Origin of the sequence: Pseudomonas sp. BN411 (assembly GCF_029871235.1) — a bacterium.
Classification (GTDB): Bacteria; Pseudomonadota; Gammaproteobacteria; order Pseudomonadales; family Pseudomonadaceae; genus Metapseudomonas.
In genome coordinates this window covers 282,149-338,786 of sequence record NZ_SSOM01000073.1, presented here as the reverse complement: position 1 = coordinate 338,786, position 56,638 = coordinate 282,149, and the positions used below count along the sequence as shown (strand labels likewise).

Genomic DNA, 56,638 nt, shown 5'->3' with positions numbered 1-56,638 from the left:
GCGAAGATCTTGCCTGGGATCTGGTCGGCGTAGTGCAGCTTGCACTTTTCCAGCACGTCGTCGAAGTCGCCCAGCGGGTACTCGTGCACTTCGAGGAAGTGGGTGATACCGGGGACGCAGGTCAGCCGCTCGATCATTTCGCGCAGGAGCTTCGGCTCGGTCTGGCGAGTCTGGACTTCAAGGTTGTCCCAGACACCGGTCACCTCGAGCTCCGGGTCCAGGTCTTTCAGGACCGCGCGGATGTTCTTCGAGAGCTGACGGATGAAATGCTTGCGCACCGGCCGGCTCTTGATGGTGATTTCCGGGAAGACTTTGACGATGAGTTTCATGAAAACAGCGCCTGCAACGGCGGCCGAAAAAGAGGGGCGCGGATTATAGCGGAAATTGTTCAAGCTTTGACCAATTTCCTTCAGCAAAGCCTGCAACGCACCAAAATGGATCACATGCACCACGATGAGCACAAAAAAGGTGCGCAAAAACGCTCGCATTCAGGGCCAAGCCCCCGCCAGGCGCGAGTTTTAGGGCTTCTGCCCATAACGGGGCACTGGCACGCTAATTGCTCCCTTGTGAGGCAGGTCGCCCTGGCGGACTATCCCGCCCCGGCTTCACTACGAATTCTTTGAGGGGTTAACGGTTCCCCGCCCCCCCTTTCCATCCGGAGGACAACATGTCGAAGTCGCTTCAACTGATTAAAGAACACGACGTGAAGTGGATTGATCTGCGCTTCACCGATACCAAAGGCAAGCAGCAGCACGTGACCATGCCGGCCCGTGACGCCGATGACGATTTCTTCGAACACGGCAAGATGTTCGACGGCTCCTCCATCGAAGGTTGGAAAGGCATCGAAGCTTCCGACATGATCCTGCTGCCGGACGACAGCACTGCCGTTCTGGACCCGTTCACCGAAGAGCCGACCATTATCCTGGTCTGCGACATCATCGAGCCGAGCACCATGCAAGGCTACGATCGCGACCCGCGCGCCATCGCCCGTCGCGCCGAGGAATACCTGAAGACCACCGGTATCGGTGACACCGTATTCGTTGGTCCGGAGCCGGAGTTCTTCATCTTCGACGAAGTGAAGTTCAAGTCCGACATCTCCGGTTCCATGTTCAAGATCTTCTCCGAGCAGGCTTCCTGGAACACCGACGCCGACATCGAAGGCGGCAACAAGGGCCACCGTCCGGGCGTGAAGGGCGGCTACTTCCCGGTACCGCCGGTCGACCACGACCACGAAATCCGTACCGCCATGTGCAACGCCCTGGAAGAAATGGGCCTGGTGGTAGAAGTTCACCACCACGAAGTGGCCACCGCCGGCCAGAACGAGATCGGTGTGAAGTTCAACACCCTCGTTGCCAAGGCTGACGAAGTTCAGACCCTGAAGTACTGCGTGCACAACGTTGCCGACGCTTACGGCAAGACCGTGACCTTCATGCCGAAGCCGCTGTACGGCGACAACGGCTCGGGCATGCACGTTCACATGTCCATCTCCAAAGATGGCAAGAACACCTTCGCTGGCGAAGGCTATGCCGGCCTGTCCGACACCGCCCTGTACTTCATCGGCGGCATCATCAAGCACGGTAAGGCCCTGAACGGCTTCACCAACCCGGCTACCAACTCCTACAAGCGTCTGGTTCCCGGCTTCGAAGCTCCGGTAATGCTGGCCTACTCCGCTCGCAACCGTTCCGCTTCCATCCGTATCCCGTACGTGAACAGCCCGAAAGCCCGCCGTATCGAAGCGCGCTTCCCGGACCCGGCTGCCAACCCGTACCTGTGCTTCGCAGCTCTGCTGATGGCCGGTCTGGACGGTATCCAGAACAAGATTCACCCCGGCGATGCCGCCGACAAGAACCTGTATGACCTGCCGCCGGAAGAGGCGAAGGAAATCCCGCAGGTTTGCGGCAGCCTGAAAGAAGCCCTGGAAGAGCTGGACAAGGGCCGCGCGTTCCTGACCAAGGGCGGCGTGTTCTCCGACGACTTCATCGATGCCTACATCGAGCTGAAGAGCGAAGAAGAAATCAAGGTGCGCACCTTCGTGCACCCGCTGGAATACGACCTGTACTACAGCGTCTGATCCACGAATACCTATAAATAGCGTCAACATTAAGGCCTCCTTCGGGAGGCCTTTTTTATTGCCGGGCCGGTAACAAGGGCTGCTCTTCCTGTGGGGGCGATTTCAATCGCTAAACAGACCGCAGGTCTGCCCCTGAATACTGCAGGGGGCTGCTGCGCAGCCCATAGCGAATGAATTCGCCCCCACAACCAGCAGTCCACCGTCCCAGCTAGATCCCCCCATCCACCGGCACACCCTGCCCTTCCGGCGGTTCGGCCCTTGGCTGGCGCATCCGGCTGAGCTGGACGTTCAGGCGCGGCATCGCCAGTTCCAGGCCGGTCTGGTCGAGGCGTCTGCGCAGGCGCAGGTTGAACGCCCGCTGCACTTCCCACTGCTTGATCGGTGCGGTCTTGAAGCGGAAACGCAGGATCGCCTGGCCGTTATCGAAGCTTTCCACCCCCTGCAACTCCAGGGGCGACCACAGGCTGCGGCGCACTTCCGGGTCGCTGCGCAGTTCCTTGGCCACTTCGTGCACCAGCGCCACCGCGTCGTCGATCGGCATGCTCGCCGGCACCGGCCAGCGGAACATGGCGTAGCCGAACTGCCGAGAGTAGTTCTTGATGCTCTTGATCTCGCTGAAGGGAATGGTGTGCACCACGCCGTCCAGGTCGCGCAGGCGCACCGTACGGATGGTCAACCCCTCCACCGTGCCCAGGTGGCCGCCCACATCCACGTAGTCGTCGATGGACAGCGAGTCCTCGATGATGATGAACAGGCCGGTGATCAGGTCCGCCACCAGGGACTGTGCACCAAAACCGATCGCCAGGCCGATGACCCCCGCGCCGGCCAGCAGCGGCGTGACGTTCATGCCCATGTTGGCCAGGGCGACGATCAGCGCGATCACCGCGATGGTCACGAACAGCACGTTGCGGATCAGCGGCAGCATGGTCAGCGCCCGGGTGTTCGCCCGGCTCTTGCCGCTGACGCCGAGGCTGTGCTGCACCGCGGTATCGGAGAGGATCCAGATCAGCCAGGCCACCAACAGGGTGGTGCCGAAGCTGACCATCTTCATGCTGATTTCCGAGCCCTCGCCTTCGGCGTAGCGGATCAGCGACATGCCCCAGACCCGCAGCCCCACCTCGACGAAGAACAGCACCACGAACAGGTGCACCAGGGTGAGGCCGAACTTCTGCAGTTGCTCGACGTAGGGAGCACTGCGTCGATGCCCCTCGCCGCCACGGCCGGAACGCCGGCTGAGCAGGCCGATCACCGTCATAGCCACCACTGCCAGCATTGCGCAGACCAGGGCGCGACGCAGGGCGACGCTGCTGTCGGCGGCGGACACGAAGGTGGCGAAAAGCGAGGTTCCCACCAGCAGCAGCACCGGCACGAACCACAGGGAACCAACCAGCTCCACCAGTTCGTGCAGCCCACGGCGCTTCAGGCGGCGCTCCAGCGGCTGGTTGCGGATCAGGTGGGCAATGGGGCGACGGAAACGCAGGACGAACAGCGCGGTGAACACCGCCGCGATCGCATTGGCCAGGGTGCTCAGGCAAAGCGCCGTGTGCTCACCCAGCCCCGCCACCAGTCGCGGATCATGCGCCGCCTCGCCCAGGGCCGCCAGGCTGCCGATCAGCCACAAGGGACGAAACGCCTGGCGCCGCAGGATATCCAGCGCACGGATTCGGTGCGGGCCGCTGAGCAACGACAGGCAGATCACGCAGAGGGCGGAGAACAGGGTGCCGCAGACCAGCACGTAGGCCATCACCATCGCCAGGGTCTTGCTCAGGGAGCTGGGCAGCACGAACGACAGGTAGAGCGTGATGAAGAAGGCGATCAGCCAGGGCCCCAGCTTGCGCAGGGCGAACAGCACCAGGTCGCGGGTCTTGGGATGCTGCGGCAACTCCGCCGACAGGCCGAACCGGTCACGCATGCGCCGGCCCAGCCAGAGCAGCGCGCTGGCCAGGCAGGCCCAGAGCAGGATGACCACGCCGAAGTTGAACACGATCCCCGGCCAGTCGCGCCAGCCGGGCAGGCGCTCTACCACTTCGGCGCGGGCCAAGCGGAACTGGTTGCTCCAGATCACCAGGGGGCTGTTATCGCCCTGGAACTGCTTTTCCAGGCTGCCCAGGGTATCGCCGATCAGGCCGATCACTCCGCCTTCGCTTTCCTTCTCCTTGCCGGTGACATCGCGCAATTGCTTCAGCTTCTTCAGCAGGTCGGCGCGCTGCTGGTCGTTCTCAAGGGTTCGGATCACCTGGTTGAGCGACTGTTCGAGCTGGGCATCGCTGACCTGGGCACCGCTTGAGGAGGTGGTCGCCAGCGGGTTGGGCAGCGCTGCCTGCCCCTGAGCAGGAACGGCCAGGCCGACCAGCAGGCAGAGCAGCAGCGGGAACAGGAAACGGATGGCGGGCAAGGATGGAATTGGCACGGGAGGAGCACCCAAAAACGATGAAAGCGAATCGCATCATACAAAAGCTGGCTTACCACCCACTCACGCGGGACGGCCGGCTTCGCAGTCAGCAGCGGCAACAGTGACAGCGCGCGCTCCCGAGGGTTCGCTCCAGCGAGATTCGAGCGGCCGAAACCTGCCGAAATGTCCCAACGTGTTGCACCGCACACCGGCCATACCGACGCTGTCGCACAATGCCTCACTTGCCAGCCCGCCATCCGGGTGCAAGGCTTGGCATGGGTTTCCGGAGACCGCCCTCATGCGCCTCATCATCAGTTGCCTGCTGCTTGCCGCCGCCCTGCCGGCCACCGCACAGATCTACAAGTACACCGACGCTAACGGCAACACGGTGTTCACCAACCAACCCCCGGATGGCACCGCCAGCGAAACGGTGGAGCTGCCGCCGACCAACGCTATCCAGGCGCAGCCGCCGAGCCAGCCGGCCAACACGGAGGCCAACGCCGAACAAGTGGCGTCCTACCAGATCGTGGAGCTGACCGGCATCCCCGACGAGGAAGCCATGCGCGCCAACAACGGCACTTTCAGTGTCGGCGTGCGCCTGGAGCCGCGCCTGCAGCCCGGCCACAGCCTGCGCCTGCGCCTGGACGGCGAGCCTTACGGCCAACCGGCCAACGTGCCGCGCCTGCAGGTAGTGAACGCCGACCGTGGCGAGCACAGCCTGGTGGTCGATGTCCTTGCCGGCACCACTGTGGTGCAGAGCAGCGCACCCGTTACCTTTACCATCCAGCGGGTCAACACCAGCAGCCCGGCGCTGCGCCCACCACCCCCCACGCCACGGCCCAGCAACTGACCGATGATCCGTTTCCTGCTCCTCGCCCTCCTGCTCCTTGGCCAGCCCGTGCTGGCCGAGGTCTACACCTACATTGATGAAGAAGGTAACCGCGTCTTCACCGACCAGCCCAAACCGGGCAACGCCAAGCGCCTGGAGATCGCCCCGGCGCCCAACGAGATGGACGCGCCGAAGGATATCCAGCCACCGCCGCTCTATCCCAAACCCATTCCCCGCGAGCAGGGCTACCAGGTGCTGCGCATTCTGGTGCCCGAGCCCGACGCCACCATCCGCGACGGCGAAGGCAACCTGATCGTCAGCGCCATGAGCGAACCCGGCCTGCGCGGCAACCACAACTATCGACTGCTGCTGGACGGCCAGCCCGTAGGCGTACCGGGACGCAGCCCGGTGTTCCCGCTGGAAAACCTGGATCGCGGCACCCATCAGTTGGCAGTGGAAATCGTCGACGAGCAGGGCCGCGTGGTAGAGCGCACTCCGGGCCAGCCGGTGCATATCGTGCGCATGTCGCTGTCGCAGAAACGCCTGGCCCGCCCGTGCAAGAAGGACGACTACGGCGTGCGCCCCGAATGCCCGCTGAAGGACAAACCCAAGGACGAGGATGACGACGACATCGCCATCCTGCCGTTCATCTGATTCCTCCCCGACGGCCGGCAGAGCGGGATGACATTCCGCTCCGCCGGCCCGACCATCCGCTCAATACGCACCATTTCGGTGCAAGTCACTGCACCGCTTTCTATACTCTCCCCATTTTGGTTCGTCCTGCGCCGAACTATCTGCTCTGAAAAGCGCCCTCGGCCAGCGGAAACCCTGTTTTCCCGCGCCTTTTCAGGGCTTTGGTTTGCTTCTTGCATTTTCTTGTCATCGCCACGAGCGCCGAAGCCATGACCATCAACGACGCCCTGCACCGACTGTTGCTCGACAACCTGACCACTGCGGTGATCCTGCTCAATGCCGACCTGCGGCTCGAGTACATGAACCCGGCGGCGGAAATGCTCCTGGCCGTCAGTGGCCAGCGCAGCCATGGCCAGTTCATCAGCGAGCTGTTCACCGAATCGCCCGAGGCCCTCGCCTCCCTGCGCCAGGCGGTGGAGCAGGCGCACCCCTTCACCAAGCGCGAAGCCATGCTGACCTCGCTGTCCGGGCAGACGCTGACCGTCGACTACGCGGTGACGCCCATCCCCAACCGCGGCGAAACCCTGCTGCTGCTGGAGGTCCATCCCCGTGACCGCCTGCTGCGGATCACCAAGGAAGAGGCGCAGCTGTCCAAGCAGGAAACCACCAAGCTGCTGGTGCGCGGCCTGGCCCACGAGATCAAGAACCCCCTGGGCGGCATCCGCGGTGCCGCCCAACTGCTCTCCCGCGAACTGCCGGAAGAGTCCCTGAAGGACTACACCAACGTCATCATCGAAGAGGCTGACCGCCTGCGGAACCTGGTGGACCGCATGCTCGGCTCGAACAAGCTGCCGTCGCTGGCCATGACCAACGTCCACGAAGTGCTGGAGCGGGTCTGCAGCCTGGTGGACGCGGAAAGCCAGGGTGGCCTCAATCTGGTGCGCGACTACGACCCGAGCATCCCTGACCTGTTCATCGACAAGGAGCAGATGATCCAGGCGGTGCTCAATATCGTGCGCAACGCCATGCAGGCCCTTGCCGGGCAGAACGACCTGCGCCTGGGTCGCATCACCCTGCGCACGCGCACCCTGCGCCAATTCACCATCGGGCATACGCGCCATCGCCTGGTGACCAAGGTGGAAATCATCGACAACGGCCCGGGCATCCCGGCCGAGCTCCAGGAAACCATCTTCTATCCCATGGTCAGCGGCCGTCCGGACGGTACCGGGCTGGGGCTGGCCATCGCCCAGAACATCATCAGTCAGCATCAGGGCCTGATCGAGTGCGAGAGCCATCCCGGCCATACCGTCTTCTCGATCTTCCTGCCGCTGGAACAAGGAGCCTCTTCGTCATGAGCCGTAGTGAAACCGTCTGGATTGTCGACGACGACCGTTCCATCCGCTGGGTCCTGGAAAAGGCCCTGCAGCAGGTAGGCATGAACACGCAGAGCTTCGAGAGTGCCGACAGCCTGCTCGGGCGTCTGACCCGGCAGCAGCCGGACGTGATCATCTCGGACATCCGCATGCCGGGCGCCAGTGGCCTCGACCTGCTGGCGCAGATCCGCGACCTGCACCCGCGCCTGCCGGTGATCATCATGACCGCCCACTCCGACCTGGACAGCGCAGTCGCCTCCTACCAGGGCGGTGCCTTCGAGTACCTGCCCAAGCCCTTCGACGTCGACGAGGCGGTCTCCCTGGTCAAGCGCGCCTACCAGCACGCCCAGGAGCAACAAGGCCTGGAAGCCCCGGCAAGCCAGGCACGCACCCCCGAGATCATCGGCGAAGCGCCGGCCATGCAGGAGGTCTTCCGCGCCATCGGCCGCCTCAGCCACTCCAACATCACCGTGCTGATCAACGGCGAATCCGGTACCGGCAAGGAACTGGTCGCCCACGCACTGCACCGCCACAGCCCGCGTGCCGCGTCCCCGTTCATCGCCCTGAACATGGCGGCGATCCCGAAGGACCTGATGGAGTCAGAGCTGTTCGGCCATGAGAAAGGTGCCTTCACCGGCGCGGCCAACCAGCGTCGCGGCCGCTTCGAGCAGGCGGACGGCGGCACCCTGTTCCTCGACGAGATCGGCGACATGCCGGCGGACACCCAGACCCGCCTGCTGCGGGTACTGGCCGATGGCGAGTTCTACCGTGTCGGCGGCCACACGCCGGTGAAGGTGGACGTACGCATCATCGCCGCCACCCACCAGAACCTGGAAAACCTGGTGCAGGCCGGCAAGTTCCGCGAAGACCTGTTCCACCGCCTCAATGTCATTCGCATCCACATCCCGCGCCTGGCCGACCGCCGCGAAGACGTGCCGACACTGGCCCGGCATTTCCTCGCCCGCGCCGCCCAGGAACTGGCGGTAGAGCCCAAGCTGCTGAAAGGCGAGACCGAGGACTACCTCAAGCACTTGCCCTGGCCGGGCAACGTGCGCCAGCTGGAAAACACCTGCCGCTGGATCACGGTGATGGCCTCCGGGCGTGAGGTACACGTCGACGACCTGCCGCCGGAGCTGCTCACCCAGCCCCAGGACGCCGCGCCGGTGACCAACTGGGAACAGGCCCTTCGCCAGTGGGCCGACCAGTCGCTGGCCCGCGGCCAGTCGGGGCTGCTCGACACCGCCGTACCGGCCTTCGAGCGGATCATGATCGAAACCGCCCTCAAGCACACCGCCGGCCGCCGCCGGGATGCAGCCGTGCTGCTGGGCTGGGGCCGCAACACCCTGACCCGGAAGATCAAGGAACTGGGCATGAAGGTGGATGGCGGCGACGAGGACGACGGCGACGAAGCCTGATGGCTGATGCCTGATGCCTGGGGGCGGGGTGCAATGCCCCGCCCTTCCCGTTTTCACCCCCACGACTCGTGATTCATCCAGCACACCGGCGGCTATCGCCGGTGCGCTCGCGTTCCCTCTACACCTTTGCCGTGTGAATCATCTGGTTCCTCCGAAGTCCCGGCGGGGCCTTCTTCCATTTGTCAGGCGCTCGGTCCCTCCGCAAAAGGACCATCCCTGGTGCCGGAATCACGCTGACGCCTCAAAAAAGTGCTCCGCCCCCAGGCACTCGCAACGCTGAAATCCTGCCGCCAGCGCCCTCTCCAACAACGCGCGTTCTCCTTCAAAGCCACAGCCCACGCGGCCTCCAGGCGATCGAAGGAACCTGACCCGGTGCCCTGGGAAAAATTGGCACGGCCTCTGCAATAGTCCAGATAACAGTGGTTTCGGGGGCCCTGGTACAGGCAGGCCAGGGAATCCCCGCTCTTATGACAGGCAGGCTGACCTCCAGCCGCCACGGCTCCAGAAGAGCCGCATGCAGGACAGCGTCGCCCACGGGCGACCAGGTTTCAGGGGGCCTTGGTACAGGCAGGCCGGGGATCCCCTCTTTTATTCACAGGCGTGCTGGCTTCCAGCCGCCGGGCTCCACGAGGGGCCCATGCAGAACCGCGTCATCCGCCACGGCGGGCGACCACCCTTCAGGGGGCCTTGGTACAGGCAGGCCGGGGAATCCCCTCTTTTATCCACAGGCGCGCTGGCTTCCAGCCGCCGGGCTCGACCAGGGCCCAGTGCAGAACCGCGTCATCCGTCACGGCGGACGACCACCCTTCAGGGGGCCTTGGTACAGGCAGGCCGGGGAATCCCCTTTCTTATTCGGCGCGTAGGCTGACTTCCAGCCGCCAGCGCCCATCCGCCGCGGCGCCGTGCCATTCACCGTGCAGGGGCCGCGCCGCAACGAACCGCACCATTACACCGTGGGTCGAGCGCAACACCTTCCAGCTCACAGGTGCAGTGCCGAGGGTCAATTGCCCCCGGGCGGACTGCCCGTCCGCGCCGAGCATCAGCGCGTAGGCACCCTCCAGCTCTTCAGCGCGCACCTCGGGTTCCTGGTCGAACCAGAGCGCGAGGCCGTCCTGCCGCACCTCGATCTGCTCCAGATGCACGGGCTCGGGTGTCGTCAGGCGGCCAAGCATCATTCCCACCAGCAGGCCGAACAGCGCAAGGGAGAACAAAAAGCGCGGCCACAGGCTCGGTCGCGGATCATCATCGGGAGTAGAATGCCGCCCGTCTTCGGGCTCGGGGCCACCCATGTTTCACGTCATCCTGTTTCAACCGGAAATTCCGCCGAATACCGGCAACATTATCAGGCTGTGCGCCAATTCTGGCTGCCACCTTCATCTCATCGAACCCCTCGGATTCGAACTGGACGACAAGCGTTTGCGACGGGCCGGCCTGGACTACCACGAATACGCCACCCTCAAGCGCTACAGCGACCTGGAAAGCTGCCTGGAAGCCCTGGGCCATCCTCGGGTCTTCGCCTTCACCACCAAGGGCACCAAGCTGTTCCATGAAGTGGCCTTCGAGAAGGGCGATGCCTTCCTCTTCGGCCCGGAAAGCCGTGGCCTGCCCCAGGAAGTGCGCGAGAGCCTGCCGCCTGAGCAGCGCCTGCGCCTGCCGATGCGCCCCAACTGCCGCAGCCTGAACCTCTCCAACACCGTGGCCGTGGCGGTGTACGAGGCCTGGCGGCAGCATGATTTCAGCCTGGACTGAATCGGGTGCTGCTTTTCTGTGGGGGCGAATTCATTCGCTATACAGCCCGCAGGGCTGCCTTTAACGCCACAGGGGTCGCTTCGCGTCCCTTAGCGAATGAATTCGCCCCCACAGATACCCCCATCTTTTTCCACCCCAACAAAAAAGCGCCCCGAAGGGCGCTTTTTCGTCGAGCCTGAAAATCAGGCCTGGGCTTCGCCGGCAGCCTGCAGACGCGCCAGTTCCTGGGCGTACAGGGCGTCGAAGTTGACCGGGGAGAGCATCAGCGCCGGGAAGGAGCCACGGACAACCAGGCTGTCCAGGGTTTCGCGGGCGTAGGGGAACAGGATGTTCGGGCAGAAGGCACCCAGGGTGTGGCTCATGGAAGCCGCGTCCAGGCCCTTGATCAGGAAGATACCGGCCTGCTGCACTTCAGCGATGAAAGCGGTTTCTTCACCGTTTTTCACGGTCACGGACAGGGTCAGCACTACTTCGTGGAAGTCGCCGTCCAACTGCTTCTGGCGGGTGTTCAGGTCCAGGGAAACGCTCGGGGCCCACTCCTGACGGAAGATCTCCGGGCTCTTCGGCGCTTCGAAGGACAGGTCGCGCACGTAGATGCGCTGCAGGGAGAACTGGGGATTCTGGTTTTCGCCGTTGCTTGCTTGTTCGGTCATGGTTCTGCCTTGTTCTAGTGCGTTTCCGTTTGCGGGCTGGCCTGGAGCAGCGCGTCGAGCTTGCCGGCGCGTTCCAGAGCGTACAGGTCGTCACAGCCGCCCACGTGGGTCTGGCCGATCCAGATCTGCGGCACCGAGGTGCGCCCGGCCTTGCGGGTCATCTCGGCGCGAATTGCGGGGTTGCCATCGACGCTGATTTCTTCGTAGCGCACACCCTTGCTGTCCAGCAGGTGCTTGGCACGGATGCAGTAGGGGCACCAGGCGCTCGAATAGACGACGATTTCGGCCATCTCACTTCACCAGCGGCAGGTTGTCGCCACGCCAGGTGCCGATGCCACCGGACAGCTTGAGCGCGTTGAAGCCGGCTTTCTGCAGGTCACGGCAGACGGTGCCGGCATGCTGGCCCATGGAGTCGACCACGATGATGGCCTTGTCTTTGTGCTTCTCCAGCTCGGCGATGCGGCTGGCGAGCTTCTCGTAGGGGATGTTCAGGGCGTCGACGATATGGCCGCCGGAAAAGTCCTTGGTGGCGCGCACGTCCAGGATCACGGCCTGACCGCCGTTGACCATGGTGGTCAGCTCGCGGGTGGAAATGGCGCGGCCACTACGGCGCAGTTCATGGGCCAGCAGCAGGGCCAGCAGCACCACGAACGATCCACTCAGTACATAGTGGTTAGTGGCAAATTCAATCAGCTTAGCGAGCATCGTCGGCTTCCGGGACGGTAAAATGCCGGCCAGTATACACAGCCCCACAGGTCGGCCAAACCCCGTCCAGCGGTGACGCCGACGGAACCAGACCGTAGAATGCCGCGTCTTTTTTCCGGGGCCTTGCCCGCAACTTTCCACCCATTGCCGCAGACGAGTCGGACACTATGACAGCCACGCCCAAACCCCTGGTCCTGATCATCCTGGACGGTTTCGGTCACAGTGACAGCCCCGAATACAACGCCATCTACGCCGCCAGCACCCCGGTCTACGACCGCCTGCGCGCCACCCAGCCCCACGGCCTGATTTCGGGCAGCGGCATGGACGTCGGCCTGCCGGACGGCCAGATGGGCAACTCCGAAGTCGGCCACATGAACCTGGGTGCAGGTCGCGTGGTGTACCAGGACTTCACCCGCGTGACCAAGGCGATCCGCGACGGTGATTTCTTCACCAACCCGGAAATCACCACCGCCGTGGACAAGGCCGTGGCCGCCGGCAAGGCCGTGCACTTCATGGGCCTGCTCTCCGACGGCGGCGTGCACAGCCACCAGGACCACCTGGTCGCCATGGCTGAACTGGCCGCCCAGCGCGGCGCCGAGAAGATCTACCTGCACGCCTTCCTCGACGGCCGCGACACCCCGCCGAAGAGCGCCGAGCCCTCCATCAAGCTGCTGGACGAAGCCTTTGCCCGCCTCGGCAAGGGCCGCGTCGCCAGCCTGATCGGCCGCTACTTCGCCATGGACCGCGACAACCGCTGGGACCGCGTGGAAGCTGCCTATAACCTGATCACCGAAGGCAAGGCCGAATTCACCGCCGCCACCGCCGTCGAAGGCCTGGCTGCCGCCTACGAGCGCGGCGAGAGCGACGAGTTCGTCAAGGCCACCCGTATCGGCGATGCCGTGAAGGTGGAAGATGGCGACGCCGTGATCTTCATGAACTTCCGCGCCGACCGCGCTCGCGAGCTGTCGCGTGCCTTCGTCGAGCCGGGCTTCAAGGAATTCCCGCGCCAGCGCGAGCTGAAGCTCGCCGGCTACGTGATGCTGACCCAGTACGCGGCAAGCATCCCCGCCCCCAGCGCCTTCAAGCCCGAATCCCTGGACAACGTGCTGGGCGAATACCTGGCCAAGAACGGCAAGACCCAGCTGCGCATCGCCGAGACCGAGAAGTACGCCCACGTGACCTTCTTCTTCTCCGGCGGCCGCGAAGAGCCCTTCGAAGGCGAAGAACGCATCCTGATCCCGTCGCCCAAGGTCGCCACCTATGACCTGCAGCCGGAAATGAGCGCCCCCGAGGTGACCGACAAGATCGTCGACGCCATCGAGAACCAGCGCTACGACGTGATCGTGGTGAACTACGCCAACGGCGACATGGTCGGCCACACCGGCGTATTCGACGCCGCGGTCAAGGCCGTGGAGTGCCTGGACGGCTGCGTTGGCCGCATCGTCGAAGCCCTGGACAAGGTGGGCGGCGAAGCGTTGATCACCGCCGACCACGGCAACGTCGAGCAGATGGAAGACGAAATGACCGGCCAGGCGCATACCGCCCACACCTGCGAGCCGGTGCCCTTCATCTATGTAGGCAAGCGCCCGGCGAAGATCCGCGAAGGCGGCGTGCTGGCCGACGTGGCCCCGACGCTGCTGACCCTGATGGGCCTGCCGGTACCGGCCGAGATGACCGGCAAGACCATCGTCGAGCTGCAATGATCGACCCGGGCCGCCGCCACGGCGCGGCCCGAGCGCGGAAAATCTGCGCGCCTCATCAGGAAACGCCCCGAACCCCTGGTTCCGGGCGTTTTTTTTGCCCGGCACCACGGGCATACTAGGCCGGTCCTCCCCCCCTGGTGCCCCACGCCCCATGTTTCGCACCCTCGCCCTCGTTATCCTCGCCAGCCTGATGACCCCGGTCATGGCCGACCAGCGCGCCGAAACCCAGCAGCAGCTGGACCAGGCCGCCAAGGACGTTGGCGAGTTGAAGAAACTCCTGAAGCAACTGCAGCAGGAGAAGTCCGGTGTTCAGTCCGATCTGAAGAAGACCGAAACCGAGATGGGCAACCTTGAGGAACAGGTCAAGGACCTGCAGCAGGAGCTCAAGAACAGCGAAGGCGAGATCCAGCGCCTGGATGGGGAGAAAAAAAAACTCCAGGACGCACGCGCTGAACAGCAACGCCTGATTGGCATCCAGGCTCGCGCCGCCTATCAGAGCGGGCAGCAGGAATACGTCAAGTTGCTGCTCAACCAGCAGCACCCCGAGAAATTCGCCCGCACCCTCACCTACTACGATTACCTGAGCCAGGCCCGCCTGGAGCAGCTCACCGCGTTCAACGAGACCCTGCGCCAGCTGGCCAACGTCGAGCAGGAAATCACTGCCCAGCAGGACCAGCTCAACGAGCAGAAGGCTGCCCTGGAAGGCCGCCGCGAGCAGTTGGCGACTGCGCGCAAGGAGCGCCAGCAGGCCCTGGCCAAGCTCAATCAGGACTTCAGCGACCGCGACAAGAAGCTCAAGGCCCGCCAGCAGGAGCAGGCCGAACTGGGCAAGGTGCTGAAGACCATCGAAGAAACCCTGGCGCGCCAGGAGCGCGAGGCCCGGGAAGCCGAGGAAGCCCGCAAGCGTGCCCTCGCCGAGCAGCAGCGGCAGCTGCGCGAACTCCCGGCCGGCAGCCCCGCGCGGCCCGCCAATGGCCCGATGGTGTCCAGCGCCGGCGGCAATTTCGGCGGCCCCTTCGCCAAGGCCCGTGGCCAGCTGCCCTGGCCGGTGGACGGTCGCGTGGTGGCTCGCTTCGGCTCGGCCCGTGGCGGCGACTCCCGCGCCAAATGGGATGGCGTGCTGATCGGCGCCGCCGAAGGCAGCTCCGTCCGCGCCGTGCATGGTGGCCGCGTGGTTTTCGCTGACTGGTTGCGCGGCGCCGGGCTTCTGGTCATTCTCGACCATGGCAACGGCTTTCTGAGCCTTTATGGGCACAATCAGCGCCTTTTGAAAAATGCCGGCGATATCGTGAAAGCAGGCGAATCCATCGCCACCGTCGGCAACAGCGGCGGGCAGGACACGCCCGCACTGTACTTCGCCATTCGCCAGCAGGGCCGACCCACCGACCCGGCACAATGGTGCCGCGCGCAAGGATAGGCGCCACCTCATCTAGCAGGAGTTAGTTCGCATGCCGCATCTGTCCCGCCTCACTTCCCTGGCCATGGCACTGGCGCTGCTCAGCGGCGCCCCGCAGTTGCTGGCCGCCGAGGAGCCGGCAACCCTCCCCGCTACGGCGGTGAGCGGCAAGGCGCCGCTGCCGCTGGATGAGCTGCGTACCTTCGCCGAGGTGCTGGATCGCATCAAATCCGCCTACGTCGAGCCGGTCGACGACAAGACCCTGCTGGAAAACGCCATCAAGGGCATGCTCAGCAACCTCGACCCGCACTCCGCCTACCTGGAGCCGGAAGACTTCCAGGAGCTGCAGGAAAGCACCAGCGGCGAGTTCGGTGGCCTCGGCATCGAGGTCGGTGCCGAAGACGGCTTCATCAAGGTGGTTTCCCCCATCGACGACACTCCGGCCTCCAAGGCCGGCATCCAGCCCGGCGACCTGATCGTCAAGATCGACGGCCAGCCCACCAAGGGCATTTCGCTGATGGATGCAGTGGACAAGATGCGCGGCAAGGCCGGCAGCAAGATCACCCTGACCCTGGTGCGCGACGGCGGCCAGCCGTTCGACGTCGAACTGGTTCGCGCGGCGATCAAGGTCAAGAGCGTGAAGAGCCAGATCCTCGAGAAGGGCTATGGCTACGTGCGCATCACCCAGTTCCAGGTCAACACCGGCGAAGAAGTCGGCAAGGCCCTGGCCAAGCTGCGCAAGGACAACAACGGTCGCCTCTCCGGCCTGGTACTCGACCTGCGCAACAACCCCGGCGGCGTGCTGCAGTCGGCGGTGGAGGTTTCCGACCACTTCCTGAAGAAGGGTCTGATCGTCTACACCAAGGGCCGCATCGCCAATTCCGAGCTGCGCTTCTCCGCCGACCCGGCCGATGCCAGTGAAGGCGTGCCGCTGGTGGTGCTGATCAACGGCGGCAGCGCTTCGGCGGCCGAGATCGTCGCTGGCGCCCTGCAGGATCACAAGCGCGGCGTGCTGATGGGCACCGACAGCTTCGGCAAGGGTTCCGTGCAGACCGTGCTGCCGCTGAACAACGACCGCGCCCTGAAGCTGACCACCGCGCTCTACTACACCCCCAATGGCCGTTCGATCCAGGCCCAGGGCATCGTTCCGGACATCGAGGTGGCGCGCGCCAAGGTCACTCGTGAGCAGGACGGCGAAACCTTCAAGGAAGCCGACCTCGCCGGTCACCTCGGCAACGGCAACGGCGGCGCCGACCGTCCGAGCGCGAGCAAGAAGTCCGCAGAACCGCGCCCGCAGGATGACGACTTCCAGCTGGGCCAGGCCCTCAACCTGCTGAAAGGCCTGAACGTCACCCGCGAGAACTGAGAATGAGCTGGAAGGCCTGGCTGCTGGCGCTCTGCCTGAGCGCGACGGCAGCCAGCGCCTGGGCCGCGCCACCGGCCCGCCTGGCCCTGGTGATCGACGACCTGGGCCAGAATCCCGCCCGCGATCGCCGTGTCCTCGCCCTCCCCGGCCCGGTGGCGCTGTCCATCCTTCCGGATACCCCGCACTCCCGCGAACTGGCCGAAGCCGCCCACGCCGCCGGCAAGACGGTGATGTTGCATCTGCCCATGGACCCGGCCAACGGCCCCTACGCCTGGCACCCCGGGCTAGCCACCGCCGAGCTTGAAAGGCGCCTCGACGCCGCCCTGCACCAGGTGCCCTACGCGCGTGGCCTGAACAACCACATGGGCAGCCGCATGACCGAGCAGCGCCCGGCCATGGCCTGGCTGATGCAGCGCCTGCAGCAGGATCACCGTTTCTTCATCGACAGCCGCACCAGTGCTTCCACCGTCGCCGCCGCTGAAGCGCAGAAAGCCGGGCTGGCCAGCCTCTCGCGGGACATCTTCCTTGACGACGACCAGAGCCCGTCGGCCGTAGCCGCCCAGTTCGACGCTGCCCTCAAGCTCGCCCGCAAGCAGGGCTCGGCACTGATGATCGGCCACCCGCACCCGGCGACCCTGGAGCTGCTCGAACGCGAGCTCCCGCGCCTGAAGCAGCAAGGCTTCGAGCTGATCGATGTGGAAATGCTGATCGCCTTGCGCGGTAACCGGGCCATGGCGGCCCATGGCAAGGCGGGGATTTACCGCTGAGTCGCCAAAGATGCCTGTAGGGGCGAATTCATTCGCCAAGCAGGCCGCAGGTCTGCCCTGCAAGCCCTCATGGGGCAGCTGCCCTGCCCTTGGCGATTGAAATCGCCCCTACAGAAAAGCATCGCAAATGAATTCGCCCCCACAAGGAAAGGCGAACCTGTAGCGCTGTTACAGGTAGTTCTGGGTGATCTCGTCGACGTACCCATCGCTGCGCATCTGGTCGAGGGCCTTCTGCAGACGCTCGATGACCTCGTCCGGCGTGTCCTTGTTGAAGGCCAGGTAGAGCTCGGCGCTGTTGAAACGCAGCACGGTCTGCAGGCCGGTCACGCCTTCCTGCTTGGCCAGGTAGCGGCCCACCGGATCGGTGGTGGCCCAGAGGTCGATCTGGCCCTTGAGCAGCTTCTTCACGTTCTCCTGGTCACGCAGGGCGTTCTGCGGCGCCATGCCCTGGCTTTCCAGGTGCTGGCTCACGGCGTCGTTCTTGTAGGCGCCGATGCGGTACTGGGACGCGCTCTTCAGGTCCTTGACGCTCAGGTTGTTGCCCGGCGCGGCGAGCAGCACCCACTCGGTCTTGGCGATGGGGCCGACCCACTTGAACAGCGGTTGGCGCTCGGCGGTGAAGGTGGTGGAGAACAGGCCGTAGCTGGGCTTGTCGAGGGTGAGGCGATAGAGGCGGTCCCAGGGGAAACGCAGGGTCAGGCTGTAGTTGATGCCGGCACGCTTGAACATCTCGCGGACGATATCGGTGCTGATGCCGTCGATTCCGTCGTCACGGGCGAAGTTCTTGTCGTCCACCGCCATGTTGAACGGCGGGAAGTTCTCGGTGAGCAACACCACCTTGTAGTCCGCCGGCAATTCGGCACGCGCCGTGAAGGCGAGGAACATCAGGCCCAGGGTCAGGGCGCGTTGGATCAACTTCTGCATTGTCATACCGCTCGCTTGATTTGTGGTTGTGGCTAAGCGGCTTCCTTGCGTGGGCTCCCCACCCACGGACGTACGACTCGACCCGTCCTGCCTTCCTTGGCAAGCGACCGGCTTGTGGCCGGTCGCTGGAGTCTTTAACTACTTTCAATGCGCTACCCGTTACAGGTAGCTGTTGAGGATCTCGTCGACGAAGCCCTCGGAGCGCATCTGGTCCAGCGCGCCCTGCAGTTTCTTCACCACTTCGTCGGGGACCTCTTTGTTCAGCGCCAGGAACAGCTCGGCCTGGTTGAAGCGCAGCACGGTCTTCAGGCCGCCCACGCCTTCCTGCTTGGCCAGGTAACGGCCGGCGGGGTCGCCGGTGGCCCAAAGGTCGATCTGGCCCTTCTCCAGCTTCTTCGCGTTCTCCTGGTCGCGCAGGGCGGTGACGGGCTCGAGCTTCTGCTGGGCAAGGTACTCGGCGATCGCGTCGCCCTTGTAGGCACCGACCTTGTACTTGCGCGCGTCTTCCAGGCTGCCGAGGGCGATCTGGCTGTCGGCGCGGGCCAGCATGATCCAGTCATCCGGACCGATCGGGCCAACCCACTTGAAGGACTGTTCGCGCTCGGGCAAACGAGCGGTGACGAAGACGCCATAGCCCGGCTTTTCCAGCGCCAGCTTGTAGATGCGATCCCAGGGGAAGCGCAGGGTCAGGCTGTACTTGACCCCGGCGCGCTTGAACATCTCGCGCACGATGTCGACGGCGATACCGTCGATGTTGTCTTCCTGGGCAAAGTTCTTCCCATTGATCGACATGTTGTAGGGCGGGAAGTTTTCGGTCAGGAGAACAACGCTGTAGTTCTCATCCACTTCGGCGCGGGCGGCACCGGCAAGCACCATCAGGGTACCGGCCAACGCCAGCAGCAGGCGTTTCGACATAGGCGATTAACCTTCCAGGAGAGATGGGAAATGCGCTGAGCTTAACCTCGCGGGAGCGAGGCTCGGGCATCAGCAGCCCAGGCTGCGAAGTCCGTCACGTGTGCAGCCTGGGCGAATGCTAGGCAAGATTCGTGCTCAGCGCACGAGGATTCCGCGGCTGGCGAGATAGGCCTTGGCCTCAGGCACGGTGTATTCGCCGAAGTGGAAGATGCTCGCTGCGAGAACGGCGTCGGCCTTGCCTTCGAGGATGCCGGCCGCCAGATGCTCGAGATTGCCGACGCCACCGGAGGCGATCACCGGAATTCCGACGGTTTCGCTGATGGCGCGGGTGACGCCGAGGTCGTAGCCGCTCTTCACGCCGTCCTGGTCCATGCTGGTGAGCAGAATCTCACCGGCACCCAGGTCTTCCATCTTCTTCGCCCAGTCCACGGCATCGAGGCCGGTGGGTTTGCGCCCACCGTGGGTGAAAATTTCCCAGCGCGGTGTTTCCCCGGGGCCGGACACTTTCTTGGCGTCGATGGCGACGACGATGCACTGGGAGCCGAAACGCGCCGCGGCTTCGCCGACGAACTCCGGCGTGAACACTGCTGCGGTGTTGATCGACACCTTGTCGGCACCAGCATTGAGCAGGTTGCGGATGTCCTGCACGGTGCGCACGCCGCCACCCACGGTCAGCGGGATGAACACCTGGCTGGCCATGCGTTCCACGGTGTGCAGGGTGGTGTCGCGGCCGTCGACGCTGGCGGTGATGTCGAGGAAGGTGATCTCGTCGGCGCCCTGCTCATCGTAGCGACGCGCGATTTCCACCGGGTCGCCAGCGTCGCGGATGTTCTCGAACTTGACGCCCTTGACCACGCGGCCGTTGTCCACGTCGAGGCAGGGGATGATGCGTTTTGCGAGAGCCATAACAGTGTCCCGTAGGGTGCGCCGCGCGCACCGTGAGCCGTCGATTAACCCTTGTAGCTATCGCAGAAGGCCTGGGCCTCGGCGACGTCCAGGGTGCCTTCGTAGATGGCGCGGCCGGTGATGGCGCCGATGATGCCGGGGGCCTTGGCGGCCAGCAGCTTCTCGATGTCACCGAGGTTGTGGATACCACCGGAAGCGATCACTGGAATGCGGCTGGCGGCTGCCAGGGCGGCGGTAGCTTCGACGTTGCAGCCCTGCATCATCCCGTCCTTGGCGATGTCGGTGTAGACGATGGCGGACACGCCGTCGGCCTCGAAGCGGCGGGCCAGGTCAACGGCCTGCACGCTGCTCACTTCGGCCCAGCCGTCGGTGGCGACGAATCCGTCCTTGGCATCCAGGCCAACGATGACCTTGCCCGGGAAGGCCTTGCAGGCCTCGGTGACGAACTCGGGCTCCTTCACCGCCTTGGTGCCGATGATCACGTAGCTGACGCCGGCCTTGACGTAGTGCTCGATGGTTTCCAGGGAGCGGATGCCGCCGCCGATCTGGATCGGCAGGTTCGGGTAGCGCTTGGCGATGGCGGTGACCACTTCACCGTTCACCGGCTTACCCTCGAAGGCACCGTTGAGGTCCACCAGGTGCAGGCGGCGGCAACCACCTTCCACCCACTTGGCGGCCATGCTCACCGGGTCGTCGGAGAACACGGTGGAGTCTTCCATGCGGCCTTGGCGCAGACGCACGCAGGCGCCGTCCTTCAGATCGATAGCGGGGATAATCAGCATCGGTTCAACCTGTAAGAAGTCAGTGGATTCGGCTCGGCGCTCAGTCTTTCTCGAGCGCCCACAAGTCGCTCTCGATGCTTTCGAACCTGTCTTTCAGGTGCGCCTGCACATCGAAGATCGCCTTGTTGTAGAAATGCGGCGCGAATTCCCGGGCGAAGAAGTCGAGCACTTCCTCGGCCTCGAAGGAACCCAGCTCCAGCTCGAAGCGATCCGCCATGAAACGCTTGATCGCCAGCACCGCGTCCTGGGTCTGGGCGGCGTCGAGCTGCAAACTCGGAGCCTTCTTCGCGCGGCTCATGGGCTTACCAGCGCCCGTCCCAGGCGGCGAAGTTCTGCAGCAGCTGCAGGCCGTGGGTGTGGCTCTTTTCCGGGTGGAACTGCACAGCGAAGCGCGAACCCTCGGCCAGCGCAGCGGCGAAGTCCTTGCCGTAGTGACCGCGGCCCACCACCTGCTGCGGATTGCCGGCCTCAATGTAGTAGCTGTGCACAAAGTAGAAGCGCGCGCGGTCGGGAATGTTGTGCCAGAGCGGATGGGCGACGCCCTGCTCCACCTCGTTCCAGCCCATGTGCGGCACCTTCAGGTGCTCGCCATCTTCCACCAGGTTCTTGCCAAAGAAGCGCACCTGGCCGGGGAACAGGCCGATGCAATCAACGCCGTCGTTCTCTTCGCTGCGTTCCAGCAGTGCCTGCATGCCGACACAGATGCCGAGGAACGGGCGGTCCTGGCTGACTTCGCGCACCAGACTGTCGAAGCCCAGGCGGCGGATCTCGGCCATGCAATCGCGGATCGCGCCGACGCCGGGAAACACCACCCGGTCGGCTTCACGGATCACATTGGCGTCACTGCTGACCAGGACGCGGCCGGCGCCAACGTGTTCAAGGGCCTTGGCAACCGAGTGCAGGTTGCCCATGCCGTAATCGATGACTGCAACCGTCTGCATCAGAGAACGCCCTTGGTGGAGGGCATCTGGCCAGCCATGCGCGGATCACGCTCAACGGCCATGCGCAGAGCGCGGCCGAAGGCCTTGAACACGGTTTCGATCTGGTGGTGGGTGTTGTGGCCACGCAGGTTGTCGATGTGCAGGCTCACCAGGGCGTGGTTGACGAAGCCCTGGAAGAATTCCTGGAACAGGTCGACGTCGAAGCCGCCAACCACCGCGCGGGTGAACGGCACGTGCATCTGCAGGCCGGGGCGGCCGGAGAAGTCGATGACCACGCGGGACAGGGCTTCATCCAGCGGCACGTAGGAATGGCCGTAACGGACGATGCCCTTCTTGTCGCCGATGGCCTGGGTGAAGGCCTGGCCGAGGGTGATACCGACGTCTTCCACAGTGTGGTGATCGTCGATATGCAGATCGCCCTTGCACTCGATGTCCAGGTCGATCAGGCCGTGGCGGGCGATCTGGTCGAGCATGTGCTCGAGGAAAGGCACGCCGATATCGAAGCGTGCCTTGCCAGTACCATCCAGGTTGATCGAGACCTTGATCTGGGTTTCCAGGGTATTGCGTTCGACGGATGCCGTGCGTTCGGCCATCACCAGCTCCACAAAAGGCTCACGAAAAAGAGCGCCATTATAGGCCGCAGGCCCTTGGCGCCGCTACCGACGGCGGTCGGCGGGGATTACACTGCCCGGCCCTACCCGCAATCTCCTCCAGGAGCCGCCATGCCCGTGATCGTCGAGACCCTGAACAGCCCCTCCGAGCAGGATCGCGGCGACTTGGCGAAGATCTACGCCGATGCCCCGGATTGGCTGCTGCCGCCCTACGCAGATGCGGCGGAACTGGTGGAGCGCGGCCTGGCCGACGGGCTGCTGGTGGCGGGACGATTCAACGATCGCCTGCTGGGCGCGGCCCTGGTGGTACGCGGCGAGCAGCACTGGCAGCTGTCCCACCTCTGCGTGCGCAAGGTGACCCGTCATCGTGGCGTGGGCCGCCGCCTGGTGGAAGAAGTGGCCCGCCTGGCGCGGGATGCGGGCAAGCCGCTGCACCTGGCCGCGCCGAAGGACCACCTGGAAAGCCAGGCCTTTGCCGCGCGCCTGCACCTGCCGCTGGAAAGCCTCTGATCCATCGGTGATTCCGTGCGCTGAACCGACAGCGGAAATCACCATCCAAAGTCCCTGACAAGGGGACGAACCCCGCGCCGCTGCCCTCCATCCGTAATGGCCCGGCGCTATACTCGGCACCTTCAATTCACGCGATCCACCACAAGGACTGGCCAATGAAAGCCTTCGGCAAAATCCTGGGCCTCATCTTCCTCGGGCTGTTGCTGATCATCGTGGCGGCGGGCTTTGCCCTGACCCACCTGTTCGACCCGAACGATTACAAGGACGAGATTCAGCAACTGGCCCGTGACAAGGCCAACCTCGAACTGACCCTCAACGGCGATATCGGCTGGAGCCTGTTCCCCTGGCTCGGCCTCGAACTGCACCAGGCAACCCTGGCCAGCGCCGCCACCCCGGCAAAACCCTTCGCCAACCTCGACATGATCGGCCTTTCGGTCCGCGTCCTGCCGCTGCTGCGCCGTGAAGTGCAGATGAGCGACATCCGCGTCGAAGGCCTCAACCTCGACCTGCAGCGCGACGACAAGGGCCACGGCAACTGGGAAGACATCGGCCGCCCAGCCAAGGCCCCGGAAACCGCCCAGACCGGCACGCCGACGACGCCAGCCCCGGCCGCAGAGGCCAAGCAGGCGCCCGCCGCCGACGAACCGGCACGCCCGATCAAGCTGGATATCGACAGCCTTACCGTGCGCAATGCCCGTATCGATTACACCGATGCCAAGAGCGGCAAGCAGTTTTCCGCCGAGGGCATCGAGCTGACCACCGGCGCCATCCGCGAAGGCGCCAGCATTCCGCTCAAGCTCAGCGCCTTCTTCGGCACCAACCAGCCGGTACTGCGCGCCAAGACCGACCTCACCGCCAACCTGCGCTTCGAGCGCGCCCTCAAGCGCTACCAGCTGGAAGACCTCAAGCTGAACGGCGAAGCCTCGGGTGAGCCCCTGAAGGGCAAGACACTGACCTTCAACGCCCAGGGCCAATTGCTGGCCGACCTGGCCGCCAACGTCGCCGAATGGAACAGCCTGAAGCTCTCCGGCAACCAGCTGCGCGCGCTCGGTGAACTGAAAGTGCACAACCTCGACAAGGACGCACGCCTGGAAGGCGGCCTGTCCATCGCCCCGCTCAACCTGCGCGAATTCCTCACCAGCGTCGGCGTCGAGCTGCCGCCCATGAGCGACGCCACCGCCCTGCAGAAGTTCGAGCTGGTCACCAAGCTCAATGGCAGCACCAACAGCCTCGCCTTCGAAGGCCTGAACCTCAAGCTCGACGACGGCACCTTCAGCGGCCGCCTGGCCGTGGCCGACTTCGCCAAGAAGGCCGTGCGGGTGCAACTCAAGGGCGACAAACTCGACCTCGACCGCTACCTGCCGCCCAAGTCCAAGGCCAAGCAGGAAGCCCAGACCGCCCGCCAGGCCGAAGTGAAGCCTGCCGTGGCCGCCGCTGCCCAGACCACCACGCCGTTGCCCAACGCGCCGACCCAGGCGGACTGGAGCGAAACCCCAGTGCTGCCGGTGGACCAGCTGCGCAAGGTCGACCTGGAAGCCACCCTGGACTTCGGCCAGCTCACCGTCGACAAGCTGCCCATGGATGACGTCAGCCTCAAGGCCAATGGCAAGGCTGGCCTGCTGACCCTGGAAGACCTGCGCGGCGGACTGTTCGGCGGCACTTTCCAGGCCAACGCACAGATCGACGCTCGCCCGGCGGTACCGCTGCTCAAGGCACACAAACGCATCAACAACGTGCCGGTGGAAAAACTCCTCCAGGCCCAGGAGCAGAAGCCTCCGGTGCGCGGCCTGCTGGACATGACCGCCGACGTCACCAGCAGCGGCAACAGCCAGAAGGCCTGGGTGGATGGTCTCAACGGCACCGCCAGCTTCGCCCTCAACGATGGTGCGCTGCTCGACGCCAACCTCGAACAGCAGCTCTGCCAGGGCATCGCCACCCTCAATCGCAAGTCGCTCTCCAGCACCCGCGGCGGCAGCGAAACACCGTTCCAGGAGCTCAAGGGCTCGCTCACCTTCAATAACGGCGTAGCCACCAACCCCGACATGCGCGCCAGCATTCCCGGCCTCAGCGTCAAGGGTGATGGCGCCGTCGACCTTCGTGTGCTCGGCATGGACTACCGCATTGGCGTGGTCATCGAAGGCGACAAGAGCGCGATGCCGGACCCGGCCTGCCAGGTCAACGAGCGCTACGTCGGCCTCGAGTGGCCGCTGCGTTGCCGCGGCCCGCTGGAACTGGGGGCCAAGGCCTGCCGCCTGGACAAGGACGGCATGGGCAAGGTGGCCGCCAAGCTGGCCGGCGACAAGCTCAATGAAAAGATCGAGGAAAAGCTCGGCGACAAGGTCAGCCCGGAACTCAAGGACGCGCTGAAGGGGCTGTTCAAACGATGACCCCTGAGCAGTTCTCCGGCGCCGTACTCGACTGGTACGACAGCCACGGCCGCAAGGATCTGCCCTGGCAGCAGGGCATCACCCCCTATCGCGTCTGGGTGTCCGAAATCATGCTGCAGCAGACCCAGGTCAGCACCGTCCTGGGTTACTTCGACCGCTTCATGGACGCCCTACCCACCGTGCAGGCCCTGGCCTCGGCACCGGAAGACGAGGTGCTGCACCTCTGGACCGGCCTCGGCTACTACACCCGCGCCCGCAACCTGCAGAAGACCGCGAAGAAAGTCGTCGCCGAGTTCGGCGGCGAATTCCCCCGCGATGTGGATAAGTTGGCGGAGCTGCCGGGCATCGGACGCTCCACCGCCGGCGCAATCGCCAGCCTGTCCATGGGACTGCGCGCGCCCATCCTCGATGGCAACGTCAAGCGCGTACTGGCCCGCTACGTCGCCCAGGAGGGTTACCCGGGCGAGCCGAAGGTAGCGAAGCAGCTCTGGGAAGTAGCCGAGCGCTTCACCCCTCAGGTCCGGGTGAACAACTACACCCAGGCGATGATGGATCTCGGCGCCACTCTCTGCACCCGCAGCAAGCCCAGTTGCCTACTGTGCCCGTTGCAGAGCGGCTGCCGCGCACACGCACTGGGCCGGGAAACCGCCTATCCCGTCTCGAAGCCGCGCAAGGCGCTGCCGCAGAAGCGCACCCTGATGCCGCTACTGGCCAGCCGCGACGGCGCCATCCTGCTCTATCGCCGCCCTTCGAGTGGCCTCTGGGGCGGTCTCTGGAGCCTGCCGGAGCTGGACGACCTTGACGCCCTCGCCCCGCTGGCCAGCCAGCATTCGCTGCACCTGGGCGAACGTCGCGAACTGCCCGGGCTGACCCACACCTTCAGCCACTTCCAGCTGGCCATCGAGCCCTGGCTGGTGGCCGTCGAAGGCAGCGCCCCCGTCGTGGCCGAGGGCGACTGGCTCTGGTATAACCTCGCCACCCCGCCGCGCCTGGGCCTCGCCGCCCCGGTGAAGAAGCTGCTCAAGCGCGCGGCCGACGTATTGAATGCAGGAGAACCGCGATGACCCGCACCGTGATGTGCCGCAAGTACAAAGAGGAACTGCCGGGCCTGGAGCGTCCGCCGTATCCGGGCGCCAAGGGCGAGGACATCTTCAACAACGTGTCGAAGAAGGCCTGGGATGAGTGGCAGGCCCACCAGACCATGCTGATCAACGAACGTCGCCTGAACATGATGAATGGCGAGGACCGCAAGTTCCTCCAGGCCGAAATGGACAAGTTCCTTTCGGGTGAGGAGTACGCCCAGGCCGAGGGTTATGTCCCCCCTAGCGCGTAAGCGCCCGAAAAAACTAAATATTTTTTCGAAAGGGTGTTGACGAGGTGCCGGCAAATCCGTTTAATAGCGCCCCGTTGCCCAGGTAGCTCAGTCGGTAGAGCAGGGGATTGAAAATCCCCGTGTCGGCGGTTCGATTCCGTCCCTGGGCACCAAAATACCGTCAAAAAGCCCCAGCCATGCGCTGGGGCTTTTTGTTTTCCGGCCCTTCATTTCCCCACCGGGCACGATACCCACAGCACTGCTAACCTCACTGCGAAGCGCCTCAAGGCGACCCCGAAGAGGGTCTGGCCGGAGGAAACCCGGGGGGATGGCATGAAGGGAATCGTCTTCAATCTGCTCGAAGAAGTAGTTACCCGACACCAGGGAGAAGATTCCTGGGACGCCCTGCTGGAACGCACCGGCCTCGACGGCGTTTACACGGCTCTCGGCAGTTATCCCGACGAGTTCATCTTCCGCCTGACGGCAGCGGCCTCCGAATTGCTCGACATGCCACCCTTCGAGGTGCTGCGCTGGTTCGGCCGTGAAGCAATGCCCTCCCTGGCCATCCGCTACCCGGCCTATTTCGACACCCACGACTCGACGCGCTCATTCATCCTCAGCGTCAATCAGATCATCCATCCCGAAGTCCGCATGATTTATCCGGGCGCGGATGTCCCGACCTTCGGTTTCCGCGACGAACCCGACGGCGCGCTGATGATGACCTACCGCTCCCCACGCCGCCTCTGCGCCCTCGCCCACGGGTTCATCGAGGGCGCCGCGGTGCACTTTGGCGAATCCCTGGGAGTCGACCACCTGTCCTGCATGCACAAGGGAGATGCGGAATGCCGTTGCCGTATCACCTTCCACGGCAAAAGCCAGGGCTGACTGAACATGGATGGCGGACCGCGCAACCCGGAAGCCGACAAGCTGCGTCGACGCCTGCAGCGCGAACACCAGGCGCGCCTGGAAGCGGAACAGATCGCCGAGCGCGGCCTGCGCGAGCTCTATGAAAAGCAGCAGCAGCTGCAACTGCTGGAATCCATCGCCGACGCTGCCAACGGCGCGGCATCGGTGGCCGACGGCCTGAGCTTCACGGTATCCAGCGTCTGCCAGTACACCGGCTGGCTGATTGGCCATGCCTACCTGACGGACCACGTCGATGGCGAGGTACAACTGCGCTCGGCCAGCATCTGGCATTACGCCGACGAGCAGCGCTTCCGCGACTTTCGACAGGTGACCGAGGCCATGGAGTTCTCACCGGGCTTCGGCCTGCCCGGCCGCGTGCTTTCCAGCGGCGCCCCGGCCTGGATTTCCGACATCAGCCAGACTCCGGAATTCTGCCGCGTCGACGCTGCCGAGCAGGCGGGGCTCAGGGCCGCCGCCGCCTTTCCGGTGCTAGTGGGCAGCGAAGTAGTGGGAGCGCTGGAGTTCTTCGCCGGCAACGTGCTGGAGCCCGACGACAAGCTGCTGCACCTGATGGCGCAGATCGGTGTGCAGATGGGCCGGGTAGTGGAGCGCAAGCGCGCGGAAGAGCAACTGGTCGACGCCTTCCACGACCCGCTCACCGGCCTGCCCAACCGCGCGCTCTTCGCCGACCGCCTGTCCCGAGCCGTCGCCCGCTGCAATCGGCATCGCGAGGCAGCCTTCGCGGTGCTGTTCATCGATCTCGACCGTTTCAAGCTGGTCAATGACAGCCTCGGCCACCTGGCAGGGGATTTGTTGATCGTCCAGGTCGCCACCCGCCTTGGCAGTTGCCTGCGCCAGACCGACACCCTGGCTCGCATGGGCGGCGATGAGTTCACCATCCTGCTGGATTGCATCGGCAACTCCGAAGCGCCAGCGTGCGTCGCCGAGCGACTGCTGAATGCCCTGGAACCTCCCTTCCTGGTCAATGGCGAGCAGCTCTACATCAGCGCCAGCATCGGCATCGCCTCGAGCGATCTGGGATATGAGTCTGCCGAAGAAATCCTGCGCCACGCGGACCTCGCCATGTACCGCGCCAAGACCCTCGGCAAGCACCGCTTCGAGCTGTTCGACCACAGCATGCATGAGCTGGCCGTGGGTCGCCTGAACCTGGAAACCCGGCTGCGCAATGCGCTGCAGAATGGCGAGTTCGTACTCCACTACCAACCGATCGTGCATCTGGCCAGCGGGCGGCTCGCTGGCGTCGAGGCCCTGGTGCGCTGGCAGAAACCGAGTGGTGAGCTGGTCTACCCGGGCGACTTCATCCAGGTCGCCGAGGACACCGGCCTGATCCTGCCGCTCGGCCTGTGGGTGCTACGCGAAGCCTGCCGCAGCATGGCGTGTTGGCACGAGGAATTTCCCTGCCCCAACCCGCTGACGGTGAGCATCAATCTTTCCGCCCGGCAGTTCGCCCAGCACGACCTGGTTTCACAGGTGGGCGCCATCATCGTCGAAACAGGTATCCCGCCGACTTGCGTACGCCTGGAGATCACCGAGAGCGTCTCCATGGCCGACTCCGAACGAACCATCGCGGTGCTCCAGCAGCTGCATGACCTGGGCGTACGCATCAGCATCGATGACTTCGGCACCGGCTACTCCTCCCTCAGCTACCTGCATCGCTTCCGCCTGGACGTGCTGAAAGTCGACCGCTCCTTCGTGACCCAACTCGACCAATGCCCGGAAGGCCTGCAGATCGTCCAGACCATCCTCAGCCTGGCGCGCAACCTGGGTCTCGAGGCAGTCGCGGAGGGAGTCGAGACGGAGCAGCACCTGCAGATCCTCAAGTCCCTGGACTGCGATTTCGGCCAGGGCTACTACTTCGCCCGGCCGCTGCCCGCTTCCGAATTTATTGCGCTGCTAAAGGAAGGTCAGCACCTGCATGCGAAGTAAATGATTGATTCCAAAGAAGAAAATCCTAAAAGAGGTGCAAAGCCGCGCCATTTGGGAGTTCCAGCCCGCCACCGGGGCTTTTTAGCTACCGCGACAAGCAACTGCAGCGATGCGACAACCGCGCCCGAAGAGCCATTTCAGGGCTCTCCGCCGGCTTTCGCCTGGCAAGGGGCTATGCTAGGTTGGCCCTCGCCAGGAAGGCCGCCCCACCGCCAGAGTGCCCCCGAACAATAAGAGGACCCCCCATGGCCCAAGCCACGCCAGCGCTTGAAATCCGTAATCTGCACAAACGCTACGGCGATCTAGAAGTGCTCAAGGGCATCTCCCTCACCGCCAATGACGGTGACGTGATCTCCATCCTGGGGTCGTCTGGCTCCGGCAAGTCCACCTTCCTGCGCTGCATCAACCTGCTGGAGAACCCGCACGAGGGCCAGATCCTGGTCGCCGGCGAGGAGCTCAAGCTCAAGCAGAGCCGCACCGGTGAACTGGTTGCCGCCGACAACAAGCAGATCAATCGCATGCGCAGCGAGATCGGCTTCGTATTCCAGAACTTCAACCTCTGGCCGCACATGACGGTGCTCGACAACATCATCGAAGCGCCACGCCGCGTGCTCGGCCAGAGCAAGGCCGAAGCCACCGAAATCGCCGAGGCCCTGCTGGCCAAGGTCGGCATCGCCGACAAGCGCCACGTCTATCCGACCCAGCTTTCCGGCGGCCAGCAACAGCGTGCAGCCATCGCCCGTACCCTGGCCATGCAGCCGAAGGTGATCCTGTTCGACGAGCCCACCTCGGCGCTGGACCCTGAGATGGTACAAGAAGTGCTTAACGTGATCCGCGCGCTGGCCGAGGAAGGCCGCACCATGCTGCTGGTCACCCATGAAATGAACTTCGCCCGGAACGTCTCCAGCGAAGTGGTTTTCCTTCACCAGGGCCTTGTAGAAGAACAGGGACCGCCAGCGCAGGTATTTGACAACCCGCAGTCGGCGCGCTGTAAACAATTCATGTCCAGCAATCGCTAAAACACGGAGCAAGAGCGCAATGAAGAACTACAAGAAGATTCTGCTGGCCGCGGCCGCCACACTCGCTTTCGGCACCAACGCCATTGCCGCCGACAAACTGAAGATCGGCACCGAAGGCGCCTACCCCCCCTTCAACCTGATCGACGCCAGCGGCCAGGCCGGCGGCTTCGACGTGGAAATCGGCCAGGCTCTCTGCGCCAAGATGAAGGTCGAGTGTGAAGTGGTGACCTCCGACTGGGACGGCATCATCCCCGCCCTGAACGCCAAGAAGTTCGACTTCCTCGCCGCCTCCATGTCCATCACTGAAGAGCGCAAGCAGGCCGTCGATTTCACCGACCCCTACTACACCAACAAGCTGCAGTACATCGCTCCGAAAAGCAGCGACTTCAAGATCGACAAGGGCAGCCTGAAAGGCAAGGTCATCGGCGCCCAGCGCGCGACCATCGCCGGCACCTGGCTGGAAGACAACATGAAAGACGTTGTCGACATCAAGCTCTACGACACCCAGGAAAACGCCTACCTCGACCTGGCCTCCGGCCGCCTCGACGGCGTACTGGCCGACAAGTTCGTGAACTGGGAATGGCTGAAGAGCGACGCCGGCAAGGACTTCGAGTTCAAGGGCGACCCGGTGTTCGACAACGACAAGATCGCCATTGCCGTGCGCAAGGGTGACCCGCTGCGCGAGAAGCTGAACGCCGCGCTGAAGGAAATCGTTGCCGACGGCACCTACAAGAAGATCAACGACAAGTACTTCCCCTTCAGCATCTACTGACCTGCCCGTCCGGTGCCGCCCCTGCGCGGCACCGGCGCTTGAATTCCCATGACCCTAGACCTTCACGGATTCGGCCCGGCCCTGGCCGCGGGCACCCTCATGACCATCAAGCTGGCGCTGTCCGCGCTGGTGTTGGGTCTGGTGCTCGGTCTGCTCGGCGCCCTGGCCAGGACTTCTTCCATCAAGCCGCTGCAGTGGCTGGGTGGCACCTATTCCACCATCGTGCGTGGCGTTCCCGAGCTTCTCTGGGTTCTGCTGATCTACTTCGGCACGGTCAACCTGATGCGCAGCCTGGGCGAGTCGCTTGGCTACCCGGAGCTGGAACTGAACGCCTTCGCCGCGGGCACCATCGCCCTCGGCCTGTGCTTCGGCTCCTATGCCACCGAGGTATTCCGCGGCGCCATCCTGGCCATCCCCAAGGGGCACCGCGAAGCGGGCATGGCCCTTGGCCTGTCCAGCGGACGCATCCTCTGGCGGGTGATCCTACCGCAGATGTGGCGCATCGCCCTGCCGGGCCTCGGCAACCTGTTCATGATCCTGATGAAGGACACGGCACTGGTTTCCGTGATCGGCCTCGAGGAAATCATGCGCCGCTCGCAAATCGCCGTGACCGCCAGCAAGGAGCCCTTCACCTTCTACATGGTGGCCGCCTTCATCTACCTGGGCCTGACCATCCTCGCGATGATCGGCATGCATTGGCTTGAGAAGCGCGCAGGCCGCGGCTTCAAGCGGAGCGCAGCATGAACTGGGAAGTCATCGTCAAATACCTGCCGCAACTGGCCCAGGGCGCCATCCTCACCATGGAGCTGGTGGCCATCGCGGTGGTCGCCGGCCTGATCCTGGCGCTCCCCATGGGCATCGCCCGCGCATCGCGCCACTGGTACGTACGCGCCCTGCCCTACGGCTACATCTTCTTCTTCCGTGGTACACCACTGCTGGTGCAACTGTTCCTGGTCTACTACGGCCTGGCGCAGTTCGACGCGGTGCGCAAAGGTCCGCTCTGGCCCTATCTGCGCGACCCGTTCTGGTGCGCCGTGATCACCATGACCATGCACACCGCGGCCTATATCGCCGAGATCCTGCGCGGGGCCATCCAGGCCGTTCCGCCGGGCGAGATCGAAGCGGCGCGGGCCCTGGGCATGTCGCGCTTCCAGGCACTGGTCTACATCATCCTGCCGCGTGCGGCGCGCATCGGCCTGCCGGCCTACAGCAACGAAGTGATCCTGATGATCAAGGCCAGCGCACTGGCCAGTACCGTCACCCTGCTGGAACTCACCGGCATGGCACGCACGATCATCGCCCGCACCTACCTGCCGGTGGAGATCTTCTTCGCCGCCGGCCTGTTCTATCTGCTGATCGCCTACGTACTGGTTCGGGCCTTCCGCCTGCTGGAACACAAGCTGCGGGTAGACGCCTTGCAGGGTCGCTGAGCCCTCGACCGCTCCTCGTCCCCGGATGAGGAGCGGAGGTGGCGGCGCTATAATCGCCGCCCCTGATTCCCACCGCCTCGCCACATGACCAGCCCCGCGCCCCTCCAAGGCCCGCTCCTGCGGGAACGCTTCGCCGCCCTGGACGATTTCCTGCGCGTGCACCAGGACATCTGGCGCCCGATACCCTTTACCGAACTGGAACTCCCCTGGGAGCGCGAGCACCCCGAGTTGGCGGCATGGCTGCGCGACCGCAGCCTGGCGGAGGCGGACGCCATACACAATCAGCCGGAACGACTGCAGGCCCCGGCGCCTTATCCACAGCTTGCCGCACAGTCGGCCAGACTCAGCGAGATTGGCGAACTGCCTGCCACGCGCTCCGAGACAATGCCCAACGCATTCACCGTGGATGTTCCCGGACGCAAGTGGCAGCAGATCGACGCCTTCGCCAGCCGCCTCGGTTTTCGCCAGGCGCCCGGTCACTGGCTGGACTGGTGCTCCGGAAAGGGGCATCTGGGACGCCGCCTGGCCCACGACGGCACGCCACTGACCTGCATTGAACTCGACCCGCAACTTGTCGCCAGCGGCCAGCAACTCAGCCAGCGCCTGGGGCTCGCAGCCCAGCATCGCGAGCAGGACGCCCTGGCGGATGACGCCGGACTCCACCTCACAACCGAACACACAGCGGTAGCCCTGCACGCCTGTGGCGATCTCCACGTGCGCCTGATGCAACTGGCCAGCGCCGCCGGCTGCCGCCAACTGGCGGTGGCGCCCTGCTGCTACAACCGCATCCAGACACCGGACTACCAACCGCTCTCCGCAACAGCCAGAAGCTCCGCGCTGCGCCTCGGCCGGGTCGATCTGCGACTACCACTCAGCGAGACCGTCACTGCCGGCGCCCGCGTTCGCCGCCAGCGCGACCAATCCATGGCGCGACGATTGGCTTTCGACCTCCTGCAAAGAGAGCTGACCGGCAAGGATCAGTACCTGCCCACCCCTTCCCTCGCCACCAGTTGGCTGGACAAGCCATTCCCGGAGTACTGCCGCGATCTCTGCGCCCTGAAGGGGCTGCCCACCCCAGTGGATCACGACTGGCAGGCACTGGAAGCAGCGGGCTGGCAACGCCTCGCCGTGGTGCGCAACCTGGAACTCCCCCGCAGCCTGTTCCGCCGCCCCATGGAACTCTGGCTACTACTCGACCGCGCGCTGTTCCTCGAAGAACACGGCTACCAGGTGACACTCGGCAGCTTCTGCCCGCCCCAGCTCACACCACGCAACATCCTGCTCCTGGCCGAGCGCTGAACTTACCCACAAAACCTGTGGATAACTTTGTTGATGAAATCTGGGAAAACGCCCGGAAAGCCTTGCCGTGCGCACCACGCGGAGTCTGCTCAATTTTTGCTCGAACGATGAAAATCCAAGGAATACAGGAGGTTGCGGAATGCTGAGACTCAGCGCACAAATTCTCAGAACGAAGGGACCAGGACGAAGCACCTTTGTGCATAAGCTCCACCACGCTGATACCAGAACCTGCACCGACAAGCATCGAAGAGGTTTACTCGCCACATCCAATCGCTATAATGACGGCCCTTCCTAGCCGGTATAGCTCAGCTGGTAGAGCAACTGACTTGTAATCAGTAGGTCCCGGGTTCGATTCCTGGTGCCGGCACCATGAACTTAAAAGCCCCGCAGCAATGCGGGGCTTTTGTCTTTCAGGGGTCGGCTGAAATGCTCACATCTCCAGCCACGCGCGACAGGACGACGCCAGCTCTGAAGAATATTGGCGCCATTCCATCGGACTGCCTTGTATGGCGTCCGATCGCCAGGATCCCCCCGCAATCCTGGCCATGACAGTCTTCAAACGCTTGCATCGGGCAGTCACTGCCAACAATCTGTGCGCCAACCAAATCGTCAGGATTGAGTTATGCACCTTTTTGTCACCGGCGGAGCCGGCTTCATTGGCTCAGCTCTCATTCGCCACCTGCTGACCGAAACCCAGCACGAGGTGCTGAATCTCGACAAGCTCACCTACGCCGGCAATCTCGAGTCGCTGGCCTCCGTCTCGGACAATCCGCGTTACCAATTTCTCCAGGCGGATATTGCCGATAGCCAAGCCGTCGGCGAAGCGCTGGCCCGATTCCAGCCCGACGCAGTGATGCACCTGGCCGCGGAATCCCACGTCGATCGTTCCATCGACGGTCCGGCAGACTTCATCCAGACCAACATCGTCGGCACCTACAGCCTGCTGGAAAGCGTACGAGCCTACTGGCTGGGTCTCGATGCTGAACGCAAGGCCGCGTTCCGCTTCCACCATATTTCCACCGACGAGGTATATGGCGACCTGCATGGCGTGGACGACCTCTTCACAGAGACCACGCCCTACGCTCCGAGCTCGCCCTACTCTGCCAGCAAAGCCGCATCCGACCATCTGGTCCGCGCCTGGCACCGCACCTACGGGCTGCCGGTGGTACTGACCAACTGCTCGAACAACTACGGCCCCTATCACTTCCCCGAGAAGCTGATCCCGCTGATGCTCCTCAACGCCCTGGAAGGGAAGCCGCTACCGGTCTACGGCAATGGTCAGCAGATTCGCGACTGGCTGTTCGTCGAGGACCATGCACGCGCGCTGGTCGAAGTGGTTACTCGCGGCGAAGTCGGCGAGACCTACAACATCGGTGGGCACAACGAGCAGAAGAACCTCGACGTGGTCCGCTCGATCTGCGCCCTGCTGGAAGAGCTGGCACCGCAGAAACCCGCTGGCGTCAGCCGCTTTGAGGACCTGATCACCTTCGTCAAGGACCGCCCGGGCCACGACCTGCGCTACGCAATCGATGCCGGCAAGATCGAGCGCGATCTCGGCTGGACACCACGGGAAACCTTCGAAACCGGCCTGCGCAAGACCGTGCAGTGGTACCTGGACAACCTGGATTGGTGCCGCCGGGTACAAGACGGCAGCTATCAACGTGAAAGACTTGGAGCAACAATATGAAGGGAATCATTCTCGCCGGCGGTTCCGGCACCCGCCTCCACCCCATCACCCTGGGCGTGTCCAAGCAGCTGCTGCCGATCTACGACAAACCGATGATCTATTACCCGATCTCGGTGCTGATGCTCGCCGGCATTCGCGAGATCCTGATCATTTCCACCCCCCAGGATCTGCCCCAGTACCGCAATCTGCTGGGTGACGGCACCCAGTTCGGCGTTCAGTTCAGCTATGCAGTGCAGCCCTCCCCAGATGGACTGGCCCAGGCTTTCCTGATTGGTGAGGACTTCATCGGCACCGACTCCGTTTGCCTGATCCTGGGCGACAACATATTCCATGGCCAGCATTTCACCGAGAAGCTCAAACGCGCTGCCCAGTTGCCAAGTGGCGCCACCGTTTTCGGCTATTGGGTGAAGGACCCCGAACGCTTCGGCGTGGTGGAGTTCGACGACCAGGGCCGGGCGGTTTCCATCGAGGAAAAGCCGGCCAAGCCCAAGTCCAGCTACGCAGTAACTGGTCTTTACTTCTATGACAACGACGTGATCAGCATCGCCAAGGCAGTGAAGCCATCTGCACGCGGCGAGCTGGAGATCACCGACGTCAACAACGCCTACCTGCAGCGTGGCGACCTGCGGGTCGAACGCTTTGGTCGCGGTTTCGCCTGGCTGGACACTGGCACTCACGACAGCCTGCTGGAAGCCTCCCAGTACGTGCAGACCATCGAGCATCGCCAGGGTTTGAAGGTTGCCTGTCTGGAAGAAATCGCCTTCCAGAACGGCTGGATCACCAAAGCCAAGCTGCTTGAGCGAGCGAACGCCTTCGGAAAGACTGGTTACGGACAGTACCTGCTCAAACTGGCTGGGGAGCATGAGTGAAAATCGTTGAGACTCAATTGACCGATGTTCTGGTACTGGAGCCCAAGGTCTTCGGCGACGAGCGCGGTTTCTTCTTCGAAAGCTTCAACGCCCGCACCTTTGCCGAGGCAACTGGCGTGCACCGCGATTTCGTACAAGACAACCACTCGCGCTCCCAGCGCGGCGTCCTGCGTGGCCTGCACTATCAGGTACGGCAACCCCAAGGCAAACTGGTACGCGTCACCCAGGGTGAAGTCTTCGATGTCGTGGTGGACTTGCGCCGCAGCTCGGCCACGTTCGGCAATTGGGCCGGCATCATTCTCTCGGCCGAAAACAAACGCCAACTGTGGGTACCGGAAGGCTTCGCCCACGGCTTCCTGGTGCTGAGCGAATACGCCGAGTTCCTCTACAAGACCACCGACTACTACGCCCCCGAGCACGAGCGTTGCATTCGTTGGGATGATCCTGATCTCGCCATCGACTGGCCGCTGGCCGAGGCGCCGCAGCTTTCTGCCAAGGACAAGGCCGGCGTCAACTTCAAAGACGCAGACCTGTTCGCATGAAGATCCTCATCACCGGCAATAGCGGCCAAGTAGCGCGGGAGCTTCAGCTCGCCCTTGCTGGCAAGGCGGACGTGATCGCCCTGGGTCGTGATCAGCTCGATCTGGCCGACCCTGATCGGATTCGCCAGCAAGTGCGCGCCCTGTCTCCCGACCTGCTGATCAACGCCGCCGCCTATACAGCGGTGGACCAGGCCGAGAATGACCAGGACGCGGCCTTCGCCATCAACGCAACGGCTCCTGGCGTGCTCGCCGAGGAAGCGGCGGCTCTCGGCATTCCGCTGATCCACTACTCCACCGACTACGTCTATGACGGCGCCAAGGCCAGCGCCTACAGCGAGGACGACCCGACCAATCCTCTGGGCGTCTACGGCAGCAGCAAGCTCGCCGGCGAACAGGCGATCCAGGCCGTCGGCGGGCAGTACCTGATCCTTCGGACCAGCTGGGTCTATTCCCTGCACGGACGCAACTTCCTGCTCACCATGCAGCGCCTGCTGCAGGAGCGCGAGGAGCTGCGCGTGGTGGATGACCAGATTGGCGCGCCGACCTGGGCCGGCAGCATCGCGCAGGCCACGCTCGAACTCATCGAGCAGTGGCAGGCAGGCAAGCGCCGCTGGGGGGTCTATCACCTGACCAATCAGGGCGAAACGTCCTGGTTCGGCTTTGCCAGCGCCATCGGCGAGCAGCTGAAAGCCGCCGGCAAGCCGTGCGCGCGTCTGGTGCCCATTCCGTCCAGCGAATACCCGACGCCGGCCAAGCGCCCGCTGAACTCCCGCCTGGACGGTCGCAAGCTGGCGCAGGACTGGCAGGTCAGCCCGACTGACTGGCGCAGCGCCCTGGCGGAGTGCCTCCGGCAACCGCGCTAAGCCCCTGCGGAGGAGCGGGCATCGCGCCCCTCCTCCCGCCCCGCCGCCATTCCTGCCACCGAGTTCGGGGGCGATGCCATAATGCGCCTCATCGACCGGCGCACAGTGATCGCATGACAGCCATCCCCACTCCCCACCGCCCACGCTGGCGCAGCCTGGTGCTGCTGGCGCTGTTGCTGGCGCCGCTACTCTGGCCGCTGCACCACTTCAGCGAGCGCTACTACAGCGAGTCCCTGGCCGAGCAGAACCGCCAGACCCTCGACCTCTACGTCGCCAACCTGCTGGGCACCCTGCACCGTTACGAGGTGCTGCCACCCATCCTCGCCAACCTGCCACCACTGCGTGAGCTGCTGGCCTCTCCCGACAGCACGGCCCTGCAGGCCGAGGCCAATCGCGTACTGGCGGAAGTCCGCAAGAACACCGGGGCCGACGTGATCTATCTGATGAGCCCCGCCGGCCTCACCCTGACATCGTCGAACTGGGACCAGCCCGACAGCTTCGTCGGCCGCAACTTCACCTTCCGTCCGTACTTCCGCGAGGCTCTGTCCGGCAAGCAGGGGCGCTTCTTCGGCCTGGGCACCACCTCGCGCAAGCGCGGTTACTTCTTCGCAAGTCCGGTGAGGGACGAGGGGCAGATCGTCGGCATCCTGGTGGTGAAGGTGGACCTTGACGACGCCGAGACGCTCTGGGGCAAGACCCCGGAACAGCTCATGGTGACCGACGCCAATGGCGTGGTGATCATCTCCTCGCGCAGCGATTGGCGCTTCCACGCCACCCGGCAGCTGGACAATGCCGAGCGTGCCGCCATCGCCGCCAACCAGCCCTATCCGACGCAATCGCCGTCGCCGCTCACCCTCGACCAGAACGACTGGATGATCCAGAGCCGCGAACTCAGTGAAACGGGCCTGACCGCCAGCATTCTCGCGCCCCGCCAGTTGGTGGACCGCCAGGTGACCACCACCGTCGCCATCGGCGGCGCCACCCTGCTGACTCTGTTGCTGCTGCTCGGCTTGATGATGCAGCGCCGCCGTCACTATCTCGACCGCATCGCCCTCGACGCCCGCGCCCGTCGCGAACTGGAAATGCGCGTACTGGAACGCACCCAGGACCTCGAGTCCCTGAACAGCCTGCTGAAGGACGAAGTGCTGGAACGCGAGCAGGCCCAGCAGGAGCTCGTACGCGCCCAGGACGAACTGGTCCAGGCCAGCAAGCTCTCTGCCCTGGGCACCATGTCCGCAAGCATCAGCCACGAGCTGAACCAGCCCCTGGCGGCGATCCGCAGCTATGCCGACAACGCCGGCGTGCTGCTGGACCACGAGCGCTTCGACGACGCCCGCGGCAACCTGCGCCAGATCAGCGAGCTGACGAGCCGCATGGCCTCGATCATCGCCCACCTGCGCGCCTTCGCCCGCCGCGACCGCCACGCACCGGAAAGCGTCGCCCTGCAGCCGGCCCTGGATGACGCCCTGGCCCTGGTGGCCCAGCGCCGGCGGGCCATGGACGTCGAACTGATCCGCGACCTGCCGGACGCGCCGCTCTGGGTCCAGGCCGGTGAAACCCGCCTGCGCCAGGTGCTCGGCAACCTGCTCGCCAACGCCCTCGATGCCCTGAAGGAAAAGCCCCAGCCACGCCGCATCTGGCTGAGTGCCGAAACCACCGCAGACGGCGTCGACCTGCACCTGCGCGACAACGGCCCCGGCTTCTCCGAAGATGCCTTGCGCCATGCCCGCGAGCCCTTCTTCACCACCAAGACCAGCGCCCAAGGCCTTGGCCTGGGCCTGGCCATCTGCGATAGCCTGATGCGCGCCCTCGGTGGCGAGCTGCTGCTCGCCAACCACCCCGAGGGCGGCGCGCTGCTCACCCTCCGCCTGCGCAATGCTGCCCCCGGCGTCATCCCACAGCCTCCCGAGGACCTCTCTGCATGACCAACGCCCTTGATGCCCGTACCCAGGTGTTGCTGATCGACGACGATCCGCACCTGCGCCAGGCCCTTAGCCAGACCCTCGACCTGGCCGGCCTCAAGGTGCTGGCCCTGGGGGACGCCCAAGGCGTGGCCGAGAAGATTGAAAAAGACTGGCCGGGCGTAGTGGTCACCGACATTCGCATGCCCGGAATCGACGGCCTGGAGCTGCTGCGCCAGCTGCGCGAGCGCGACCCTGACCTGCCGGTGCTGCTGATCACCGGCCACGGCGACGTGCCACTGGCCGTGCAGGCCATGCGCGCCGGCGCCTACGACTTCCTGGAAAAGCCCTTTCCCAGCGACCAGTTGCTGGACAGCGTGCGTCGCGCGCTCGATCTGCGCCGCCTGGTGCTGGAGAATCGCAGCCTGCGCCTCGCCCTGTCCGACCGCCAACAACTCAGTGGGCGCCTGGTAGGCCAGTCGCCTGCCATGCAGCGCCTGCGCGGGCAGATCGGCGCCCTGGCCGCCACCAATGCCGACGTACTCATCCTCGGTGAAACCGGGGCCGGCAAGGAGGTGGTAGCGCGCGCTCTGCACGACCTGTCGGCACGCCGTGACGGTCCCTTCGTCGCCATCAATGCGGGCGCCCTGGCCGAATCGGTGGTGGAGAGCGAGCTGTTCGGCCACGAGCAGGGTGCCTTCACCGGCGCGCAGAAGCGCCGCATCGGCAAGTTCGAGTTCGCCAATGGCGGCACCGTGTTCCTCGACGAAATCGAGAGCATGAGCCTGGACGTACAGGTCAAATTGCTGCGCTTGTTGCAGGAGCGCGTGGTGGAACGGCTCGGCGCCAACCAGCTGATCCCCCTGGATATCCGCGTGATCGCCGCCACCAAGGAAGACCTGCGCCACGCCGCCGACCAGGGCCGTTTCCGCGCCGACCTCTATTACCGTCTGAACGTCGCCAGCCTGCGCATTCCGCCGCTGCGCGAGCGCGGTGAAGACGCGTTGACGCTGTTCCAGCATTTCACCGACGCGGCCAGCAGCCGGCACGGCATGGCACCGCGCAGCCTCGACAGCAGCCAGCGCGCCCTGCTGCTGACCCATGGCTGGCCAGGCAATGTCCGCGAACTGCAGAACGCTGCCGAACGCTTCGCCCTGGGCCTGGATCTGGCCCTGGACAACACACCGTTGGACCTGCCGAAGGTGGAGGGCGGCCTCAGCGAGCACGTGGAAGCCTTCGAGCGCGCGCTGATTGCCGCCGAATTGACCCGCCCCCACAGCTCGCTGCGCAGCGTGGCTGAAGCGCTCGGCCTGCCACGCAAGACACTCTCGGACAAGCTGCGCAAACACAACCTCAGCTTCAGTGGCGGAAATCCCGCAGATGAGCAGGAGTGATCGGCAAGAATCCGCTCAGCAAGGCAACGGAAAATATGGGAACGCCCGGGCCAGAGCGGTTTCACCGCAGTGGCACAAGGCTTGCCCTATTAGCGTCAATCCCTGCTTCGTGCAGGGTCAGGAGGCAAGGCTCGTGAGCGCCACGCCTCTCCCCAGGCGGGCCACAAGCCGGCCAAGGGGTCTTCCCATGATCGCCATCGGGCCCAGCCCCGGAGGCACCACCCAGCTACCCGCCGGGTGACCGAAGCCCGGCCAAGCGCCGGGCTTTTTCTTGCCTGCTTCCCCGCTTGTTGGCGGGTCCGGAGCGTGGGTCGTCAGCGCCTGTTCCGCCTAGGGGCGTTCCTGGAGGAAGCGGTCCAGATCGACCGGATGGCCGGGTGCAATGCCCAGCCTCTGCCGCAGGTCGGCATAGGCCTTCTCGAAATCGACGTGCAGCTCGGGCGTGCGCGCCAGCCCCTGCATGACACCGTATTTCCGCAAGCGCAGGCCGGCACTGTGGAGAAAGTTGTAGGCCACGTCACGGTGAAGAGAAAAGCGTTCGTGCACTGGTTTTCCAGCGATTTGCCCGTGCAGTTCGAAGTTCACGTACTGGCCCTGTTCGCGCTTTTCAATTTCATAGTCGAGTGCCAGTTCATACCCCGGACTTCGCCCCGACGGTGGTCGATTGATAGCAATTTGCCCTGGCTTGAACATGATATTTCCTACCCTTTCTTAAGACTTTTCCTACTTAAAAACTCCTCATTTATCGCTAAAGGAAGCGACATCCATCTGTAATTTCCTACAGGGAATATGGTGATAAGCCCTAGGAAGTGAAGCGACGAAGCTGCAACTTGAAGGCCCGGAAAAACCGACTAGTTTGTATTAGGCGCAGCCCGGATGGCTTGCCGAACCCTTCTATCTTGCTCGCTTCGGGCGGCGATCTGCAGTAATCCCTCCCTCTTCGACAGTAAGGAAATTGTCCGAATGACTCATTAGCTAGCTATTGATCTGGATCAGAACGCAGTCACAAGACCAAGCGCTCAATAAGCACAGTTCCTACTCCGGATGGAGGTGCACAATGTCAGAATCTTCCGACAAACTTCGACTTGGTGCGTTAGTTGCACTCGTAGTCGGCTCGATGGTGGGCGGGGGCATTTTCTCGCTGCCACAGAACATGGCGGCCAGTGCCGATGTGGGCGCCATTCTTATCGGCTGGGGTATCACCGCGGTGGGCATGCTCACCCTGGCGTTCGTCTTCCAGACCCTGGCCAATCGCAAGCCGAACCTCGACGGCGGGGTGTACGCCTACGCCAAGGCCGGGTTCGGCGACTACATGGGTTTCTCCTCGGCCTGGGGCTACTGGATCAGTGCCTGGCTGGGCAACGTCGGCTACTTCGTACTGCTGTTCAGCACCCTGGGTTACTTCTTCCCGATCTTCGGTGAAGGCAACACGCTGGCGGCCATCATCGGTGCTTCCATCATCCTCTGGGGCGTGCACTTCCTGGTCCTGCGCGGAATCAAGGAAGCGACCTTCATCAACATGGTGACCACTGTTGCCAAGGTCGTGCCGCTGGTCCTGTTCATCCTCATCTGCCTGTTCGCCTTCAAGCTGGACATCTTCACCGCCGACATCTGGGGTTCGAAGAACGTCGAGCTGGGCAGTGTGATGAACCAGGTGCGCAACATGATGCTGGTCACCGTCTGGGTGTTCATCGGCATCGAGGGCGCAAGCATCTTCTCCGCCCGCGCCGAGAAGCGCAGCGACGTCGGCAAGGCCACCGTCCTTGGCTTCGTCATCGTGCTGCTGATCCTGGTGCTGGTGAACGTACTGTCCCTCGGCATCATGACCCAGCCGGAACTGGCCAAGCTGCAGAACCCGTCCATGGCGGCGGTGCTGGAGCACGTGGTCGGCCACTGGGGCGCGGTGCTGATCAGCGTCGGCCTGGTCATCTCCCTGGTCGGTGCCCTGCTCTCCTGGGTTCTGCTCTGCGCCGAGATCCTCTTCGCCGCAGCCAAGGACCACACCATGCCGGCCTTCATCCGCAAGGAGAACGCCAACCAGGTACCGGCCAACGCCCTGTGGCTGACCAACGCCATGGTGCAGGTGTTCCTGATCATCACGCTGTTCAGCGCGAGCACCTACCTGTCGCTGATCTACCTGGCGACTTCCATGATCCTGGTGCCCTACCTCTGGTCCGCCGCCTACGCAGTGCTGCTGCCCCTGCGCGGTGAAACCTACGAGCAGGATGCCAAGGACCGCAGCAAGGACCTAGTCATCGCCCTGATCGCCCTGGTCTACGCCGTCTGGCTGCTGTACGCCGGTGGCGTGAAGTACCTGCTGCTCTCCGCCCTGCTCTACGCCCCGGGCGTGATTCTCTTCGCCAAGGCCAAACGGGAAGTTGGCCAACCGGTATTCACCAATGTCGAGAAGCTGATCTTCGCCGCCGTGGTAATCGGCGCGCTCGTAGCGGCCTATGGCCTCTACGACGGCTTCCTGACCCTGTAACCCGTAAGGAGACCTGCCATGTCCAAAGTAAAACTCGGCGTTCATTCGGAAGCCGGCAAACTTCATAAGGTAATGGTCTGCTCGCCGGGGCTCGCACATATGCGCCTGACCCCCAACAACTGCGACGAGCTGCTGTTCGATGACGTGATCTGGGTTAACCAGGCCAAGCGCGACCACTTCGACTTCGTCACCAAGATGCGTGAGCGCGGTATCGATGTGCTGGAAATGCACAACCTGCTCACCGACATCGTGCAGAACAAGGAAGCCCTGAAGTGGATCCTTGATCGCAAGCTCACCAACGACCAGGTCGGCGTTGGCCTGGTCAATGAAGTGCGCTCCTGGATCGAAGGCCTCGAACCGCGCAAGATCGCCGAATTCCTCATCGGCGGCGTCGCCGGCTCCGACCTGCCGGAAAGCGAAGGCGTCAGCGCGATCAAGATGTATCGCGACTATCTGGGCCACTCCAGCTTCATCCTCCCGCCGCTACCCAACACCCAGTTCACCCGTGACACCACCTGCTGGATTTATGGGGGCGTGACCCTCAACCCGATGTACTGGCCGGCCCGTCGCCAGGAAACCCTGCTGACCTCCGCCATCTACAAGTTCCACCCGACCTTCACCGAGGCCGAGTTCGAGGTCTGGTACGGCGATCCTGACAAGGACCATGCGGCGTCCACCCTCGAGGGCGGCGACGTGATGCCTATCGGCAACGGCGTGGTACTGATCGGCATGGGCGAGCGGACTTCCCGCCAGGCCATCGGCCAGTTGGCCCAGGCGCTGTTCAGCAAGGGTGCGGCGCAGAAGATCGTCGTCGCCGGCCTGCCCAAGTCCCGTGCCGCCATGCACCTGGACACCGTGTTCACCTTCTGCGACCGCGACCTGGTCACCGTCTTCCCCGAAGTGGTCAAGGAAATCGTGCCCTTCGTCCTGCGCCCGGATGAAAGCCGCCCGTACGGCATCGACATCCGCCGCGAAGACAAGGACTTCATCTCGGTGGTGGCCGAGTCCCTCAATCTGAAGAAACTGCGCGTGGTGCAAACCGGCGGCGACGCCTTCGAGGCCGAGCGCGAGCAGTGGGACGACGGCAACAACGTGGTCTGCCTGGAGCCCGGTGTGGTGGTCGGCTACGACCGCAACACCTACACCAACACCCTGCTGCGCAAGGCCGGTGTCGAAGTGGTCACCATCAGCGCCAGCGAACTGGGTCGCGGCCGTGGCGGCGGCCACTGCATGACCTGCCCGATCCTGCGCGACCCTATCGACTACTAAGTTTCTGCCCCCGGCGGCTCCCAACCCGGAGCCGCCCGCCCCGCCAGCCAAAAGCTGTTCTGACGGAGCCTGGTTTCAAGTTACCCACAAGGAGAAAGAATCATGGCTTTCAACATGCACAACCGTAACCTGCTCAGCCTCATGCACCACAGCACCCGCGAGCTGCGTTACCTGCTTGATCTGTCCCGCGACCTGAAGCGCGCCAAGTACACCGGTACCGAGCAACAGCACCTCAAGGGCAACAACATCGCGCTGATCTTCGAGAAAACCTCGACCCGTACCCGTTGCGCCTTCGAAGTCGCCGCCTATGACCAAGGCGCCAATGTCACCTACATCGACCCGAACTCCTCGCAGATCGGCCACAAGGAGTCCATGAAGGACACCGCTCGCGTACTCGGCCGCATGTACGACGCCATCGAGTACCGTGGCTTCAAGCAGGAAATCGTCGAAGAACTCGCCAAGTACGCTGGCGTGCCGGTGTTCAACGGCCTGACCGACGAATACCACCCGACCCAGATGCTCGCCGACGTGCTGACCATGCGTGAGCACAGCGACAAGCCCCTGCACGAAATCAGCTACGCCTACCTGGGCGACGCCCGCAACAACATGGGTAACTCGCTGCTGCTGATCGGCGCCAAGCTCGGCATGGACGTGCGCATCGCCGCTCCCAAGGAACTGTGGCCGACCGACGAACACGTCGCCGCCTGCAAGAAATTCGCTGAAGAAAGCGGCGCCCGCCTCACCATCACCGAAGACCCGAAAGCAGCGGTCAAGGGCGTGGACTTCATCCATACCGACGTCTGGGTATCCATGGGCGAGCCGGTGGAAGCCTGGGGCGAACGCATCCAGGAACTGCTGCCCTACCAGGTCAACATGGACATGATGAAGGCCGCCGGTAACCCGCGCGTGAAGTTCATGCACTGCCTGCCGGCCTTCCACAACAGCGAAACCAAGGTCGGCAAGGACATCGCTGCCAAGTACCCGAATCTGAAGAACGGCATCGAGGTCACCGAAGACGTCTTCGAGTCCCCGTACAACATCGCCTTCGAGCAAGCGGAAAACCGCATGCACACCATCAAGGCGATCCTCGTTTCGACCCTCGCCGACATGTAATGCCGGGCCGCCCCCGGACCGCGACAGCGTCGCCGGTCCGGGACGCGTTTCCACTTTCAGGAGGAAATGAATATGCGAATCGTCGTCGCATTGGGCGGCAACGCCCTGCTGCGTCGTGGCGAGCCCATGACTGCCGACAACCAGCGCGCCAACGTCAAGATCGCCGCCGAGCAGATCGCCAAGGTTGCGCCCGGCAACGAGCTGGTGATCGCCCACGGTAACGGCCCGCAAGTCGGCCTGCTGGCATTGCAGGGCGCTTCTTACGACAAGGTCGCGCCCTACCCGCTGGACGTTCTCGGCGCCGAGACCGAAGGCATGATCGGGTACATGATCGAACAGGAAATGGGCAACCTGCTGCCGTTCGAAGTACCGTTCGCCACCATCCTCACCCAGGTCGAAGTCGACGCCAAAGACCCGGCTTTCCAGAACCCAACCAAACCCATCGGCCCGGTCTACTCCAAGGAAGAGGCGGAAGCCCTGGCCAAGGAGAAGGGCTGGAGCATCGCGCCCGACGGCGACAAGTTCCGCCGCGTGGTCGCCAGCCCGCGTCCGAAGCGCATCTTCGAGATCCGCCCGGTCAAATGGCTGCTGGAGAAAGGCACCATCGTCATCTGCGCTGGCGGTGGCGGTATCCCGACCATGTACGACGAATCGGGCAAGAAGCTCTCCGGCGTCGAAGCGGTGATCGACAAGGACCTCTGCTCCGCGCTGCTGGCCCAGGAGCTCAGTGCCGACGTGCTGGTCATCGCCACTGACGTGGACGCGGCCTACATCGACTGGGGCAAACCGACCCAGAAGGCCATCGCCCAGGCCCATCCGGATGAACTGGAACGCCTCGGCTTCGCCGCTGGCTCCATGGGTCCGAAAGTCCAGGCCGCCATGGAGTTCGCCCGCCTCACTGGCAAGGACGCGGTGATCGGCTCCCTGGAGAACATCGTGGCCATCACCGAAGGCAAGTCTGGTACCCGCGTCAGCACCAAGAAAGCCGGCATCGAGTACCGTTGATCGCTAGGCACCCTCCCCTGTGGGGGCGAATTCATTCGCAAAGGGCAGCGCAGCTGCCCTCGGATATCCCGGAAAGCAGGCCTGCGGTCTGCTCAGCGATTGAAATCGCCCCCACAAGGTTGCTTCCCTCCCCCTCCGCATAGCTCCCAATCTCCCGCCGAATGACCAAAGGAGTGACTTGATAGTCACACCCCGCGTCAGGTAGACATCCCATTTATTCGAGCTGCCACCTGGCTCATGCCACCTGGCCCGTGACGCTTGACCCCGCAAATTGCCGCCCCCTACACGCGGCGCCCCGTGGGCAAGCCACCTCGCCGGCATGAGATGGTCTTTTTGAGGAGTTTCCGAGAGATGTCCCGACTTCCAGTGATTGTGGGTTTTGGTGGCTACAACGCGGCTGGACGAAGCTCGTTCCACCACGGTTTCCGCCGCATCGTGATCGAAACCCTGGACGCCCAGTCGCGCCAGGAGACCCTGGCCGGCCTCGCCGTGATGACGAAGCTGGTATCGGTCACCGACGGCCAGTACCTCGATGCCGACGGCAAGGTCCTGACCCTGGCCGAGATCGAGAAGCGCTACGCCGCTGAAATTCTCGAATCCACCCTGGTGCGCCGCATCGGCAAGCAGCATCTGGATGTGGACGCCGCCCACTGGCACAAGAACCTCAGCGTTTCGGCCGCCGATGGCGAGGCTCTCAGCTTCATCACCTCGCGCAAGCAACTCCCCGAGCCGCTGCCGGCCAACTGGGACGTGGAAACCCTGGACAACGGTGAAGTGCGCGTGACCCTGACGGGCGCGTCCGACTTCAAGGTGGACAGCTACCGCGAGCTGCCGGTGAAGTCCGCCGGCCAGCTGCCCACCGGCTTCGAGCCGGGCGAGCTGTACAACTCCCGCTTCCACCCGCGCGGCCTGCAGATGTCGGTGGTCGCCGCTACCGACGCCATCCGCTCCATCGGCCTGCCGTGGAAGGACATCGTCGACCGCGTGCAACCCGACGAAATCGCCGTGTTCTCTGGCAGCATCATGAGCCAGCTGGACGAGTACGGCTTCGGCGGCATGATGCAGTCGCGCCTCAAGGGCGGCCGCGTCACCGCCAAGCAGTGCCCGCTTGGCCTGAACACCATGCCCGCCGACTTCATCAACGCCTACGTGCTGGGCAGCGTCGGCACCACCGGTAGCGTCACTGGCGCCTGCGCCACCTTCCTCTACAACCTGCAGAAGGGCATCGAGCTCATCACCTCCGGCCAAGCCCGTGTGGCCCTGGTGGGCAACGCCGAGGCGCCGATCAACCAGGAATGCATCGATGGCTACGGTGCCATGGGCGCCCTGGCCACGGAGGAAGGCCTGCGCCAGATTGGCGGTCGCGAAGATGTGGACTTCCAGCGCGCCAGCCGCCCCTTCGGCGAAAACTGCGGCTTCACCCTGGCTGAATCCAGCCAGTACGTGGTGCTGATGGACGACGCACTGGCCCTGGAACTGGGCGCCGATATCCACGGTGCGGTGACCGATGTGTTCATCAACGCCGACGGCTTCAAGAAATCCATCTCCGCTCCCGGCCCGGGCAACTACCTGACCCTGGCCAAGGCCGTGGCCGCCGCCGCCCAGCTGATCGGCGCGGATGGCGTGCGCGAGCGCAGCTTCGTCCACGCCCACGGCTCCAGCACCCCGGCCAACCGCGTCACCGAGTCCGAGCTGCTGAACCGCGTTGCCGGTGCGTTCGGCATCGAGCAGTGGCCCATCGCAGCGGTCAAGGCCTACGTCGGTCACTCCCTGGCAACCGCCAGCGGCGACCAGGTGATCGCCGCCCTGGGGACCTTCAAGTACGGCATCCTGCCGGGCATCAAGACCATCGACCGGGTGGCCGACGACGTCCACCGCGAGCACCTGTCCATCGAGACCCGCGACCGCGTCCTGGGCGACCATCCGCTGGATGTCTGCTTCATCAACTCCAAGGGCTTCGGCGGCAACAACGCCACAGGCGTGGTCATCTCCCCGCGCCAGGCCGAGAAGATGCTGAAAAAGCGCTACGGCGAGGCCGCCTTCGCCGCCTACTGCGCCAAGCGCGAAAAGACCCGCGCCAACGCCGAGGAATATGATCGCCGCGCCCGCCAGGGCGAGCTCGACATCATCTACAACTTCGGCAACGACCTGATCGACGAGCAGCAGATCGAGCTGAGCCCCGAAGGTATCCAGGTGCCCGGCTTCGCCCAGACCCTGCGCTACAAGAAGGACCAGCGCTTCACCGATATGCTCGACTGAGGCGATTTCTGTGGATAACCGTAGGATGGGTAGAGCCTGCGAAACCCATCGATCGCGGTGATGGGTTTCGCTTCGCTCTACGCCATCCTACGAGTGAAACGACAGCCACAAAAAAGGGCCCCTCAGGGCCCTTTTTTTGTTTCCGGCGTTCTCAGTCCAGCGCGCGCGCCAGCTGGATCAGCTCCGCGCGCCATTCGGCGGCTACCGGCAGCGCCAGGAAGGATGGATTGAGGAAGTTCTCGCGAGCCTCATAGGTAAGGGGCTCGCCGGCAAGGTCCAGCACCTCGCCACCCGCACCTTCGAGTACGCCCTGAGCGGCAGCGGTGTCCCACTGGGAAGTGGGCGCGAGACGCGGATAGCAATCCGCAGACCCTTCGGCCAGCAGGCAGAACTTCAGCGAGCTGCCGATGCTGGCCAGTTGCAGATCCCCGAAGCGTTCACACAGCCCGGCCAGCAGACGCTCCTGCGCCGGACTCGAATGACGCTTGCTGGCGACGACGGTGAAGGCTTCGTCCGGCGCAACGCGTACAGTGATTTCGTCGGCCTCGAAGTCCTCGTCCTGACTCCAGGCGCCAAGGCCGGCGCCGCCGTAATAGCAGCGTCCGGTCACCGGCATACCGACCACGCCGAACACCACCCGGCCACCTTCCACCAGCGCCACATTGACGGTGAACTCGTCGCTGCCGGAGATGAATTCCTTGGTGCCATCCAGCGGGTCCACCAGCCACCAGCGCTGCCAGGCGGCGCGTTCGGCCAGGGGAATGTTCGCCGCCTCTTCGGACAGGACCGGAATGCCACCATCCAGTGCTGCCAGCCCCGCATCCAGCACTTTGTGAGCGGCGAGATCAGCTGCCGTCACGGGGGAAGCGTCATCCTTCTCGGTCACGATCAGGTCGCCGCGCCAGAACGGCAGGATGGCCTCGCCGGCCTGGCGTACCAGTTCGATCACGGCGGGAAGCAGAGGATGGCTCACGGTTGGTACTCCCCACGTTGAGTCAGTAGGTCTCGGGTCAGGTAGAGCGCGGCCAGGGCCCGCCCTTCGCTGAATTGCTGGTGCTGGGCGAGGCTGGACAATTCGCGCAGGCTGATGCGGTCGACCCGCAGCGGTTCCGGTTCATCGCCGGGAAGGCTTTCTTCGTAGAGGTCGCGGGCCAGGACCACCTGGATCTTCTGGCTCATGTAACCCGGCGACAGGGACAACTCTGTGAGGTGCTCCAGCTTGCGCGCACCGAACCCGGCTTCTTCCTTGAGCTCGCGGTTGGCGGCGGCGAGCACGTCCTCGCCCGGTTCGATCAGGCCCTTGGGCAGGGACAGCTGGTAGTCGTCCGTACCGGCGCAGTACTCCTCCACCAGCAGCACGTGTTCGGCATCGGCCATGGCCACCACCATCACGGCGCCGTAGCCCGAGCCCTTGCCCACCAGGCGTTCGTAAGTGCGCTCGACGCCATTGGCGAAGCGCAACTGCAGCTCTTCGACACGGAACAGACGGCTGCTGGCGACGATTTCGCGAGCGAGCACCGTGGGCTTCTGACGCATAACGGACTCCTTGGCATGACCGGCGGGTTATCATACCCCGCCTTTGCGCTTTGTCCGTGCTGGAGATTGCACGCCAGCGACGGCCAGCAACGCAATGACGACAGCCCACCGCAACCACCGATGCCGACCATGCAGCCATTGCCCTGGAACGAGATCGACACCGTCCTGCTCGACATGGATGGCACCCTGCTCGACCTTCACTTCGACAACCACTTCTGGCTGGAGTACCTGCCGCAGCGCTATGCCGAGCACCACGGCATCAGCCGCGAACTGGCCGAGGCCGAACTGCTGCCGCTGTTCCGCGACAACGCCGGCCAGTTGAACTGGTACTGCACGGACTTCTGGAGCCGCGAACTGCGCCTGTCGATCCGCGACCTCAAGCGCGAGGTGGCGCACCTGATCGCCCTGCGCCCGGATGCCGACCTGTTCCTCGCTGCCCTGCGCCGCTCAGGCAAGCGCGTGGCGCTGATCACCAACGCCCACCGCGACTCGCTGTCACTGAAGATGGAACGAGTGCACCTGGCGCCCTGGTTCGACCGCCTGATCAGCTCCCACGATTACGGCTATCCCAAGGAAGACCAGCAGTTCTGGCACGCCCTGCAGCAGGACTTCGGCTTCGACGCGGCGCGCAGCCTGTTCATCGATGACAGCCTGCCGATCCTGCGCAGCGCACGGCGCTATGGCATTGCGCAACTACTGGCCGTGCGCGAGCCGGACAGCCGCAAGGGCCCGAAAGACACCGAAGAATTCGCCGCGGTGGAGAGCTATCGCACCCTGATCCAGGGGCTCTGACCTTTCCCGCAGAGGAGCCGGCATGGACATCAAGCAACTCAAGTTCCTCATCGCACTGGAGGAAACCCGCCACTTCGGGCAGGCCGCCGCGCGCTGCCATGTCACCCAGCCGACACTTTCCATGCGCCTGCGCAGCCTGGAGGAAGAGCTGGGACTGGAATTGGTGGTCCGTGGGCAGCGCTTCGAGGGGTTCACCGACGCCGGCCTGCGAGTGCTGGCCTGGGCGCGCAGCCTGCTGGCGGCCCACGACGGTCTCTACGCCGAGGCGGCGGCCTGTCGCGGCCAACTGGTCGGCACCTTGCGCCTGGGCGTGGTGCCGCTCGCCGGCTTCGACCCCATGCGCCTGGTGGAGGCCTTTTCCGGCCCTCACCCGAGCCTGCGCTTCCAGTTGTTCTCGATGAGTTCCGAACAAATCCTCGAAGGCCTGGCGCGCAACCAGTTGGACCTGGGCCTGTCCTATCTCGACCGCCTGGATCGCGAGCACTTCGAAAGCCTGGAACTGGCGCAGACGCGGATGGGCCTGCTGCACGACCGCCGCCACTTCAGCTTCGATGTGCCGGCGCTGCCCTGGGAAAGCCTGGTAGACCTGCCCCTCGGGCTGCTCTCCGGCGGCATGCACTTCCGCCAATCCATCGACCACGGCTTTCGCAGCCGAGGCCTGTCGCCCCAGCCACGGCTGGAGACCGATGCCGTGCACCAGTTGCTGCAGGCCGTCAGTGCCGGTCTGTGCTGCGCCATCATGCCGCTGGACAGCGGTCTCGACGACTTCACCGAGCACCTGGCGCTGACGCCCATAGAGGACGCCCGTACCCTGGCGCCGCTGGGCCTGATTCTTCGCCGCGGAGCCCCCCGCTCGGCGCTCGCCGATGCCTGCTTCTCCGAAGCCCGGGCCTTGCTGGAACCCGGCCGCAGCTCTTGATAAACGCGCTCGATCAAGGAATCGGGAATAGCGATTAGACGCCCGTGCCAGACGGGCCTAGGATGGCTGAGTCAAACCGTCGCAGGGGCAGAACCATGCCGAGCCCAGACGCCAAGCGCCATCTCACCGCTGTGGATAACCCGACCGAACCGACCGGCTATCAGTACGCCGAGCTGGATGGCGAAGCGCGCGTGGAAGACGCCGCCCTGGCTGAAGAGTGCGCCCTGGCGATTTCCTATAACGGCATCAGCTATGCCGTCATGATGGTTTCCCCCAGCGCCCTGGAAGACTTCGTTGCCGGCTTCAGCCTGAGCAGCGCCGTGGTGCAATCCATCGACGACATCTATGACATCCAGATCGAAGGCGAAGGCATCGCCCTGCACGCCGAGGTGGATATCGGCAATCGCGCTTTCTGGTCGCTCAAGGAGCAGCGCCGCAACCTGGCCGGCACCACCGGCTGCGGCCTCTGTGGCGTGGAAGCACTGGAGCAGGCGCTGCCCGAACTGCGCTCCCTGGTCCCTGCGCCCCTGCCGCCGGCCGAGCACTTCGTCGACCTGCGCCAGCGCATCAACGAGGCCCAGGAACTGGCCCGGCGTAGCGGCGCGCTTCACGCCGCGCTGTTCGTCGATGCCGATGGCGCGCTGCGCCTGTGCCGCGAAGACATCGGCCGTCACAACGCCCTGGACAAACTGATCGGCGCCCTGCTGCGACAAGGCCTGGACCCACGCGCGGGTTTCGCCGTGGTCACCAGCCGCTGCAGCCTGGAACTCATCCACAAAGCGGTGCGTGCGGACCTGTCCACCCTGGTCAGCCTGTCCGCCCCCACCACCCTGACCGTGGAATGGGCACGCCGGCACCACCTCAACCTTATCCATTTGCCCCATCACAGCGCCCCCCGGGTCTACAGCCCGGCGCCGCAAGCGAAAGCCGACATCGAATGAGCCTGCAACCCGTAAACCCCCGCTACAAACCCTACAAGGGCGCAGCGGCCGGTTGGGGTGCGCTGAAAAGCGTTACCCGCTTCTGGCTGGACAGCAAACAGCCGTTCAAGAACCTCCGCGCCCTGCTCAAGACCAACCAGAACGGCGGTTTCGACTGCCCCGGCTGCGCCTGGGGCGACTCCCCCGAGGACGGCCGCGTCAAGTTCTGCGAGAACGGCGCCAAGGCGGTCAACTGGGAAGCCACCAAGCGTCGGGTGGATGCCGCCTTCTTCGCCCGCCACAGCGTCAGCCAGCTGCGCGAGCAGAGCGACTACTGGCTCGAATACCAGGGCCGCCTGACCCAACCCATGCGCTACGACCGCCAGACCGACCACTACGTCCCGGTCAGCTGGGAGCACGCCTTCGCCCTGGTGGCCCGCCACCTGCGCAACCTTGAAAGCCCGCACCAGGCCGAGTTCTACACCTCCGGCCGCGCCAGCAATGAGGCGGCGTACCTGTACCAGCTGTTCGTCCGCGCCTTCGGCACCAACAACTTCCCCGACTGCTCGAACATGTGCCACGAGGCCAGCGGCGTCGCCCTCATCGAGAGTGTCGGCGTGGGCAAGGGCAGCGTGACCTTCCACGATTTCGAGCATGCCGACGCCATCTTCGTATTCGGCCAGAACCCCGGAACCAATCACCCGCGCATGCTCGAACCGCTGCGCGAAGCGGTGAAACGCGGCGCCCAGGTGGTCTGCTACAACCCGCTCAAGGAACGCGGCCTGGAGCGATTCCAGCACCCGCAGCATGCCCTGGAGATGCTCAGCAACGGCTCGCGCCCGCTGAACACCGCCTTCTTCCGCCCGGCCTTGGGTGGCGACATGGCCGCCGTTCGCGGCATCGCCAAGTTCCTGCTGCAGTGGGAGCGCGAAGCCCAGGCAAAGGGCGAGGCACCTGTGTTCGACCACGCCTTCATCGCCGAACATACCGACGGTGTGGATGCCTACCTGGCTGAAGTGGACGCCACACCCTGGACGCAGATCGAGCAGCAGTCGGGCCTGACCCTGGAGGAAATCGAGACCTCCGCGCGCATCTACCGCGATGCCGGGAACGTGATCATCTGCTGGGCCATGGGTATCACCCAGCACCGCCATTCGGTTCCGACCATCCAGGAAATCGTCAACCTGCAACTGTTGCGCGGCAACATCGGCCGCCCTGGTGCCGGCCTCTGCCCGGTGCGCGGTCACAGCAATGTGCAGGGCGACCGCACCATGGGCATCAACGACCGCCCGCCGGCGGCTCTGCTGGATGCGCTGGAAAAGCGTTTTGGTTTCAAGGTGCCGCGGGAGAATGGCCACAACACGGTGGAAGCGATCAACGCGATGCAGAGTGGCGAGGCGAAGGTCTTCATCGGCCTTGGCGGTAACTTCGCCCAGGCCACCCCGGACAGCCATCGCACCCACGCCGCATTGCGCAATTGCGAGCTGACGGTGCAGATCAGCACCAAGCTCAACCGCAGCCACCTCACTGTTGGCCAGGAAGCGTTGATCCTGCCGTGCCTGGGCCGTACTGACATCGATCACCAGCTCGAAGGCCCGCAGGCGGTGACGGTGGAAGACTCCTTCAGCATGATCCACGCGTCCTATGGCCAGCTGGAGCCTTCGTCCCGCGAGATGCGCTCGGAGCCGGCCATCGTCGCCGGTATCGCCAAGGCCACCCTGGGCAACCAGCCGGTGGACTGGGATGCGCTGATCGCCAACTACGACCGTATCCGCGACCTGATTGCCGAGACCATTCCAGGATTCGAGGACTTCAACCGTCGCGTGCAGCATCCCGGGGGGTTCTACCTGGGCAACACGGCGAACGCCCGGCAATGGAGCACACAGAGCGGACGCGCCAACTTCGCCGCCAATCCGCTGCCAGAGGACCTGCTCCACGAGAAGGTCCGCAGCACCGGCAAGACGCCGCACCTGATCCTCCAGACCCTGCGCTCACACGACCAGTACAACACCACCATCTACGGCCTGGACGATCGCTATCGCGGCGTGCGGGGTCAGCGTGAGGTGGTCTTCGCCAATGAGGCCGATATCCGCCGGCTGGGCTTCGAACCGGGGCAGAAGGTGGACTTGGTGACGCTCTGGGACGACGGTGTGGAGCGGCGGGTCTCCGGCTTCAGCCTGCTGGCCTTCGACATCCCCACCGGCCAGGCTGCCGCCTACTACCCGGAAACCAACCCGCTGGTGCCCCTGGAAAGCTACGGCGACGGCAGCTACACCCCCACGTCCAAGTTCGTGGCCATCCGCCTCGAAGCCTCTCGCGATAACGGCCGCATCCTCTGAAGTGGCCACCCCTGGGCTGGCGCTGGCCGGCCCAGGGCGCGACAACACAAGCACACAATGCTGCGGCTGAAATCATTCTTTAATTGAACTAAGAGAAGTTTGTTTCGCGAACTTGTATTCGCCAGAAACAATTTGAAATACGGATTCGATGCCTATATAAAGTCACGACGGAACTTTATAGCTTCTTGGCAATTTGCCAGTATCAAAAAGGGCTGAAAACCAAGGAAAAGGCGGGCGGGAACAAGTCTCTGACAGCCCGAACCGAAAAAAGTTCTGCCGAAAAATCAGACAATTAAAAAAACAAGAAAAGTTGCTGCTTTTCGTCGCCAGATACTTGCTTAAGAAAATTCCTACAGTAAATATCGCCTCACCAAAACCACTGAGGCGATCCTCACCATGAAGTACACCTCGATCCTTCTTCTGTCTCTTGGCCTGGCCAGCGGCAGCGCCTTTGCAGGCGGCAATACCGATGCCGGTATTGGCGGCGCGCTGGGCGGGGTTGTGGGGTCCGTTGTCGGCAACGCTGTTGGCGGCAGCACTGGCGCAGCAATTGGCGCCGGCGTAGGTGGTGCCGCGGGCGGTGCAGTAGCAGCCCCGAAACGTAACCGTACCGAAGCTGCCATCGGCGGTGGCCTGGGCGCGGCGGGTGGTCAAGTTGTCGGCCGGCAAATGGGCGGCACCACTGGCGGCCTGATCGGCGCAGCTCTCGGCGGCGGCGCCGGCGGTGCCCTCGGCAACGAGTTCGGTGACCGTAACCGCTACGACGATGACGACTACGATGACGACCATCGCCACTATCGTCGCGCTTACCGCGACCACCCTGGTCGTGGACACGCCTGGGGCCATCGCAAGCACAAGCACCGCCACCACGGTGATTGGGACGACTGATCCTCACAATCAACAAAAAAGCCCGCGTCCAGCGGGCTTTTTCTGGACCTGAGGCCTGGTCGAGCGACAGCCGGCCTCTTCCCGCCCCCATAATCTGACCTGCGTCATGGGCCCCCTTGCACAAGCCGAGGGACCATGGACTCC

The 56,638-nt window shown here is 64.2% G+C and carries 53 protein-coding genes and 2 tRNA genes (1 of these 55 only partly in view); 39 read left to right on the top strand and 16 right to left on the bottom strand.

Translation table 11 applies throughout. From position 1 onward, the window contains the following. A protein-coding gene (thiI, locus tag E8F06_RS19605; RefSeq protein WP_280370204.1) for a tRNA uracil 4-sulfurtransferase ThiI crosses the window boundary here: on the bottom strand, positions 1-329 show its 5' end (the start). 1,126 nt of this gene lie to the left of the window's left edge; only the first 329 of its 1,455 coding nucleotides appear in the window; it begins with the start codon at positions 327-329; the stop codon falls past the left edge of the window. Between the two features lie 338 nt (positions 330-667). Between thiI and glnA the strand changes: the two genes are divergently transcribed. Continuing rightward, entirely contained in the window at positions 668-2,071 is a 1,404-nt protein-coding gene (glnA, locus tag E8F06_RS19600; RefSeq protein ID WP_069086056.1) for a glutamate--ammonia ligase, read from the top strand. Positions 2,072-2,279: 208 nt separating this feature from the next. Here the strand turns inward: glnA and E8F06_RS19595 are convergent, their stop codons facing one another. Further along, entirely contained in the window at positions 2,280-4,448 is a 2,169-nt protein-coding gene (locus tag E8F06_RS19595; RefSeq protein WP_280370637.1) for a mechanosensitive ion channel family protein, read from the bottom strand. A gap of 313 nt (positions 4,449-4,761) precedes the next feature. On the opposite strand from E8F06_RS19595, the gene E8F06_RS19590 reads away from it, so the two are divergent. The 4 genes from E8F06_RS19590 to ntrC all read left to right on the top strand — a co-directional run bounded on the left by E8F06_RS19590 (position 4,762) and on the right by ntrC (position 8,713). Further along, the gene (locus E8F06_RS19590) at positions 4,762-5,313 is read left to right on the top strand and encodes a DUF4124 domain-containing protein (protein WP_280370202.1); all 552 of its coding nucleotides are present in this window, start codon (positions 4,762-4,764) and stop codon (positions 5,311-5,313) included. Between the two features lie 3 nt (positions 5,314-5,316). After that, positions 5,317-5,946, top strand: a complete 630-nt coding sequence (locus tag E8F06_RS19585; protein ID WP_280370200.1) for a DUF4124 domain-containing protein — start codon at positions 5,317-5,319, stop codon at positions 5,944-5,946. 248 nt (positions 5,947-6,194) lie between these two features. Beyond that, a complete protein-coding gene (gene glnL, locus E8F06_RS19580; RefSeq protein ID WP_280370198.1) occupies positions 6,195-7,280 on the top strand; it encodes a nitrogen regulation protein NR(II) in 1,086 nt (361 codons plus the stop codon). Beyond that, complete coding sequence (ntrC, locus tag E8F06_RS19575; RefSeq protein WP_280370196.1) at positions 7,277-8,713, top strand: nitrogen regulation protein NR(I); 1,437 nt, start codon at positions 7,277-7,279, stop codon at positions 8,711-8,713. Before glnL ends, ntrC begins: the two co-directional genes overlap by 4 nt. An 848-nt stretch (positions 8,714-9,561) precedes the next feature. On the opposite strand, the gene E8F06_RS19570 is transcribed toward ntrC, so the two are convergent. Then, positions 9,562-10,002 carry a hypothetical protein gene (locus tag E8F06_RS19570; protein WP_280370194.1) on the bottom strand — a complete coding sequence of 147 codons (441 nt, stop codon included), beginning with the start codon at positions 10,000-10,002 and terminating at the stop codon, positions 9,562-9,564. Between E8F06_RS19570 and trmL the strand changes: the two genes are divergently transcribed. After that, positions 10,001-10,462, top strand: coding sequence for a tRNA (uridine(34)/cytosine(34)/5-carboxymethylaminomethyluridine(34)-2'-O)-methyltransferase TrmL (gene trmL, locus E8F06_RS19565; protein ID WP_190829514.1), 462 nt, complete (start codon positions 10,001-10,003; stop codon positions 10,460-10,462). The genes E8F06_RS19570 and trmL overlap by 2 nt on opposite strands. A gap of 182 nt (positions 10,463-10,644) precedes the next feature. Here trmL and secB read toward each other — a convergent pair whose 3' ends face one another. From secB to E8F06_RS19550, 3 genes are read right to left on the bottom strand one after another with little or no spacing between them, the layout of a single operon-like run. Beyond that, positions 10,645-11,115 carry a protein-export chaperone SecB gene (secB, locus tag E8F06_RS19560; RefSeq protein ID WP_151137988.1) on the bottom strand — a complete coding sequence of 157 codons (471 nt, stop codon included), beginning with the start codon at positions 11,113-11,115 and terminating at the stop codon, positions 10,645-10,647. 14 nt (positions 11,116-11,129) lie between these two features. Beyond that, the gene (grxC, locus tag E8F06_RS19555) at positions 11,130-11,405 is read right to left on the bottom strand and encodes a glutaredoxin 3 (RefSeq protein WP_280370192.1); all 276 of its coding nucleotides are present in this window, start codon (positions 11,403-11,405) and stop codon (positions 11,130-11,132) included. A gap of 1 nt (position 11,406) precedes the next feature. Beyond that, positions 11,407-11,820 (bottom strand): rhodanese-like domain-containing protein, encoded by a 414-nt coding sequence (locus E8F06_RS19550; protein ID WP_271469762.1) that lies wholly within the window; start codon positions 11,818-11,820, stop codon positions 11,407-11,409. A 167-nt stretch (positions 11,821-11,987) separates the two neighbouring features. On the opposite strand from E8F06_RS19550, the gene gpmI reads away from it, so the two are divergent. From gpmI to E8F06_RS19530, 4 genes are all read left to right on the top strand, one after another. Beyond that, positions 11,988-13,523, top strand: a complete 1,536-nt coding sequence (gene gpmI / locus E8F06_RS19545) for a 2,3-bisphosphoglycerate-independent phosphoglycerate mutase (RefSeq protein WP_280370189.1) — start codon at positions 11,988-11,990, stop codon at positions 13,521-13,523. 151 nt (positions 13,524-13,674) lie between these two features. After that, on the top strand, positions 13,675-14,940 hold the full coding sequence (locus tag E8F06_RS19540; RefSeq protein ID WP_280370187.1) for a murein hydrolase activator EnvC: 1,266 nt from the start codon (positions 13,675-13,677) through the stop codon (positions 14,938-14,940). Positions 14,941-14,971: 31 nt separating this feature from the next. Continuing rightward, positions 14,972-16,285, top strand: a complete 1,314-nt coding sequence (locus E8F06_RS19535; protein WP_280370185.1) for a S41 family peptidase — start codon at positions 14,972-14,974, stop codon at positions 16,283-16,285. Positions 16,286-16,287: 2 nt separating this feature from the next. After that, entirely contained in the window at positions 16,288-17,052 is a 765-nt protein-coding gene (locus E8F06_RS19530) for a divergent polysaccharide deacetylase family protein (protein WP_280370184.1), read from the top strand. A gap of 168 nt (positions 17,053-17,220) precedes the next feature. On the opposite strand, the gene E8F06_RS19525 is transcribed toward E8F06_RS19530, so the two are convergent. From E8F06_RS19525 to hisB, 7 genes are all read right to left on the bottom strand, one after another. After that, positions 17,221-17,976 carry an ABC transporter substrate-binding protein gene (locus tag E8F06_RS19525; protein ID WP_280370182.1) on the bottom strand — a complete coding sequence of 252 codons (756 nt, stop codon included), beginning with the start codon at positions 17,974-17,976 and terminating at the stop codon, positions 17,221-17,223. A gap of 159 nt (positions 17,977-18,135) precedes the next feature. After that, positions 18,136-18,891, bottom strand: a complete 756-nt coding sequence (locus E8F06_RS19520) for an ABC transporter substrate-binding protein (RefSeq protein ID WP_271469766.1) — start codon at positions 18,889-18,891, stop codon at positions 18,136-18,138. Between the two features lie 135 nt (positions 18,892-19,026). Further along, on the bottom strand, positions 19,027-19,797 hold the full coding sequence (gene hisF / locus E8F06_RS19515; protein ID WP_280370177.1) for an imidazole glycerol phosphate synthase subunit HisF: 771 nt from the start codon (positions 19,795-19,797) through the stop codon (positions 19,027-19,029). A 44-nt stretch (positions 19,798-19,841) separates the two neighbouring features. Beyond that, on the bottom strand, positions 19,842-20,579 hold the full coding sequence (gene hisA, locus E8F06_RS19510; protein WP_016495212.1) for a 1-(5-phosphoribosyl)-5-[(5-phosphoribosylamino)methylideneamino]imidazole-4-carboxamide isomerase: 738 nt from the start codon (positions 20,577-20,579) through the stop codon (positions 19,842-19,844). A gap of 40 nt (positions 20,580-20,619) precedes the next feature. Next, positions 20,620-20,877 carry a DUF2164 domain-containing protein gene (locus E8F06_RS19505; protein WP_190829498.1) on the bottom strand — a complete coding sequence of 86 codons (258 nt, stop codon included), beginning with the start codon at positions 20,875-20,877 and terminating at the stop codon, positions 20,620-20,622. A 4-nt stretch (positions 20,878-20,881) separates the two neighbouring features. Then, positions 20,882-21,520, bottom strand: coding sequence for an imidazole glycerol phosphate synthase subunit HisH (gene hisH / locus E8F06_RS19500; RefSeq protein ID WP_280370175.1), 639 nt, complete (start codon positions 21,518-21,520; stop codon positions 20,882-20,884). Beyond that, positions 21,520-22,113 (bottom strand): imidazoleglycerol-phosphate dehydratase HisB, encoded by a 594-nt coding sequence (gene hisB / locus E8F06_RS19495; RefSeq protein ID WP_028629882.1) that lies wholly within the window; start codon positions 22,111-22,113, stop codon positions 21,520-21,522. The genes hisH and hisB overlap by 1 nt, the downstream gene beginning before the upstream one ends. A gap of 129 nt (positions 22,114-22,242) precedes the next feature. On the opposite strand from hisB, the gene panM reads away from it, so the two are divergent. The 19 genes from panM (at position 22,243) to E8F06_RS19400 (ending at position 40,969) form a co-directional block, all read left to right on the top strand. After that, a complete protein-coding gene (gene panM, locus E8F06_RS19490; RefSeq protein ID WP_280370173.1) occupies positions 22,243-22,641 on the top strand; it encodes an aspartate 1-decarboxylase autocleavage activator PanM in 399 nt (132 codons plus the stop codon). Between the two features lie 155 nt (positions 22,642-22,796). Further along, positions 22,797-25,028 (top strand): AsmA family protein, encoded by a 2,232-nt coding sequence (locus E8F06_RS19485; RefSeq protein WP_280370171.1) that lies wholly within the window; start codon positions 22,797-22,799, stop codon positions 25,026-25,028. Beyond that, positions 25,025-26,092: an A/G-specific adenine glycosylase gene (gene mutY, locus E8F06_RS19480; protein WP_280370169.1), complete on the top strand. Its 1,068-nt coding sequence runs from the start codon at positions 25,025-25,027 to the stop codon at positions 26,090-26,092. Before E8F06_RS19485 ends, mutY begins: the two co-directional genes overlap by 4 nt. Then, positions 26,089-26,361 carry an oxidative damage protection protein gene (locus E8F06_RS19475; RefSeq protein ID WP_190829488.1) on the top strand — a complete coding sequence of 91 codons (273 nt, stop codon included), beginning with the start codon at positions 26,089-26,091 and terminating at the stop codon, positions 26,359-26,361. The genes mutY and E8F06_RS19475 overlap by 4 nt, the downstream gene beginning before the upstream one ends. Positions 26,362-26,437: 76 nt before the next feature. Further along, positions 26,438-26,513 (top strand) — tRNA-Phe (locus E8F06_RS19470). Positions 26,514-26,673: 160 nt separating this feature from the next. Further along, positions 26,674-27,225, top strand: a complete 552-nt coding sequence (locus E8F06_RS19465) for a heme NO-binding domain-containing protein (RefSeq protein WP_280370167.1) — start codon at positions 26,674-26,676, stop codon at positions 27,223-27,225. 6 nt (positions 27,226-27,231) lie between these two features. Continuing rightward, complete coding sequence (locus tag E8F06_RS19460; protein WP_280370165.1) at positions 27,232-29,193, top strand: EAL domain-containing protein; 1,962 nt, start codon at positions 27,232-27,234, stop codon at positions 29,191-29,193. Positions 29,194-29,438: 245 nt separating this feature from the next. Then, a complete protein-coding gene (locus E8F06_RS19455) occupies positions 29,439-30,212 on the top strand; it encodes an ABC transporter ATP-binding protein (RefSeq protein ID WP_151138031.1) in 774 nt (257 codons plus the stop codon). A gap of 19 nt (positions 30,213-30,231) precedes the next feature. Then, positions 30,232-30,984 (top strand): ABC transporter substrate-binding protein, encoded by a 753-nt coding sequence (locus E8F06_RS19450; RefSeq protein WP_280370163.1) that lies wholly within the window; start codon positions 30,232-30,234, stop codon positions 30,982-30,984. A gap of 48 nt (positions 30,985-31,032) precedes the next feature. Then, positions 31,033-31,728: an ABC transporter permease gene (locus E8F06_RS19445; protein WP_190829480.1), complete on the top strand. Its 696-nt coding sequence runs from the start codon at positions 31,033-31,035 to the stop codon at positions 31,726-31,728. Then, positions 31,725-32,414, top strand: coding sequence for an ABC transporter permease (locus E8F06_RS19440; protein WP_280370160.1), 690 nt, complete (start codon positions 31,725-31,727; stop codon positions 32,412-32,414). The genes E8F06_RS19445 and E8F06_RS19440 overlap by 4 nt, the downstream gene beginning before the upstream one ends. 84 nt (positions 32,415-32,498) lie before the next feature. Further along, on the top strand, positions 32,499-33,713 hold the full coding sequence (locus tag E8F06_RS19435; RefSeq protein ID WP_280370158.1) for a methyltransferase: 1,215 nt from the start codon (positions 32,499-32,501) through the stop codon (positions 33,711-33,713). Between the two features lie 294 nt (positions 33,714-34,007). Further along, positions 34,008-34,083: transfer RNA gene (locus E8F06_RS19430), tRNA-Thr, on the top strand. 252 nt (positions 34,084-34,335) lie between these two features. Then, entirely contained in the window at positions 34,336-35,400 is a 1,065-nt protein-coding gene (gene rfbB / locus E8F06_RS19425; RefSeq protein WP_280370156.1) for a dTDP-glucose 4,6-dehydratase, read from the top strand. After that, entirely contained in the window at positions 35,397-36,269 is an 873-nt protein-coding gene (gene rfbA, locus E8F06_RS19420; RefSeq protein ID WP_280370154.1) for a glucose-1-phosphate thymidylyltransferase RfbA, read from the top strand. The genes rfbB and rfbA overlap by 4 nt, the downstream gene beginning before the upstream one ends. Next, complete coding sequence (gene rfbC / locus E8F06_RS19415; protein ID WP_280370152.1) at positions 36,266-36,811, top strand: dTDP-4-dehydrorhamnose 3,5-epimerase; 546 nt, start codon at positions 36,266-36,268, stop codon at positions 36,809-36,811. Before rfbA ends, rfbC begins: the two co-directional genes overlap by 4 nt. Beyond that, a complete protein-coding gene (rfbD, locus tag E8F06_RS19410; protein ID WP_280370151.1) occupies positions 36,808-37,674 on the top strand; it encodes a dTDP-4-dehydrorhamnose reductase in 867 nt (288 codons plus the stop codon). The genes rfbC and rfbD overlap by 4 nt, the downstream gene beginning before the upstream one ends. Before the next feature lie 113 nt (positions 37,675-37,787). Next, complete coding sequence (locus E8F06_RS19405; protein WP_280370149.1) at positions 37,788-39,599, top strand: sensor histidine kinase; 1,812 nt, start codon at positions 37,788-37,790, stop codon at positions 39,597-39,599. Beyond that, positions 39,596-40,969, top strand: coding sequence for a sigma-54 dependent transcriptional regulator (locus E8F06_RS19400; RefSeq protein WP_280370147.1), 1,374 nt, complete (start codon positions 39,596-39,598; stop codon positions 40,967-40,969). Before E8F06_RS19405 ends, E8F06_RS19400 begins: the two co-directional genes overlap by 4 nt. A gap of 330 nt (positions 40,970-41,299) precedes the next feature. Here E8F06_RS19400 and E8F06_RS19395 read toward each other — a convergent pair whose 3' ends face one another. After that, a complete protein-coding gene (locus tag E8F06_RS19395) occupies positions 41,300-41,662 on the bottom strand; it encodes a DUF5064 family protein (RefSeq protein WP_280370145.1) in 363 nt (120 codons plus the stop codon). A 364-nt stretch (positions 41,663-42,026) separates the two neighbouring features. Between E8F06_RS19395 and arcD the strand changes: the two genes are divergently transcribed. The 5 genes from arcD to E8F06_RS19370 all read left to right on the top strand — a co-directional run bounded on the left by arcD (position 42,027) and on the right by E8F06_RS19370 (position 49,100). Continuing rightward, positions 42,027-43,454 (top strand): arginine-ornithine antiporter, encoded by a 1,428-nt coding sequence (arcD, locus tag E8F06_RS19390; RefSeq protein WP_280370143.1) that lies wholly within the window; start codon positions 42,027-42,029, stop codon positions 43,452-43,454. Positions 43,455-43,472: 18 nt separating this feature from the next. Beyond that, on the top strand, positions 43,473-44,723 hold the full coding sequence (arcA, locus tag E8F06_RS19385) for an arginine deiminase (protein ID WP_077525667.1): 1,251 nt from the start codon (positions 43,473-43,475) through the stop codon (positions 44,721-44,723). Positions 44,724-44,825: 102 nt separating this feature from the next. Next, complete coding sequence (locus E8F06_RS19380) at positions 44,826-45,836, top strand: ornithine carbamoyltransferase (protein ID WP_280370142.1); 1,011 nt, start codon at positions 44,826-44,828, stop codon at positions 45,834-45,836. A 72-nt stretch (positions 45,837-45,908) separates the two neighbouring features. Further along, positions 45,909-46,841 carry a carbamate kinase gene (arcC, locus tag E8F06_RS19375; protein ID WP_280370140.1) on the top strand — a complete coding sequence of 311 codons (933 nt, stop codon included), beginning with the start codon at positions 45,909-45,911 and terminating at the stop codon, positions 46,839-46,841. Positions 46,842-47,192: 351 nt separating this feature from the next. Beyond that, positions 47,193-49,100, top strand: coding sequence for a beta-ketoacyl synthase (locus E8F06_RS19370; RefSeq protein ID WP_280370138.1), 1,908 nt, complete (start codon positions 47,193-47,195; stop codon positions 49,098-49,100). Between the two features lie 151 nt (positions 49,101-49,251). On the opposite strand, the gene cysQ is transcribed toward E8F06_RS19370, so the two are convergent. After that, entirely contained in the window at positions 49,252-50,073 is an 822-nt protein-coding gene (gene cysQ, locus E8F06_RS19365) for a 3'(2'),5'-bisphosphate nucleotidase CysQ (protein ID WP_280370136.1), read from the bottom strand. Further along, positions 50,070-50,636, bottom strand: a complete 567-nt coding sequence (gene nudE / locus E8F06_RS19360; protein ID WP_280370134.1) for an ADP compounds hydrolase NudE — start codon at positions 50,634-50,636, stop codon at positions 50,070-50,072. The genes cysQ and nudE overlap by 4 nt, the downstream gene beginning before the upstream one ends. Positions 50,637-50,756: 120 nt before the next feature. On the opposite strand from nudE, the gene yrfG reads away from it, so the two are divergent. The 5 genes from yrfG (at position 50,757) to E8F06_RS19335 (ending at position 56,494) form a co-directional block, all read left to right on the top strand. After that, positions 50,757-51,428, top strand: a complete 672-nt coding sequence (gene yrfG, locus E8F06_RS19355) for a GMP/IMP nucleotidase (RefSeq protein ID WP_280370635.1) — start codon at positions 50,757-50,759, stop codon at positions 51,426-51,428. 22 nt (positions 51,429-51,450) lie between these two features. Next, positions 51,451-52,347 (top strand): LysR family transcriptional regulator, encoded by an 897-nt coding sequence (locus tag E8F06_RS19350; RefSeq protein WP_280370132.1) that lies wholly within the window; start codon positions 51,451-51,453, stop codon positions 52,345-52,347. Between the two features lie 95 nt (positions 52,348-52,442). Beyond that, positions 52,443-53,288, top strand: coding sequence for a formate dehydrogenase accessory sulfurtransferase FdhD (gene fdhD, locus E8F06_RS19345; protein WP_280370131.1), 846 nt, complete (start codon positions 52,443-52,445; stop codon positions 53,286-53,288). After that, a complete protein-coding gene (locus E8F06_RS19340) occupies positions 53,285-55,606 on the top strand; it encodes an FdhF/YdeP family oxidoreductase (protein WP_280370129.1) in 2,322 nt (773 codons plus the stop codon). Before fdhD ends, E8F06_RS19340 begins: the two co-directional genes overlap by 4 nt. 396 nt (positions 55,607-56,002) lie before the next feature. Continuing rightward, positions 56,003-56,494: a hypothetical protein gene (locus E8F06_RS19335; RefSeq protein ID WP_280370127.1), complete on the top strand. Its 492-nt coding sequence runs from the start codon at positions 56,003-56,005 to the stop codon at positions 56,492-56,494. Positions 56,495-56,638 lie beyond the last annotated feature (144 nt).

Coding starts and splice junctions, on each gene's coding strand:
- rfbA (WP_280370154.1), top strand. CDS start 35,397: ATGAAGGGAATCATTCTCGCCGGCGGTTCCGGCACCCGCCTCCACCCC.
- E8F06_RS19450 (WP_280370163.1), top strand. CDS start 30,232: ATGAAGAACTACAAGAAGATTCTGCTGGCCGCGGCCGCCACACTCGCT.
- E8F06_RS19475 (WP_190829488.1), top strand. CDS start 26,089: ATGACCCGCACCGTGATGTGCCGCAAGTACAAAGAGGAACTGCCGGGC.
- E8F06_RS19485 (WP_280370171.1), top strand. CDS start 22,797: ATGAAAGCCTTCGGCAAAATCCTGGGCCTCATCTTCCTCGGGCTGTTG.
- E8F06_RS19540 (WP_280370187.1), top strand. CDS start 13,675: ATGTTTCGCACCCTCGCCCTCGTTATCCTCGCCAGCCTGATGACCCCG.
- arcD (WP_280370143.1), top strand. CDS start 42,027: ATGTCAGAATCTTCCGACAAACTTCGACTTGGTGCGTTAGTTGCACTC.
- hisF (WP_280370177.1), bottom strand. CDS start 19,797: ATGGCTCTCGCAAAACGCATCATCCCCTGCCTCGACGTGGACAACGGC.
- glnL (WP_280370198.1), top strand. CDS start 6,195: ATGACCATCAACGACGCCCTGCACCGACTGTTGCTCGACAACCTGACC.
- E8F06_RS19380 (WP_280370142.1), top strand. CDS start 44,826: ATGGCTTTCAACATGCACAACCGTAACCTGCTCAGCCTCATGCACCAC.
- hisA (WP_016495212.1), bottom strand. CDS start 20,579: ATGCTGATTATCCCCGCTATCGATCTGAAGGACGGCGCCTGCGTGCGT.
- rfbD (WP_280370151.1), top strand. CDS start 36,808: ATGAAGATCCTCATCACCGGCAATAGCGGCCAAGTAGCGCGGGAGCTT.
- panM (WP_280370173.1), top strand. CDS start 22,243: ATGCCCGTGATCGTCGAGACCCTGAACAGCCCCTCCGAGCAGGATCGC.
- arcC (WP_280370140.1), top strand. CDS start 45,909: ATGCGAATCGTCGTCGCATTGGGCGGCAACGCCCTGCTGCGTCGTGGC.
- E8F06_RS19590 (WP_280370202.1), top strand. CDS start 4,762: ATGCGCCTCATCATCAGTTGCCTGCTGCTTGCCGCCGCCCTGCCGGCC.
- hisH (WP_280370175.1), bottom strand. CDS start 21,520: ATGCAGACGGTTGCAGTCATCGATTACGGCATGGGCAACCTGCACTCG.
- yrfG (WP_280370635.1), top strand. CDS start 50,757: ATGCCGACCATGCAGCCATTGCCCTGGAACGAGATCGACACCGTCCTG.
- gpmI (WP_280370189.1), top strand. CDS start 11,988: ATGACAGCCACGCCCAAACCCCTGGTCCTGATCATCCTGGACGGTTTC.
- E8F06_RS19550 (WP_271469762.1), bottom strand. CDS start 11,820: ATGCTCGCTAAGCTGATTGAATTTGCCACTAACCACTATGTACTGAGT.
- trmL (WP_190829514.1), top strand. CDS start 10,001: ATGTTTCACGTCATCCTGTTTCAACCGGAAATTCCGCCGAATACCGGC.
- E8F06_RS19460 (WP_280370165.1), top strand. CDS start 27,232: ATGGATGGCGGACCGCGCAACCCGGAAGCCGACAAGCTGCGTCGACGC.
- E8F06_RS19335 (WP_280370127.1), top strand. CDS start 56,003: ATGAAGTACACCTCGATCCTTCTTCTGTCTCTTGGCCTGGCCAGCGGC.
- fdhD (WP_280370131.1), top strand. CDS start 52,443: ATGCCGAGCCCAGACGCCAAGCGCCATCTCACCGCTGTGGATAACCCG.
- E8F06_RS19570 (WP_280370194.1), bottom strand. CDS start 10,002: ATGGGTGGCCCCGAGCCCGAAGACGGGCGGCATTCTACTCCCGATGAT.
- E8F06_RS19520 (WP_271469766.1), bottom strand. CDS start 18,891: ATGTCGAAACGCCTGCTGCTGGCGTTGGCCGGTACCCTGATGGTGCTT.
- E8F06_RS19535 (WP_280370185.1), top strand. CDS start 14,972: ATGCCGCATCTGTCCCGCCTCACTTCCCTGGCCATGGCACTGGCGCTG.
- E8F06_RS19405 (WP_280370149.1), top strand. CDS start 37,788: ATGACAGCCATCCCCACTCCCCACCGCCCACGCTGGCGCAGCCTGGTG.
- nudE (WP_280370134.1), bottom strand. CDS start 50,636: ATGCGTCAGAAGCCCACGGTGCTCGCTCGCGAAATCGTCGCCAGCAGC.
- E8F06_RS19400 (WP_280370147.1), top strand. CDS start 39,596: ATGACCAACGCCCTTGATGCCCGTACCCAGGTGTTGCTGATCGACGAC.
- glnA (WP_069086056.1), top strand. CDS start 668: ATGTCGAAGTCGCTTCAACTGATTAAAGAACACGACGTGAAGTGGATT.
- E8F06_RS19445 (WP_190829480.1), top strand. CDS start 31,033: ATGACCCTAGACCTTCACGGATTCGGCCCGGCCCTGGCCGCGGGCACC.
- ntrC (WP_280370196.1), top strand. CDS start 7,277: ATGAGCCGTAGTGAAACCGTCTGGATTGTCGACGACGACCGTTCCATC.
- secB (WP_151137988.1), bottom strand. CDS start 11,115: ATGACCGAACAAGCAAGCAACGGCGAAAACCAGAATCCCCAGTTCTCC.
- E8F06_RS19435 (WP_280370158.1), top strand. CDS start 32,499: ATGACCAGCCCCGCGCCCCTCCAAGGCCCGCTCCTGCGGGAACGCTTC.
- mutY (WP_280370169.1), top strand. CDS start 25,025: ATGACCCCTGAGCAGTTCTCCGGCGCCGTACTCGACTGGTACGACAGC.
- E8F06_RS19370 (WP_280370138.1), top strand. CDS start 47,193: ATGTCCCGACTTCCAGTGATTGTGGGTTTTGGTGGCTACAACGCGGCT.
- hisB (WP_028629882.1), bottom strand. CDS start 22,113: ATGGCCGAACGCACGGCATCCGTCGAACGCAATACCCTGGAAACCCAG.
- E8F06_RS19505 (WP_190829498.1), bottom strand. CDS start 20,877: ATGAGCCGCGCGAAGAAGGCTCCGAGTTTGCAGCTCGACGCCGCCCAG.
- E8F06_RS19465 (WP_280370167.1), top strand. CDS start 26,674: ATGAAGGGAATCGTCTTCAATCTGCTCGAAGAAGTAGTTACCCGACAC.
- E8F06_RS19525 (WP_280370182.1), bottom strand. CDS start 17,976: ATGCAGAAGTTGATCCAACGCGCCCTGACCCTGGGCCTGATGTTCCTC.
- E8F06_RS19440 (WP_280370160.1), top strand. CDS start 31,725: ATGAACTGGGAAGTCATCGTCAAATACCTGCCGCAACTGGCCCAGGGC.
- rfbB (WP_280370156.1), top strand. CDS start 34,336: ATGCACCTTTTTGTCACCGGCGGAGCCGGCTTCATTGGCTCAGCTCTC.
- E8F06_RS19585 (WP_280370200.1), top strand. CDS start 5,317: ATGATCCGTTTCCTGCTCCTCGCCCTCCTGCTCCTTGGCCAGCCCGTG.
- grxC (WP_280370192.1), bottom strand. CDS start 11,405: ATGGCCGAAATCGTCGTCTATTCGAGCGCCTGGTGCCCCTACTGCATC.
- E8F06_RS19340 (WP_280370129.1), top strand. CDS start 53,285: ATGAGCCTGCAACCCGTAAACCCCCGCTACAAACCCTACAAGGGCGCA.
- arcA (WP_077525667.1), top strand. CDS start 43,473: ATGTCCAAAGTAAAACTCGGCGTTCATTCGGAAGCCGGCAAACTTCAT.
- E8F06_RS19455 (WP_151138031.1), top strand. CDS start 29,439: ATGGCCCAAGCCACGCCAGCGCTTGAAATCCGTAATCTGCACAAACGC.
- E8F06_RS19395 (WP_280370145.1), bottom strand. CDS start 41,662: ATGTTCAAGCCAGGGCAAATTGCTATCAATCGACCACCGTCGGGGCGA.
- E8F06_RS19350 (WP_280370132.1), top strand. CDS start 51,451: ATGGACATCAAGCAACTCAAGTTCCTCATCGCACTGGAGGAAACCCGC.
- E8F06_RS19530 (WP_280370184.1), top strand. CDS start 16,288: ATGAGCTGGAAGGCCTGGCTGCTGGCGCTCTGCCTGAGCGCGACGGCA.